We start from the raw sequence: 57671 nt of genomic DNA on the forward strand, positions 1-57671 counted from the left end.
TTCGCGCAGATAAAACATTTGTTGCTGACGCTTCGCTTTCGCACAGATAAAACATTTGTTGCTGACGCTTCGCTTTCGCGCAGATAAAACATTTGCCGCTGCCGCTTCGCTTTCGCGCAGATAAAACATTGTTGCTGACGCTTCGCTTTCGCACAGATAAAACATTTGTTGTTGACGCTTCGCTTTCGCGCAGAGCAAAGCTTCTTGGGGGCGTCCAATGAGCCGCTTCGGCCGACACGATGTAGGTCACGAAGGCGTTATCACAGGACGTGATGCTCTTAGCCTTCGTTCTTCTGACTGCTCGCTCCAGGGTCTCATTTGTGACGCAGTGGCGATGAACCTTTATGTAAGACTGGCAAAAATTAAAACTTCTATCTGCAGGAATATTTTTCATACCAACAGATAGAAGTTTTTTGTCACACATTCCGTTTATAATTTTTTGTACCATCATATGAATACAGTATTGGCTTTCCATCCACATATGTTTCTAAATGAACAGGACGACCCCATAGCTGATAAATATATGGCAAAACGTTTTCTAAATAGCGTGGGTCTAGCTCCATTCCCTCATACCCATGCAATAAATAGAGCTCTCCGTTACGGAGGTAATCCCCATTTTTAACAACGATATATGGGAACCCCCCGTTTACGCGCATCGATATGAGCTGATCTCGTACCATTTCATGATCCTTTTCTGTAATACGATACTCATTGCCCTTCTTCTGGAACAAATAAAGATCCTCTTGCTTTGTTAAATCCTTCGTTAAATAGTTGCGAATAAAGGAGATATCCGACTCTATCTCTCTTACCTCAAACATCTTCTCTCGACCTGAGTTCGGTTGAACCCCTAACTTTATCATCTCTTCCGTTGGATGATTATAGCGATGTTCAATATCCTCAAAAATTTTCACGCCAAGGTAATAAGGATTAATGGATGTTTTTGAAGGCTGCACAACACCTGCATTTAATTTTGCATATTCAATCGTCTCCGCTGTTGTTAGCTTAAGCTCACGCATTATACGTTGGTGCCAAAAGGAAGCCCAGCCCTCATTCATAATTTTCGTCTCTAATTGTGGCCAAAAATAAAGCATTTCCTCACGCATCATCGTTAATATATCTCGCTGCCAGTCCTCCAGTTCTCGACTATGCTCCTCTAAAAATAACAACAAATCTTTTTCGGGCCTTGGCGGGAAGTTCTTTATTTTTCGCCTTATCAATTTATACTCTTTTTCCTTATCATCTAAACGCCATAGATCATCATACGGTGATCTTGCTGGAAGAATTTCTTCATCAAATTCTACCTCCGTATTCCAGGACAATTTTGGTCGTAAAAGGGATGGATCAATATGCTCCTGAATCGCTAAAACTGCGTCTAAAAACTGTTCGACCTCATCCTTTCCATATTCCCTCTCGTACCCAGCTATCCGTTCAGCTGTTGCAGTCATGCTCTCCACCATATCTCTTCTAGTATTGGAGAAGCGTACATTATTTTTAAAGAAATCACAGTGCGCCAATACATGTGCAATAATTAACTTATTTTGTGTTAACGTATTTGTATCAAGTAAAAATGCATAGCATGGATTTGAGTTAATGACTAGCTCATAGATTTGGCTTAGCCCTAAATCATATTGAAGCTTCATTTTATGAAATTGTTTGCCAAAGCTCCAATGCGAAAATCGAGTAGGCATACCATATGCGCCAAATGTATAAATAATATCTGCTGGACAAATTTCATAGCGCATTGGAAAGAAATCTAAGCCAAAGCTTGAGGCAATTTCTGTAATTTCATCAATCGCTCGTTGAAGCTCTTTCATTTCCATTTTTCCGCCCCCTCCCTTGAACATGATTACTTACCATAATTCAACTTCGGTCACCATTTAAGATTCACTTTTTTTGAAAAAGCTCTTTAAGGCATCGTAAACATCGCCTTTTTTCCTCAAAATATGATACCTAAATTTAGGGTCATCTATTTTTTTGTATGTGTACATAAGTGTAGAAAAGCGGTTATGCTGATTGACTTCACCATACCCGAACATGCTCGATACGTCCATTAACTCTCCGACTAGCTTCAAGCACTTTTCATTGTCCATTGAAATATTTTCACCATCAGAAAAATGTACTGGATAAATATTGTAGCGAGAAGGATTATACTTTTCCCGAATTAGGTCTAATGCTTTTATATAAGCAGATGAGCAAATGGTTCCTCCGCTTTCTCCCTTCGTGAAAAATTCATCTTCTGTCACTACTTTCGCCTCTGTATGATGGGCAATAAACTCAATTTCTACAGTTCCATACTTTGAGCGTAAAAATTTCGTCATCCAGAAGAAGAAGCTCCTAGCACAATATTTTTCGAAGGAGCCCATCGAGCCACTTGTATCCATCATCGCAAGAACCACTGCCTTCGATTCAGGTTTCTCCACTTCATCCCAAGTTTTAAAACGTAGATCCTCATTATGAATCGGCGTAATTTCTGGTTTACCCTGCATCGCATTACGCTTTATCGCATTAAGGATTGTGCTCTTTTTATCAACATTCCCCATCAGACCTTTTTTCCGGATATCGTTAAACTCAATTTTTTCCGTTTTAATATCTGCTTTTTCTTTCTGTTGTAAGTTTGGTAGTTCAAGCTCATTAAATAGCACATTCTGAATTTCTTCCATGCTTACTTCAGCTTCATAATAGTCATGACCTGGCTTGTCACCAGCTTCTTTTCCTTGACCATTAGCCTGATTGCCTCTGCTAGCATCACGTGCAACCACATCACCTACATTACTATCTCCTTGTCCTTGCCCAACATGCTTGGAATTATCATAGTTATATCGAATTTTATATTCATCAAGTGAACGTATAGGAATTTTAATAACCTCTCGACCATTGGACATCACAATACTTTCCTCGCTAACTAAATCAGGTAAATTATTCTTGATAGCATCTTTCACTTTTTCCATATGACGTTGCTGGTCCTGGTGCCCTTTACGATGGAGGGACCAATTTTCCTGAGAGATGACAAAGCGTTTATTTTCGTGTTCAGTCATTTTTATCCTCACCCATCTATCAAATTTGCTTTTTCTATACTATGCTAGTAATTCGCTTTCTTGAACTTCTTTAGTAAAATCAATTACACTTCGTTTTTTAAATGAAGATAAAAGGAGTGCCCTAAAATGGGACACTCCTAATCACTCCTATCAATAGTCTTCATTTTTCCATTGAATAGGTCGAAACCATTAACGGTTTAACAGACTACCTACATATTGCAATAATTCATTAGCAGACGTTGTATTATAGCCATGTTCATCAACAAGTCTTGCTACAACCTCATTAATTTTCTTCAGTTGTGATTCATCCGGCATTTTCGAGGATGTTGTAATTTTTACGACATCCTTGAGATCCGCAAATAGTTTCTTCTGGATTGCTTCTCGTAATCTTTCATGAGAATTATAGTCAAAACGTTTTCCCTTTCGAGCATAAGCAGAAATACGAATTAATATCTCCTCACGAAATGCTTTTTTTGCATTTTCCGAGATGCCAATTTGTTCCTCAATAGAGCGCATTAATTTTTCATCAGGATTCATTTCTTCACCAGTCAAAGGATCTAAAATTTTATTTTTATTACAAAACGCTTCTACATTATCGAGGTAATTATTCATCAATGTTTTTGCAGACTCTTCATACGAGTAAACAAAAGCTTTTTGTACTTCGTTTTTGGCAATATCATCATACTCTCTTCGAGCAACTGCAATATAGTTCATATATTTTTCTCGATCTTCCTGAGAGATCGAAGCATGCTGGTCAAGCCCATCCTTTAGTGCGCGCAGAACATCTAACGCATTAATAGATGGTACCTCTTTTCGGATAATAGCAGAAGAAATACGATTAATAATATACCGTGGATCAATACCGTTCATGCCTTCGTTTGGAAACTCTTTTTTAAGCTCCTCTAAGTCAACGGAATTAAATCCCTCCACATTTTCTCCGTCGTACAGTCGCATTTTTTTAATAAGATCCACACCTTGCTTTTTCGGTACTTCAAGTCTTGTTAGAACCGAAAAGATTGCTGCGGCCTTCAATGCATGTGGCGCAATATGAACATGTGCCATATCGCTTTCTTTAATCATTTTTTCGTAAATCAGTTCTTCCTGACTCACTTTTAAGTTATACGGAATTGGCATGACAATAATACGTGAATGTAACGCCTCATTCTTTTTATTTGAAATAAATGAACGATACTCTGTTTCGTTTGTATGCGCAACAATTAACTCATCTGCACTAATTAATGCAAATCGACCTGCTTTAAAATTACCTTCCTGTGTTAAAGACAGTAAATTCCACAAGAATTTTTCATCAAGCTTTAACATTTCTTGGAACTCCATCATACCTCTGTTTGCCTTATTTAGCTCACCATCAAAACGATAAGCCCGAGGGTCAGACTCTGAACCAAATTCTCCGATTGTTGAGAAATCAATACTACCTGTTAAATCAGCAATATCCTGTGATTTTGGATCTGATGGCGTAAATGTTCCTATGCCCACACGTTTGTCTTCAGAAAAAGTAATACGTTCAACCATCACATTTTCAATACGTCCATCGTACTCTTTTTCAAGACGCATCGTATTTAAAGGCGATAAGCTTCCTTCAATTCGTATACCATACTCCTCATAAAAATCATTACGCAAATGATGTGGAATTAAATGAAGAGGATCCTCATGCATTGGACATCCCTTAATGGCGAAAACTGCACCTTCATCTGTTCTCGAAAATTGTTCGAGTCCGCGTTTCAACAAGGTCACTATTGTTGATTTACCACCACTAACTGGTCCCATTAATAACAAAATACGTTTTCTAACATCCAATCTTCGTGCTGCCGGATGGAAATATTCCTCCACCAGTCTTTCAATTGCTGTTTCAAGCCCAAAAATTTCTTGCCCAAAAAACTCATACATTTTTTGCCCATCGCGTTCCTCTACACCAGCACTTTTTACCATATTGTAGACGCGTGAATGGGCTGTTTGAGCAACTTCAGGTCTTTCCTTGATAATATTTAAGTAATCTGCAAATGTTCCTTCCCACTTCAGCCGATTTTCTTCTTCGCGATAGCTTTTCACTTTATCTAAAATGTTGATAGCCTTCCCTCCATTCAGGGCTTGATTTATAACATAGTATGAAGTAAATGACATTATGATGCCGAATACTTTTTTGCATTCTTTAAAGATTTCTATGCAAAGTGCCTAACTACACCATTTACTAAAGGTTTTTACGTAAAAAAATCATCCTATTCCCCTGAATGAAGCTAAAAAATCCATCTACATTTTGTCCAGTAGATGGATTAAAATTATTTAACGTCGTCTCCTAATACGTTCTAACAATAATCCATCCGACTGATTATTTTCACCTATGACAAAATCCTTCATATAGTAAGTTAGGTAGTCTCCAAACTGATTAGTTGTATTTTTCAATAGTTCATCAACATAATAAGCACCTTTCTCAATATTATCTTTTAGTAAGACAGCTAAAGATGCATAAACGCCACATGCAACTTGAAAATACGTAGCATTCGTTTGAAACTGAGAAAAAATCTCTTCGTTTTTCATAACATTATACATATATTTCTCCCGTCCTTTATAGACAAGCAAAATACCGCATAAATCCTCTCCATCCAATGGAGCATTCAGTGGGTCAAGCACTTCCATTTCAAAATCCCATAATACATCTAAATCATCAATATTAGATGTTATTAACTCAGTAGTATGCTCATTGACTTTATAAAGAAACCCACTTTCCACATTCAACATTTTTCCTAAGCTATACACTTCTTCATGAGGCATTAAACAACCAAAAAATTGTTTATCCCCTAGCGTCACTTTAAATTCTACGTCATACACTTTTTCGTATAAAAATAGCGGAGTTCTTTGACTCATGAACATGGGATAGCTCAATATAGCTTCATCTAAAAAACATTCCGGTGACCAAGTTGTATAAATAACATTTTTCTTGGCTTTGCTTTTATCCTTAAAGAAAGAACTATCATGCTCAACAATATAGCAAGCTACTAATGAATCGTCGTCCACTTCCTTTTGCAATTCAAATGCCATCCATTGTACAACACCAGGATTCATGCCAGAACACACTATTGCAACTGCATTTGAAATTTCCTCTTTGTGTTTTTCTAAATGCCTAATCCTTTCAATCAATCCAAAACCCTCATACAATTCCTCATTTTCATCTATAAATGGATTTTCTAATGCTGTATTTACATAATTAATGCCCAGATTATTACAACATTTCATCACTTCCACTGTATCCGCCCAGGAAACATCAATGACAACAGTAGTATTTGTTTTTTTCAGATGTTCCATTAATGCTACTTGATTAATTAAATCAAATTGATGAATGACAAGCTGGTTTTTTAAATTTGGATATAAATGCGCAAGAGACTTCTGATCAATTTCTCTTTTGTCTACTAAATGAATTAAGCTTTTTTCGATAATAGGATTAATAGGATCAGACTTGTCTTGAACTGTTTTATTTAATATCGCAAGTACCGCTTTCGCAACACCTCCGCAGCTACCTAGTATCGTAATAGAATTGTTATATACTACCATTCTATCACCTCACTTTCCTATAAATAGCATATGTATTAGAATGCATTTGACTTAGGTAGTAACCTTTCAAATAAGCGTTATAGATTGGCAATTTATGATGTGTAAAAGGACTTATGAAAAAATCTTTTTCGGTTATTCTAACTGTAGAAAGGAGGTCCATTATTGAATCGGCATTTTATTTTCCTGTTATCATGGATGTTATTATGGAGCTTTACTCTCCCCACTGTTGCTTTAGCAAAAGAAGAACCAACCCAAGAAGAAATTGTGCAGGAACGTATGGCCTATTACGTACAATTTGACGAGTTACTTATCCCATGGCATTTCTTAGCAGCCATTGACCAATATGAACGAAATTTGCAATCTGTTCGTAAAGATATTCCGAAACGAGATGGTATCGTTGCCATTCAATTTTCTGATGAATATTGGTCAGGTGCTTTAAATCCTGTACGAGATGATACTCGCCCAGAAACAATTAGTTACTTTGGCGGGATGGGATTAGATGGCAATGGTGACGGAGTTGCCAGCCCAAAAGATGATGTCGATATAATTTTCTCCATGGCTACATTTTTAAGTAAATTTGGAACAAGTGATGAGGATTTTAAATTAGCTTTATGGGAGTATTACGGAAGTGAACAGGCTGTAAATCAAATCTTCACCATTTCCAAAATGTATAGTCATTTCAAAACAACTGAGCTCGATGCCCACACATTCCCCGTTTCTACTAATTACGATTACAGTTATCGGAGTACATGGGGTGCCAATAGGGGCTGGGGTGGACGCCGTATTCATGAAGGCACAGATATTTTCGCTAGCTATGGTACTCCAGTACTTTCTACCTCCTATGGAGTAGTGGAAATAAAAGGCTGGAACCAATTTGGTGGTTGGCGTATAGGAATTCGAGATAATCATAACTCATACCATTATTATGCCCATCTTGGTAGTTATAATAAGAAAATTAAAGTTGGAGACCTTGTCGAACCTGGTACTGTTCTCGGTACGGTTGGTAGCTCTGGCTATGGTAAAGAAGGGACATCCGGAAAATTCCCGCCTCATCTTCACTATGGCATATATAAGTTCAATGGACGTACAGAATGGGCATTTGATCCGTATCCATCATTACTACAATGGGAACGACTAGCAAAAAAAGCAAAACAATAATTACAAAAACATTTTAGAGTACTTGCTGCATTTTTACAGTAAGTGCTCTTTTCATTAGGTAGGTAAAAATTCATAAAGGCATTAAGTAGTTTTCAGAATTTTACTAAATATATATATATTTAACTACTCGCATCATTAACACCAAAGTGTTATTGTACTAAAAAACTATTTTTATTTTTTCCACCAAAAGTACTTATTTATAAATAGATTTAGTTATAAAATAATATTTGTAATATAACAATTGAAAAAGGAAAGGATGGGAAAGATGAAAGAGAATTTTCAGTTTAAAACACTTAAAGCCCGAATATTAAGTGCATTTCTTCTTTTAATCGTATTAGTTGTTTGTTTTAATACCTATACTTACATTTCCAATTCTAAGATGGAAAAACAAGCAGAAGATTTAGTGAAGGAAGATTTAATTGTCTTAATGGCAAGTAAAAATTTAGCACTGTCTGTGAACGTTCGTCTCTCTGCAGCTTTAAGCTATGTTGTATCAGGTAATGAAAAATACATAGAAACTTTTAATGAACATCGTAAAATTGCTGAGGAAAGCAATAGCATCATGGAAAAATACGATAAAAATCCTGAGCGTGAGGAGCTGGTAGAAATGGCACGCGAGTGGAGCAACCGTGTCAATACCGAGGTATTCGATGTCTATAAAAAAGGCGATAAAGAATTAGCAATAAAAAATTTAACGGCTACTAATGATCTTGTAACAGAAGTTCGTGATGGTTATGAAAAATTAGCCAATACTCGCTCAGCTGAAATTACGAAAGTAGGAGAAAACGTAGTATCTACAAGCTTAAACAATAAAACAATTGGGCTGATTGTTAGTATAGTATTGACAATTGTAGGTATTCTAATTGCCATAATCACTGCTAGCAAAATTTCTAAGCCAATTACGATTGTCTCAAAGCGTATGAGCGAATTAGCCAATGGTAATTTACAACATGAACTACTTCCAATAACTAACCAAGATGAGATTGGTCAATTAATGCTTTCAGCGAATGAAATGAATGAAAAATTAAAGCAAACGATCAGCTCTATTCATACTGTTTCCGAAACAGTAGCAGCTAGTAGCGAAGAGCTTGCTCAATCTTCTAATGAAGTACAAACAGGTACAGAACAAATTACCGTGACTATGCAGGAACTAGCCTCTGGTACAGAAACACAAGCATCCACAGCAGGTGATTTAGCCGAAACAATGGCTTCTTTCCAACATAGTATTCATGAAACAACACAAGAAGGTATTGAATTAAAAGAGCACTCCGATCATGTGCAAAATCTAACAACTACAGGTAAAGAGTTAATGGTACAATCCACACAACAAATGGCTGCCATTAATGAAATTGTTTTAGATTCAGTGAAAAAAGTTGAGGGTTTAAATGTACAGTCCGCTGAAATTTCCAAACTTGTTTCAGTCATTGACGACATTTCAAATCAAACAAATTTACTTGCCTTAAATGCTGCCATCGAAGCTGCACGTGCTGGAGAGCATGGAAAAGGCTTTGCTGTAGTAGCCGATGAAGTTCGTAAGCTTGCAGAACAAGTCCAATTCTCTGTCACTGATATTTCAACAATCGTCAACCGTATTCAAGGTGAAACGGGCAATGTAACAACTGCTTTACAATCAGGCTATGAGGAAGTAAAAAGAGGAACAGCACAACTAGATCAAACAAATGAAACATTTGAACAAATTTCGGTAGCTGTTGAAGATATGATTCTTAATATAAATACCATTTCAGGCAATCTAAATAAAGTTGCTCACAGTTCCAAATCCATCAATGCAGCCATTGATGAAATGGCTTCTATTTCTCAAGAGTCTGCAGCTGGCGTTGAACAAACAACAGCAACTGTTGAGGAAACAGCCGCTACTATGGAAGAAATTTCAAAGAGCGCAAATCAGCTCGCTGGAATGGCTGAAGAGTTAAACTCACAACTACAGCAATTTAAAATTTAAAATATAAGTAGCTCATCACCTAACATGTGGTTGATCTCCGTTCCGACCGGGTGCTTTCCTGGAGGCGCCTCAAACTGCTGGGCTTACCCGAGCAGTTTGAGTTGATACCTGATCACTTCGTGGCGACACCTGATCATTTCTCTGGCACACCCGAGCACTTCAAGTAGCTACCAGAGCATTTGTAATCTCTACCGAAAAAAGCTATCTCGACATTACGTTCGAGATAGCTTTCTACTTTAAGATAATCTTATTGCCAATGTCTAATTGGTACCCTTTCAAGCTCATAGCGTTTAATAATAACACTAATTTTCTGAAACCATTCCTCACATAACTCTAGCGCTTCTTGATAGTCATCCTCTTCCCGTGATATCGGCTCACTGTTATCCATAAAAACATATTCTAAAATAGGGTCAGATAAGTTATCAGCTACAATTTTCAACGTCAATTGAGATACTTCGTTATCCTCAGCGTCCTCTTCATCTAATTCCTCTTCTATATCGTGATCTTCCCCTAGTAATGAGCTACTTATTAAGTTATTACTAGTTCTTGCAATATACATTTCGTCCTCTACTATAGCAACTTCATAAATTTTATTAAAGGGGATTTCTTGTTTAATCAATTCCTCTTCTAAATGTTCTCTACTTGCGAGGAAAAGTGTATTTGTAGGCTCATTTAATAATAAAGCACTTAAACAATCATTTGATATGATGCAATGTGTATGAGGAATAGCCATTAGCTCCTCCTCACTTGCCTCTTTCATTTCATTCAACCAGCTAATATAAATATAACGTTCTTTCACATACCGAATAACACCTGCTATTACTAGCCCTAAACCAATTAAGAAATAAACCTTACTAAATATGGCTGTTTCGACTGCATTTGCTAGTAATAAATAGATAAACCCTAGAAAAAAGAGAAAAAAGGTTTTCATCCGTATCCCACCTTCAAAAGATAATCAATAGAAAAATTGCATCCATATTAGTAGAAATTTTATTCTAACGATTATCTTTTCATTCTTAATTTCTGTGGGAATTATCTACATTGCTAACACTAACATCAAACTTTGAAACGGATTGTAAATCTTTGAGATATCCTCCTCGATTTTATTCAGGGCATAAAGAAAAAACAGCTACAACGCAATTATAAAACGTTGTAGCTGCTACTATGATTTTTTAATAATCATTCACCCCTAAATGATTATTCGTATAAAAGTTACTTATCCATTTATTGTCATAACTAGGACTGCCGGTACAAATGATACAGTAAACATACTCACATACCACAAAGATGTACGGCGTAATGAAAAACGAACTTGTTTCTTTTCTGCATAAAAGATATCTAACATAACTGAAGCAACAACAAGTGGGATCGTAACACATGCGATAGCAACTAATAAAATATCTAAACCAAACATAAAAACACCCCTCTGTTCGTGAACATTTATTTTCCCTTTGTGACAACTTTGTGTCAATTACATTGTACACAATTTCGCCACATTTTGTCAACTAGATTTAATTAAGAAAATTTCGTTTTTAACAGTATTTTTTAACCTAATCGAGAAATTCACGTAAAACCGCTTGCAAAAAAGCAGCTACAAAATTGCAGCTGCTTTGTTATTCATTATTTTAATCTCTATATTTATATGTCAAACCTCTTAAAAAATTCCTCACGAATCGATCGCCACATTCCTTATAGTTGCGATGACCTGGATTTCTTAAAATGGCACCTAACTCGCCTTTCGAAACGCTAACGCCCCCATCATATAAAAGATCTAACATGTCTTCGCTCGTTAAGGCTAATGCAATTTTAACTTTCTTTAACAGCATATTATTAGGGCTTTCTTTCCCTGAAACAGGTAGTGGTCCTTCAGGCTCACCAGGCTTAGGCTTTTGTGGTCCTCGTTTAAATGTAATAAATCCATTTAAGAAAGCCTCTACCATTTTATTATTACATTTGATGTATTCTTCAGGTGCTTCTTCCTCATCATTAATTTTAATAAGCATGTTCAATACTTCTTCCTTTGTAAAATCCATGCCACCTAGCTTAAAAATTTCAACCATGTCCTTATTTTTAATATCTAGCGCATATCGCAAACGAATTAATATATCATTATTCGTCATTTAAAAACCTCCTTTATGTATTAATAAAGCCTAAATTATAAAATGCCAGGCTTAATTATAACAGAGAGCATCACTTTTTCAGCTAGCTTTCTGAAATTCCTATTATATTTAGACTGCGCATTTCCTTCTTTTTAAATGTATGAAAAGTAAACTCTCGACCATTCTAATCACAAGGAGGTGAGAAAAATGGCTAACAATAATCGCAGTTCAAATAAACTTCTTGTACCTGGTGTACAACAGGCAGTAGATCAAATGAAATATGAAATTGCTCAAGAATTTAACGTACAGTTAGGGCCAGAAGCTTCTTCTCGCGCAAACGGTTCTGTTGGAGGAGAAATTACAAAACGCCTCGTAGAAATGGCTGAAAAACGTTCAAGAGGTTTATGATAAGAACAAATGCGTTAAAGCGCTAAAGAGCCCGAAGCAAAAATAAACGCTCTACCCTTTTACCCGAGGGATCGAAGTGACCTTGGGGATGTAGCGCTTTAGCCTAGACGACAACGTCTATTAAAGCTTCCTAAAAAGAACGAATCCCTTTTGATTGGAATTCGTTCTTTCGTGTTTTCATTATTTTATTTCAACCGGTTGTAAATCCTCATTTGAACCCTTTTTTAAAGTCAGCATCACGATAAAGGAAATGCAATATAAAGCAGCTAAGTAGATCATAACGACCGTCATATCATAGCTTTGAAGAATATGACCTACAAAGATCGGTGAAAACCCTCCAATTGCTCTACCAAAGTTAAAAATCGTGTTTGTAGCTGTACTTCGAATTTGCACCGGATAGAAGCTACTAATTAAAGCTCCATACCCTGCGAACATACCATTTGAGAAGAAGCCGACAATCGCGCCACCGATTAAAATAGCGACACTTCCCGTTGCATAAGAGTATAAAAACACAGCACATGCAGAAGCAAGTAAAAAGATACCGAAAGCTCGCTTTGCACCAAATCGGTCCATAAATCGTCCAAATGTTAACATCCCGATAATCATGCCAACTGCTGTACTAATTGTCCAAAGTGCCGAGCTTGAAACCGATAATCCTTGAGATTGCTGCAACATAGATGGCAACCAAATCATTAAGCCATTGTAACCAGCAATTTGAACAGTTGCCATAACAATTAATGAAATTGTCGTTATCGACGTTCGAGGCGTTTCAAATAGTTGTGCCAGCTTACCTTTTTCATGTTGCTTATCGATTTTTTTATTTTTCTGAGCAGCCAGCCACTCTGGTGATTCCTCAAGATTTTTTCGCACAAGAAATGCGAAAATAACAGGTACCACACCAACAAAGAATAAAGCTCTCCACCCTAAAGTCGGAAGAATAACGGCACTTAGTAACGCTGCTAAAATAACTCCGTATTGAGCACCTACACTAACATATGAAGAGGCTCTTCCTTGCTTATTCTTCGGCCAAGCCTCGGCAACAAGAGCCATACCAATGCCGTATTCGCCACCTGCACCAAGACCCGCGATAAATCTATAAATATAAACTTGTTCAATATTCGTTGCTAATCCAGTTAAAGCTGTACCAATAGCAAACAATAAGATGGTATAAGTAAATATTTTCACACGCCCATACTTATCTGCTAAAACCCCGAAAATGATGCCTCCTAACAGCATACCAATATTCGTTACAGAAGAAATGAGCCCACCCGTTGCGAAATCAATGTTAAATTCCGAAATAATCATTGTCATCGCAAAGGAGATAAACATAATGTCCATTCCTTCCAACGTTAAGCCAGCTACTGAAGCTACCACTGTTTTCTTACGATAATCCATTCTTACAATCCTCCAGTTTTCATTGTTAAAATCTCTTTTACCTATTTGAGGGAATGGATTACACAAGTCTTGTCCATTCTCTTTTGAAGCCTCACGGGACTCCCTTTAAAAGAGGTACTATAAATCAATTTCGCCTTGGCGTAATTGCGTCCGGAATCGGCTTTGTGCTTGCACAAAGAACTCCTTTCCGATTTCCGTGACATCCGCCGGAGGCTTTATCTTCATTCAGTGGGTGTTTGGACAACCTTTGAAAGGGAACCATAAAAGCATTCATCTCACTACCTTTAGAGGTGTGGGAGTCTTCTACTGAATGAAGATAAAAAAAGCCCTTCTGTCGTAGAGGACAAAAAGGGCATACCAAAGCAAAGATATTATTAGCTTAAAAATATCACGTAGCCCTTTTCAGCCTCTCGGACCGTATTAAAGGAAATTTATTTCGTGATACATACTAGCAGAATAGAACATGTGATGTCAATAGCCGTTTCATGCTATAAAAGTAGATTAATATACTTCATTAACCCTCATAAATAAAGAACTTCTTATATAAATCCATATAGCGAATGGGCGAATGGGCGAATACTCGTTAACAACTAGCAAGACATAGTTCGTATTTGTGGTACTACATGACCCAATGATATTCATTGATTACATTCTAGATTTTCACGTAGCTGTTCCTACCTCCTTGAACTTCAATCCATTAATTCTGTTTTTTTCAATAAAATCTTTAAAGTTTTTTGTACAAAAATAAAAACAATTAATTTTAATGTCTCTAAATAAAGTTTCATTTTCTATTTTTTCTAAATTAAATCTGATGTTTTCACCTCGTAACATTGCAAGAGATTCTTGCATATCTAAACCATCAAAATTAATTGCTGTCACCACATTCGTTAAATTTATATATATATATTCCTCTGAAATGCCTTTGATTTTTATTGGGAAGGTTTCTATAATGTCAGAAAACTCCTCAATAAAAAGCTTTTCAAATTTCTTTTTTACTATAAATGTAGCTCCATAACAACGAGAATCAAAATCTAACAATTTTCCTCTATTAAGTTTACCTTCTGAGATACCAAAAACCTCTTCGTTCCAATCCAGAGTAATCTTCTGTCCAGTAAAAGATGCAAAAAGATTAACAGCTTCTTTCTCATTCAAAAAAGTTAACTCTTTAAAATCATAGTCATTTCCAAATCTATATACTTTCATTAACAACACCTATTTTTACTAAATTTTAACATTAAATAATAGATCATTCCTTATATTCTCTAGTTCTGTTAGCACCGCTTCTCTCGCTTTTGCTCCACCAAGACGTTCAGCAGCCCACATTTTAGACATAAAAAGATAATGATGTGACACAATTACAAATGGCTGAAATGCTAAATGTTTCGCAAAATACCTATAGTCAATATGAGACTGGTAAATTTGAATGGACTGCTAGCACTTTAATCAAAATTGCTGGTTATTTCAATCTCAGTATTGATTTCTTACTTGATCGAACAAACAGAAAAAATAGTAATGTTGAAAATAGTAAAATACAAAAATAAGTTAGATTTGTAACGAAAATGCAGAGAATTGCGATTAAGTAAAGTTGCAATTCTCTGCATTTTTAGTATCCATTTTCATAATCACTATCAATACCAGAAAAGATTAAACAGTCTTAGCCATTTAGAGTTCAAAGCTCAAGCCGCTTAACGTTATTTTATTTCCAATATCCACCTGACAGGATGCAGTTCATTTTAAAAAAGTGAAATACTTAGATGGTCATGAATCATTCTATTTCTTTTTCACTTGTTGCTTTCCCTTTATTTATCCCCTCTTGCTTCTTTTAATAATTCTTCTGCATGATCTAATTCATAGTTTAAAAGATCATCGACATCGTCATCTTTTCCTTTTAGCGATAAAGCTTTTTCTAAATACATTACTCCATCCTCTAATTTATTATCAGATAAAAAATATTCTCCTAAAATGCAAGAGCTTTTAATAGAATAAATAGTATCATTTTCTTCGACTGCACAATTATAGATTTTTTTCAAAATTTCAATAGCATCATCAAAATTCCCAACATCTAGTAATCTCAATGCCTTATTTAACTGTTTTTTATTATCCAATAAAATTCTCCTTTTATTTAATTGATATTGTAGTAACTCCCCAATTTGATATCAACTTAATTAATTTCAACATCATTTAAATAAGTATCCGAAACTATCAAGAGCATTTGCGATAATGTTTCGCAAAATTCCTATATGATATTGGTATATTATGATCTTTCATCATTTTTTAGTTGTTTCTGTAAATCTTTCTTTGTAAAGTTTAAGTTGCCGTTTGCATCCCGACAACTATTAACCCAATCTTTAAATTGTTTATTCCATCCATCTGCATGAATTGTGCGCATTTTACACTATAATAGCTAGGTTGTTCAAGAGCATTGCCAGAAACCAGCAATGACCTCTCCTGTTTCATTATGCCTATATAGATATAATGCACCGTACATAAACACATAATCCATATTATCACTATAGCCTTCCTCCTCTATTTGCAGAAAAAAGGAATAATTATTATTTTCTAACTCTTTATAATAATAACTTTTAGATTGAATAAGACGTGGTTCTCCCAAAACTTTAATAAACAAAAAATTATTCTCTTGGTTTTCCGAATAATCGCTTATTGAATTCATACCTAAATCTAAAATACTTTTATCAGTATTGCTTCCAATTTCGGAGTATTTATGTTCTATAACCCTTACTTCAATTGAAGGATAAATATTATTTTCCAATAAAGTATCAAAATTCTTATGAATAATAATAGAAAGCATAACATCCTCTTTTTCTGGATGAACTAGAGTTGCATAAAACCTGTAATCATCAGGTATTTGTTCTTCAATCAATTTTGGAGGATTACCACCTATTCTACCTCTCACATGATCATCAAAAGGAATACATTGAGCAAACAATTAAAATCCACCCTTCCATTTTATTAGTTTTTAAGGACATTTTATAACACCTTGTTCCTTAGCAACAAAATTAATTGCATCCGAAAGTCTTATCAAAAAGGCAAAGGCAAATATTCATAAAAAATAGTAGCAATAATTCGAAAAGAATTTATGCTACTCTTTTGATGTAAATATATAATAACCACCGAGTTTCAAGTGCTTAATGCCCCCATAATGTATATCAGATTATTATGGTGTCAGTGTTAATTATATTTTAGGGAAAATAAATGAGAGACAGACCTCACCCAAAAGGGGAATAATAAAAAAGAGTAGCAATAATCCCCAAAGAATTTTTGCTACTCTTTTGATGTAAATATAAATATTTTCACAAGTAAATCCACTGAATTTTTAATCTGTACGAATCATATTGTTCTGTGAAAAGTTGCAACATTTTTTCTCTTTTATTTCATAGAGATTGCTGATTTCACTACAGTGTAAGATCTTTAATTACGCTCCGGTATAAGATGCTTTAGCGTATTAGCATCTGCTGAAAATCACACCACTGTACTTTTGCCATATACATTTTCAATTATATATATTCGATAACCTTTAAAAATACAGGATCTGTATCAACCTCTATTAAACCTTTAATTACTGGAAACAAATCTTTAATAAGTGGATGTTCAATATTTTCCACATCTAAACCCATTCTTTTTCTTAGTAAAAGGGGGGCTAATATTTCTGACGGTAAAAGCATTTTGTCTTCTCTATCAAATTCTTGGTACATTTTTGTTCTACTTAAATGAAATTCACAGGCTTGATTTACAGAAGCATTTATATCTTTCTTTGTTTCATCCGTCAAATCGTTTAACAAATTAGAATATATGTCATTAAGCGGTTTTGGGAATTCATGAGGAATTTCTTTATCCTTATAAAATATTGAAAACATTTTGTTAACAAACTGGCAAACTGATTCAGGTGGCTCTACAGTAAAATCTATTTTCTCAGGAGAGGTATACTGCAACAATTTATGTGCTTTATCTACTTCTTGTAAAATTAATAGATTACAAGCAGACAAACATACATCAACAAACCATATTGGTTTAATATCTCCCATTTTTTCTGATGCATATAATAGATGATCTATTGTTCCCCATAACATACTTTGTTTAAGTGAATATGAATACTCCCCCTTATTATTAAAATAGCGTTCTAAAAAGTCAGCACAATACCATGTGGAAAGTGTATTACATGCAATGCCTAAGGAAATAAAATCATTTTTTTCTTTAGGGCTTTTCAAAAATTTTTCTATAATCGTATAGCTTTCTTCATACATAAAAGACCGTTCTTTTTCTACAAATCCTTTGCTCCATCTCTTAACTTTACTCTGTATTTTTTTATAAAGATTGTTTTCCAAACCTAATTCCCTCCTTAAGTACACCATTTTTTACCTCTTACCTTTCGCATTACCTGTCTCTGATTTCACTGTTTATTTTTTTTTGCCTTTCTAGAGGTATACAATAGATCTTCAACAACTTTTAGATTTTTTTTCAATTGTTTCGAGTAAATACGTACACCTCCATTTACATACTCAAATCTAAATGTCCTTGTGTGTAAAACATTTATTTTTTCTTCAAAGAAACCGTCTCTAATAATAGTTTGAATAGTGTTGTTATCATTATATAAATATCTGTCAGTCCTAAACGTTTCTTCGCCTATATCATCGTCCCTTGTATAATATATTACTTTTTCTATCACAGATCCTTTATATATTACACAATATACTTGACTTAAAACCATTTCGTCATCATCGTTATTTAGAAATCTAAGACAAATTTTCTTTTCGACTTCATTTATAATGAATGAACTTCCCCAGCCCTTATTTTCAGCATGATAAGAAAAATACAGTTCATTTTTTTTTAGCCTATTCACAATAATTCCTTCCTTACATTTCGGCTCATTTTTATATATTTTCGGCTTTGGTAATTGATTTAATTCATATTGATATGGATATAATTCGAGATATGAATCGCTCCAAAGAACTGTTTCATTTCCTATATCTTCAACTTGATTAAGTAACACTTTATATAAGGATTCGTATTCTTCGAAAATTCTTACAATCATCTCGTAATCTTTTTCTATCATCTTGTACACTTCCCTAATTTTTTAGTTGTTATTGTTTCCCATGTCCTTCCTTTGTACAGTTCTTCATTAATTCATTTTTTTGCATCCTATATCAAAGTTAATTACATATATGTTAATCATATAATTACTTAGGTATTATTTGGTTATTTTTATCCGTAAATATGCTAATAAACCATAGTTAAAAAGTCAACATCCATACGAACTATTATTCTGAATAAACAAAAAATAATACTGAAGGTCGGGAAAATTTGAATTTTAGTAGTTAGATATACTGTGTGAGCGAAGGATAAAGTGATACTTTAAGCAGTGGGGGGATCTTGCTTTACGGACAGTTAATGTGGGATCAATCAGAAGGGCTTAATTGCAAAAGAAAATGGCACGGAAAATATATCCGTACCATTAAAAAGACAGCTTCTTTAAATTAAAACTAATTATCGCTTAAGGCTTTAAACTTTCTTCCTTTTAAATATCGCATTCCACATGTACAGAGTGGATGTGGCAACATAAGGATGCTGGTGGGTTTATTACATTCTTAAGAGTTACATCATTTCACTGTCCCCGGCCCATCAACATTCTTTTTCAAAGTTATCAAGCAATGCACGCACTTCATCTGTTGATTTCGTGTTCATCAATTGATTTCTTAATTCACCAGCTCCACGGAATCCTTTGACATAAACTTTGAAAAAGCGATGCAGCCCTGTGATTGAACGCGGTAGTTCTTCCGCATATTGATCTTGAAGATCAAGCTGCAGTCTTAATAGATCAAGGTACTCTTTACTGCTATGCTCTTTTGGCTCTTTTTCAAAAGCAAAAGGATTTTTAAAAATACCTCGCCCAATCATAACGCCATCAATTCCGTATTGTTCAGCAAGCTGAAGCCCAATTTGACGGTCAGGAATGTCTCCATTGATTGTTAGTAGTGTATTTGGTGCGATACGGTCACGTAATTTTTTGATTTCCGGAATTAGCTCCCAATGCGCATCTACTTGGCTCATTTCCTTTCTTGTACGTAAATGAATAGAAAGGTTCGCAATATCCTGTTTTAAAATATGCGTTAGCCACTCTTCCCACTCATTGACATCGTTATAGCCAAGTCGTGTTTTCACGCTGACAGGCAGTCCGCCCGCTTTTGCTGCTTGAATAAGTTCTGCCGCAACGTCAGGACGCAGAATAAGGCCACTACCTTTCCCTCTCGATGCCACATTCGGTACAGGGCAACCCATATTAATATCGATGCCTTTAAATCCTAGCTCTGCCATGCCAATACTCATTTGACGGAAATACTCGGGATTATCCCCCCAAATATGTGCCACCATTGGCTGTTCATCTTCTGTAAAAATCAAACGACCACGCACACTTTTCATGCCCTCTGGATGACAATAGCTATCCGAGTTTGTAAACTCTGTGAAAAATACATCCGGTCGACCGGCTTCACTTACTACGTGACGAAAAACAACATCTGTCACATCTTCCATTGGTGCAAGTACAAAAAATGGTCGTGGTAAATCACGCCAAAAATTATCTATCATGTCAAACTCAAATCCTCTCACTATGGATACACCTTCAACTCTCAATCAAAAAGATAACGCCAAATGTTCCACTTCTTTTACACTTATATCATGCTTAATAACTTATTATCAAATACAAGTACATTTGGACATTTATAATTTGTGAAAATCGGCAATGTTTATTTTAACGAAAGTCGGTGCTGAATGGTAATTTTTCTATATAAACTGCTTTTTTCTATTATACCAACTCCAACCAAGCTATCACTTCACATTGTGGTGAGACTAGCCAGTTGCGGAACTATAAAATAACAGTAAAAGCAGACGGCCAATTAGAGGTGCAATATCGCATTTCTAAACCGTCTGCTTTTTAATTTCAACGAATATTAAGTTAGCTAGCTCAAGTTACGCACAGCATTCACTATGTGCTGAGTGTTTGAAGCAACATAGGATTGCAGGTAGCTTTATGTAACCGGTTGATCGCTACTTCCATGATTTAATGAAGAAAGTAATTTTTCTGCATCATTTTTTAAATCTACAAGATACTCTGCTTCTTGAACTAGTTTTTGCATTGTATTTAATTCATCATCGCTAATTCCAACTAACTCTTCAAACATTTCTACTGATTCTCGCGAAATGAAAGAAATATCCTTCATTGCTTCCATAATTTGCAGAGAGCTCGAAGATAGTTCTTCTGTGCTTGCAGATGATTCCACATTATTTTCAGCAATAATTTTTGTAGTATCTACAATTTTTTCGAACATATTCCCTATTTCTAGTATTTTAGTATTTGTTTGTTCAAACTCTTCTGTTCCTTGCTTCATTGATATGACAACTTTGTTCGTCTCTTCTTGAATATTTTTTACAATATTCGAAACTTCATCAGCTGACTGTCGTGATTGTTCAGCCAATTTACGAACCTCATCAGCAACTACAGCAAACCCTTTACCGTGTTCTCCTGCACGAGCTGCTTCGATAGCTGCGTTCAATGCTAATAAATTTATTTGCTCTGAAATCCCTGTAATTACTTTAACAATATTACCAATTTCGTACGATTTTTCTCCAAGTATATTGATTGCATCAAATGTCGTATTAATCGTTTGATTAAAATGCTCCATTTTCACCAACGAATCTTTTAACTTTTCATTACCTTCTTGCGTTAATTCTAACGTTGTATTCGATTGTTCTGAAATTTGGTTAGATCTTATAGATAGCTCTTCAATAGCCACTGTGATGTCTTCGATAGAAGTAGCACTCTCTTCAGTTGCGACTAGTTGCTTTTTTAATCCTTTACCGACTTCATCGATTGCGGCCCTTACAGTATCAGCCTTCTCAGTTGCGTAATCTCCATGTTCTAAAAGATTTTTACTTTTTTCATTCACATTATTTGCGAATTTATTAAATTGTTCACTTACTTGACCTGCTGATATTTCATGCATTCCATTTAGTGCCTCTTTATTAATATGGGAATGACCTTTAAGTGAAAAATATCGGTAAGCAAAATACAAAGATGTACATAATAAAACGACAATAATCCCTAGCATAATAGCTTCCATGAAAAAAATTCTCCTATTCTACTAACGTATTAGTGATGAAATTTTATAGTTCTTTTACAATGATGTAAATTCCATCTGCTACAGTCGATGGAATACTGCTTAGATGTTCATTGCTTTCATATTTATGAACAATAAAATCCCCTTCTACGTTTACATATTTTGTTAGTCCGTGATACTTCTCCAGCACACGCATTGACTTTGGATTTGTCGCTTCAGCTAATACTAATCTTAAGCCTTCTTCTGTTGCTTTCTTTATTAATATATCGCCTAAATTTTGTACAATATCATGACGATTATGCTCACCAATTACACCTAATAAAAATAAATGTAATACTTCTCCGTCTTCCATATCTTTTCCATAACGATTTTTATAATCTTCTAGGAAACGTTCATCAATATCCTCTAATACACGCATAACAATATTCATATCAGCAAACGTGCCTTCAAAAATGTCCTCTTCGATAATTTCAAAGACATTCGTATCCCCAACTAATGCGCCTACAACGTTTTGCTCTTGATCTAGTGCAACAGCACAGTATCCTTGATGAACATTTGCTTCAATATATTCCTTCGTAAATTGATAGAAATCTTCGTAAGGTAGTTTTAAGGCGTGCCCGATAATCGGTTCTTGCACCCATTTGCCAGCAACCTCTACCCCAATAAATGTTTTTGCTAAACATTCTGCTGTCTTTTCAATTAAATCTGGTTGGTCCTTTGTAAGGATTTCATAAGTATATAATTCTTGAATTGTTTGCATCCTAAATTCCTCTTTTTCAACATGTGATTATAGTTAATTAAAGACTAACGCATTGGTAATTGCGAAACATTGTCGACTACGGTTCCTGGGAAATTAACTCCCTCTAAAGCATTTCGCACTTGCACATAGGCAATTTTAGAGGCTGGATTAACAATAAATATATCTTTAAAGCCTAGTGATGCATAAAACATTAATGTTTGTCCTAGCTCTGCCGAAATCTTTGAAGGAAGGGGTGATTGATGTGTTGCATCAACAACAAATGTATAGGTATTTTTCTGTACTTTTGCCCCTGTCTCTGTCAAATCTTTTAAATAATCCTCTACAAGCGCTGGTTTAATAAACCCTATTATTTGGACGTGTACTTCTTTTTTTGCTTCATAAATCGCCATTTTATATTTCTCTTTATCAACGACTATCATCTCAAATCTCCTTTTTATAATTTTCTTAAAGCTGTTAGCATTTTTGTAATAAATATTAATAAATACATATTCAGTCTTTTGATTTTTCCCACAAAAAAACTATCCCTGAACATAATTAGGATAGCCAAAAAATCGCTTATCATCTTGGCAACCCGACTATCATTTTCCAAGAGGATTTTAGACTCGTAGCTTTGCGTCCTTACCTTTCGATAAGTTTGCCGTTTTCAATTTATTAAAATTACGCTGACATATTACTATTAGATTATAAATGTTTTGTAAAATTTTGTCGACTGTAGGTATTTTTCTCTAAAGAATATCGGAAGATTTAGAGAATTTTTCCGTATATTTAAAGGAATGGACAAGAAAATACTGTTTGGTGGTTTTTTCAAAGAGGGAATTTCTAATCATGCCCAGATTGTAGGAAAAGCAAATGGCTGCCTATTCTTTCACATTTATCTAAGAAGAAGAATCATCTTCATTTTTCATAAATGCGTTATTTCACTTTATTCATTCCTTATTTGGAAACGTAACGATAGAAAAGAGTGGAATTTTAGGCTACATCCTAAAATTCCACTCTTTTTTATAATGCTACTCTTTTCAAAACTTCATTACTTGTACTCACAACGGTAATATTCATTACGCCTTTGTGAGTACAAGTAATATATAAAGCGTATCGAAAGGCAACTGCAAATGTTAGATACCTTCTTTTAAAATGAGTTGCGAGACACACTCCACATGCGTTGAATGTGGGAACATATCCACTGGCTGAATCTCCTGTGTTTGATAGCCCCCATCCTCCAAAATACGGAGATCACGCGCTAGTGTACCTGGGTTACAGGACACATAAACAACACGTTTAGGACGTTGCTCTAAAATCGTCTGAAGAAGAGCCTCATCGCAGCCTTTGCGTGGTGGGTCCACTACTAGGACATCCGCTTCCTTGCCTTCCTTATACCAGCGTGGGATAACTTCCTCTGCTGGGCCGGCCTCGAAATACGTATTCGTAAAGCCATTTAATGCTGCGTTGCGTTTTGCATCTTCAATAGCTTGTGGGACAATTTCAACACCCATAACAGCCTTTGCTTTTTCTGCAAGGAATAATGAAATGGTGCCGATCCCACAGTAAGCATCAATTACTCGCTCATCACCCTGTAAGTCAGCATAATCTAATGCTTGTTTGTAAAGTACTTCCGTTTGCTCAGGGTTTACTTGATAAAATGAACGGGCTGAAATTTCAAAGCGAACATCACCAATTGTATCGATAATAACGTCCTTGCCCCACAGGTTCACGGTTTCATCACCGAAAATAACGTTCGTTTTGTCGCTGTTAACGTTTTGCATAATGGATGTGACTTTCGGGACAAGCTTCTGGATTATCGCAACAGCTGCTTCTTTTTGCTGGAATTTTTTCTTTTTCGTTACGAGAACAACCATGACTTCACCAGTTGCTCGTGCTTTACGAATAACTACGTGGCGTAGCATTCCCTCATGTGTTAGCTCATTGTATGGTCGAATACCGATTGCCGCTAATTCCTTTTTCAAGCCTGTAAGAATAGCATCCGCTTCACCTGTCTGAATTAAGCAACGCTCCATATCGACAATGCTGTGAGACTTCGTTTTATAGAAGCCAGCAATTGCTTGTCCTGCTTCATTCGAGGAGAAAGGAATTTGGGCTTTATTACGATATTGCCAAGGCTCTTCCATGCCTTTCACAGGTAGAACAGGCGCATCAATTTTACCAATACGCTGCATGACATTACGCACCATATTCTCTTTCCATTTTAACTGCCCTTCATAAGACAGGTGCTGTAATTGACAACCGCCACACTGCTTGAAATATTCACAAGGTGCTTCTACTCGATCTGGCGATGGCTTAAGAATATCTACAACTTTCGCAAAGCCATAATTTTTTAACGTTTTTAAAACATGAACTTCCACCGTCTCATTAGGAAGTGCCCCTTGGATAAATAATGGATAGCCATCGACCTTTGCGACGCCATTGCCATCATGTGTTAAATCTTCTATATAAACTGTTAATTGGTCATTCTTTTTCACGGGTGCTGACATTCGTACATCCTCCATTTCAATCTCTTTATTGTAGCATGTGTTGGCGGATGAAAAAAGAACAAGACTTGATCTTGTAAGCTATTTGCTCAACATCCATGACCTGAGCAGTACGACACTCCACCCGAGCAGATTCGTCTTCCACTTGATCACTTCCGCACACGACCCGAGCAGTAATGTCATATGCTCGAACCTTCCAAAGCTTAAAGTAGAAAAAAGAGCCGCTATTCGCGACTCTCTCCTTCCTCTTTTGTTACATGGTGATCTTTTGGTGCCCACCAGAAAGCAAACACAATTCCGAGGATGACTACTATAAATGGCGCATAAAACATGAGAAATTTCTCCATCACTCTAACCTCCTATGCGTGATTGTCTTCTTTTCCTGTCACGTAATTTTTGTTGAACAGGAATAATTTCAACAATAAAAATAGTGATGGAATAAGCAGACATAGACCTAAGATAAATGCGATGACGAGTGCAATCGCCATTTGTGTACTTGTAAAGCTATCGTAAATTGTTAAATATGGATACAGTAAATACGGATATTGTGCGATACCATAAGCGAAGAATGCCAAAGCAAATTGGGCAATCAATAGTCCTACTGCAAGGCCGTAATTTTTTCGCATCCAAATTAACACCACAGTAATGATAAATAGTACGGCTGAAATGGCGAACACCCACCATAAATTAACCATATTATTGTAAGTTTCAGGATTGATCGATTTCATTTCATACATAATACCAAGCGCGCTCACCATTAAAGGTATCGCCCAAACAAGTGCGTATTTTCGCATTAGTTTTGTTGCTTCTACATCCTTTGCTTTATGAGCATACCATGTTAAAAACACAGCTGAAATATAGAGTACCGCTGCAATGCTCAAGACGACAATACTCCAAGCAAATGGGCTCGTATACAATGTCCAATAGTTTAAAACCGGTTGCCCATCAACCATATCAACATAGCCACCTGCAGCAATCGCAAAGACAACAGAAAGTGAGGCCGGAATGAGTAATCCTGCTATACCATACGTTAGCGTGTATCCGATATGTCCACGTGAGCCATATGATTCAAACGCATAGTAGGAGCCTCGTATGGCAAGTAGCACTAGCGAAATACTAACTGGCACAAGTAAAATCGTTCCATAATAAAAGGCTGTTTGCGGGAAAAACCCAACAATCCCAACAAAGAAGAATACTAAAAAGACATTCGTTACTTCCCAAACCGGTGATAAATAACGTTTAATAATATTTGTTAAAATATGATTTTTGCCAACGAGTAGACTGTAGGCATTGAAAAAACCTGCCCCAAAATCAATTGAAGCTACAATGACATAGCCAAATAGGAAAATCCACAAAACTGAAATACCTAAAATCTCTAATGTCATAAGATGTCACCGCCTTTTTCAGAATGGCGATCTGCTAATTCACGCTCAATTGGATTCTTTTTGAACATACGAACTAAAACTACAATACTTCCTATGCCCAATACAGCATACACGCCTGCAAACAACAGCAGCATTAAATCCACATGGTCACTCGTTGTGGCCCCTTCTGGTGTTCGCATTAAACCATATAAGACCCAAGGCTGTCTTCCAACCTCAGCAAGCCACCAGCCCGCTTCAATTGCAATAATTGAAAGTGGTCCACCTGCAACGACAATCCATCTAAACCAACGTGTATGAATAAACAGCCAACCACGCGCTTTCCCGACTACATAAAGCAATGAAACTAATACCATAAACATGCCAATAAACACCATGAGATCAAAGAGATAATGAATATACAGTGGTGGTCGATCTTCTTCAGCAAATTGATCTAAGCCAATTACCTCTGCATTTGGATTATTATGCGCTAAAATACTTAGAGCATAAGGAATTTCAATTGCATATTTTACTTCGTCACCATCTAATACACCCAATAGAATAAGTGAGGCTTTATCGTCTGTTTCAAAATGCCACTCAGCTGCAGCTAATTTTTCTGGCTGATATTCTGCTAAGTATTTTCCTGAAAAATCTCCAATAATCGCTGATGCAATGGAGAAAATCAGGCCAATCTTCATAAGTAAAAATAATGATTTTTTATGGTACACATGCTTAGAACCTCTAAGCATACGGTATCCTGCAATTGCCGCTAACACAAATGCGGCTGTCATATAAGCGGTAACGAGAACATGCGCTACCTTTGTCGGCATTGCTGGATTAAACATTGCTAAAAAAGGTTGAATATTTACAAGTTCTCCGTCCACAATGTCAAATCCTTGAGGTGCATTCATAAACGCATTCACAATTGTTATAAACACAGCTGACATCGAAGCACCAACCGCTACAGGAATTAATAGCAGCATATGCTTTTTCTGACTTTCAAAGCGATCCCAAGTATATAAGTAGATGCCCAGGAAGATGGCTTCAAAGAAAAATGCAAACGTTTCCATAAAGAGCGGTAATGCAATTGTTTGGCCGGCGAGCTGCATAAAATTCGGCCATAGTAAAGACAACTGTAAGCCAATTGCTGTCCCTGTAACAACTCCGACTGCAACTGTAATAACAAAACCTCGTGCCCAACGTCTTGCCATTAAAATATAGTGCTCATCATTCTTTTTATATCCAGTCCATTGAGCAATCATAATCATTAACGGGACACCCACACCAATCGTTGCATAAATAATATGGAACGATAACGTCAGCTCTGTTAATGCTCTACTCCAAAAGACTGCTGATTCATTCACCATTTCATTGCCTCCTAACTACCGAATATTCTTCCAAGCATGGAAAGTAGCATAATAATTGCAACGCCAAAGCTTAGCCATATGAGCTTTCTTTCCTGCGACTTATACAAAGCCAACACTTCCTTTCTTCCCCATACACTTATTTTCCACTATTGCCATGAAAAAAACCTTTATAATGGACCGATATTTCGGCCTATTATAAAGGTTTCAAATTTTGTTCAAGTAATATACGCAGATTTGCCAAACATTTTTCTTAATTCGTTCACAATCCTCATTATAGACAATTCTTATGGTAAAAAGAGTCAATATTTAGGCACTTAGATACGGTCTTCCTCACGAATATCTTCAATAGGAACAAAAATTTCAATATGGCGCTTTAAGTTTTCAAATGTTGCAGGCGCATCCCCACCATACTCACCGTCTAAGTTTAAATGTATTTCGTCTTCAGTAGATACTTTTACAACACTTGCCTTTTTATAAATTACACGATCATCATTCAAATGCTCGCCTCTTAAAGCCATTGCGGCAAGCTGAATAAATTCAGGTAGGCTTACTTTTTTCAATACTAATAAAGTAAAGTAGCCATCATTAATACTTGCGTCGGGTGCAAGCTTTTCAAAGCCACCTACTGAATTGGTTAAGCCACATAAAAACATCATAGCATCCCCATCAAACACTTCACCATCATATTCGATACGCATATGAGAAGCTTTGATTGATGGAATCATTTCTACTGCTTTTACGTAATAAGCTAACTGTCCTAGCATTGTTTTCATTTTACTTGGTACTTCATATGTTAACTCAGTAATACGTCCACCAGCGGCAATATTGATGAAATAGCGTTCTCCATTTAATAAACCAACATCAACTGGTAACGTTTCACCTTTAATAATAATCTCAACAGCATCTGCAATATTACGAGGGATATGCACTGCACGGGCAAAATCATTCGTTGTGCCCATTGGAATTAGACCAACTTTCGGACGGTTTTCAAATGGACTTACACCTGAAATAACTTCATTTAATGTGCCATCTCCACCAACTGCAATGATTATATCAAAGCCACGTTCTACTGCATTTTTTGCTGCAACGGTTGCATCGCCTTCGCAAGTTGTTGCGTGACATGATGCCTCATAGCCTGCTACCTCTAGTTTTTCCAATACTTCTGGTAGATGCTTTTTAAATGCTTCACGTCCAGATGTAGGATTATAAATGATTCTTGCTCGTTTCATAACATACCTTCCTGCTTCATAAGATTCTATTTCTTCAACGAATTTTACGTTTAAATGTTGCATATCCTAATTCTTTGACATGCAGCCTTGTGATCTACAATTACTGCAATGCAGCTGTCACTTGCTTTTTGAAATCCTCATAAACAAATGTCCAGTATGATTTATTCGTCATATTCTCTTCACGAATTTCTGCATACAATGCCTTTTGTGCATCTTCAAATGTAGGATCTTCTTTATCAGGTAAACTAGCTCGTTTGCTCACTACTAGTTCCTGTAATTCTGGTGCACGTGGTCCCCATTTTCCAATCACTTGACCAACATCATCTAATAAAATATAAATTGGAATTGCACGGCCACCGTTTGTTAAATAGCGATCAATTAAATCTGTATCAGCGTCGCGAAGTACTGTGCGTATTTCTAAACCTGCAGCCTCTGCTACACGACGAATAATCGGGTTATTTAACATTGCGTCTCCGCACCAATCTTCAGTAATTGTTAAAATTTGTGGTTGCTTGTCCTTTAGTAGCTCGATAAAGCCATCATAAATACGGAAGCTCTCCTCTTTCAACGTCGTCATATTATCCATATATTGCTGAATCGAAATCGCATCTTTGAAATATTGTTGTTCAGTTTTCATTGATTAACCCCCTAATGTTATCTCATGTTCTATTCTATATTTTGCTATGAAAACTTTTTTTAGACAACCATAAAGTGTTAAGTTGGTATTTTTTAGCTCATCACCATAACGTGTGGTTGATTTCCGTTCCGACTGGGCGCTTTGCCGCTGACGCTTCGCTTTCGCGCAGATAAAACATTTGCCGCTGACGCTTCGCTTTCGCGCAGATAAAACATTTGCCGCTGACGCTTCGCTTTCGCGTAGAGCAAAGCTTCCTGGGGGCATCCGATGAGCCGCTGATCCCCAAGAAGTCACCCAGTCTCCACTCCAATCAACCCATATACAAGGCATAAATCTAAATAAATCTAAACAAATATCATCCACAACTTTTGGTGATGAGCCATTTTTTAGTATAACCCCACATCAAATGCTGAGAAAACACTTATCTAATCGTCCAAGCGACTGACTGACAAACCTCTTCAATTTATTGACACAAGCACTGTGCAGGACCTTAGCTAGCCTGTTTTTCGGCTGAACTGTCAGGGCATTCACTTCATCTTAATTGTAAATTGTATGGATACCTCAAACAAAAAGAATAGTACCTTTAGTATGTATTACTTTTTAAAAATAAAAAGCCAAGAAAGCGAATTTGCTCTCTTGGCTTTCTGTTGCAATGGCAATTAACGTTTTGCAATTTCTTGTTGTAATAATTTATTAACCATTGGCGGATTTGCTTGACCTTTAGTTGCTTTCATAATTTGACCAACTAAGAAGCCGATAGCACGATCCTTACCGTTTTTGAAGTCTTCGATTGATTGTGCATTGTTATCTAGAATTTCTGTAACGATAGCAAGTAGTGCACCTTCATCAGAAATTTGAACTAAACCTTTTGCTTTAACGATATCTGCTGCAGAACCGCCTTTTTCTACTAGTTCAGCAAATACTTTTTTACCGATTTTAGAAGAAATTGTACCGTCAGTGATTAATTTCACCATTTCAGCAAGGTTTTCTGGTGTTAATGCAGTATCTTTAAGATCTTTTTGTTCTGCATTTAAGTATGCAGAAACATCACCCATAAGCCAGTTTGCAGAAAGCTTTGCATCCGCATCATTAGCTACCATAGCCTCGAAGAAGTCTGAGATTTCTTTTGAAATTACAAGAACTCCTGCATCATACGGAGTTAAGCCTAATTCTTCAACATAGCGTTTTTTACGAGCGTCTGGAAGCTCTGGAATTTCTGATTTTACACGCTCTAACCATTCGTCATCAATTGATAGACGTACTAAGTCTGGCTCTGGGAAGTAACGGTAATCATCTGTTCCTTCTTTAACACGCATAAGAATTGTTTTACCTGTTTTTTCATCAAAACGACGAGTTTCTTGCTCAATTACTCCACCTGACAGAAGTACGTCTGCTTGGCGTAATTCCTCGTGCTCTAAACCACGACGAACATAGTTGAATGAGTTCAGGTTTTTAAGCTCTGTTTTCGTACCAAATTCTTCTTGACCGTATGGGCGGATTGAGATGTTGGCATCACAACGTAAAGATCCCTCTTCCATTTTACAGTCTGAAACATCTGCATATTGGATGATTGATTTTACTTTTTCAAGATACGCGTACGCTTCGTTTGGTGTGCGAATATCTGGCTCAGAAACGATTTCTACAAGTGGTGTACCTTGACGGTTAAAGTCAACTAAAGAGTGGTCGCCACTGTGAGACAGTTTACCAGCATCTTCTTCCATATGAAGACGAGTAATACCAATACGTTTTGTGTAACCATCTACTTCGATATCAACCCAGCCGTTTTTACCGATTGGCTTGTCGAATTGAGAAATTTGATAAGCTTTCGGATTATCTGGATAGAAGTAGTTTTTACGGTCAAATTTTGTTTCTTGTTCGATTTCCATGTTAAGTGCAAGTGCTGCACGCATTGCGAAATCTACAACATTTTTATTAAGTACAGGAAGGACACCAGGATAGCCTAGATCGATCACTGTAGTGTTTGTATTTGGTTCAGCACCGAAGTGAGCTGGTGCTGGTGAGAAGATTTTTGAGTTTGTTTTTAACTCAACGTGTACTTCTAAACCAATGACTGTTTCAAAGTTCATGTTATTTTCCCTCCCAAATTTGAGGAACTTGTTTATGGAACTCCGTTGCTTGTTCAAAAGCATGAGCTACACGGTAAATTGTTGCTTCATCGAAATATTTACCGATAATTTGTAAGCCTAGTGGTAGTCCATTTTCAAAGCCACATGGAATTGAGATGGCTGGTACACCAGCTAAGTTCATAGGAATCGTTAAAATATCGTTCGCATACATCGTCATTGGATCATCAACGTTTTCACCAATTTTGAATGCTGGTGTTGGAGCAGTTGGTCCAATGATTACATCAAAGTCTTCAAATACTTTGTCATAGTCCGCTTTGATCAGTGTACGTGCTTGTTGTGCTTTTTTGTAGTAAGCATCGTAAGTACCTGCACTTAGTGAGTAAGTACCAAGCATGATACGACGTTTAACTTCATCACCAAAGCCTTGTGCACGTGTTTCTTTATAAAGGTCCATTAAGTTATTAACGTTTTCTGCGCGGAAACCATAGCGGATACCGTCAAAACGAGAAAGGTTAGAAGACGCTTCAGATGAAGAAAGGATATAGTAAGCTGCAAGTGCGTATTTCGAATGAGGTAGTGATACTTCTTCTACTGTAGCACCTAAGCCTTTTAATACTTCTAATGCGGCAAGCACTGATTGACGTGCTGCTTCGCCAACACCTTCACCAAGGAATTCTTTTGGCACAGCGACACGTAAACCTTTTACGTCACCTGTAAGGGCTGAAGCGTAGTTTGGTACTTCTACGTTCGCAGAAGTTGAATCGTTTGGATCTAATCCTGCAATTGCTTCAAGTAAAAGAGCGTTGTCTTCAACATTACGTGTAATTGGGCCGATTTGATCTAAAGAAGATGCAAATGCCACAAGACCAAAGCGAGATACACGACCATATGTAGGCTTCATCCCTACAACACCGCAATAAGCTGCTGGTTGACGGATTGAACCACCTGTATCAGAACCAAGTGAGAATGGTACTTCACCTGCTGCTACTGCTGCTGCAGACGCACCTGAAGATCCACCTGGTACGTGGTTTAAGTTCCATGGATTTTTTGTTGTTTTATAGTATGAGTTTTCATTTGAAGAACCCATTGCAAACTCGTCCATGTTTAATTTACCGATAGTAACCATACCGGCTTCACGTAGCTTGTTAACTACTGTTGCATCATAAATTGGCATAAAGCCTTCTAGAATTTTAGAAGCACAAGTTGTTTCTAAGCCTTCTGTAACGATGTTATCTTTCACACCGATAGGAAGACCAAAAAGTGGTCCACGCTCTTCAAATGGCACTTTGTCCATTTCAGCTGCTTGTGCAGTTGCTTTTTCTTCGTTTGAAGCAAGGAAAGCTTGTACATCGCCGTCAAGCTTCGCCATACGTTCGTATGCTTCTTTTGTTAAGTCAGCGATTGTTAAGTTACCCGCTTTAATGTCAGCTTGTAGCTCCTTAGCTGAACGTTCAAATAACGTCATGAGGAATCCTCCTATGTTTTAGTCTTACATGATAGCTGGTACTTTTACTTGACCATCTTCTTGTTCTTTTACGTTTAACATCATTATTTCACGGTCTAATCCTTTTATTGCCACGTCTTCACGCATTACGTTTACTAGTGGTAAAACATGAGTTGTTGGTTCAACATTCGTTGTATCTAACTCGTTTAATTGCTCTGCGAAGTCTGTAATTTTACCAAGTTGCTCAGCAAATTTCTCTGCTTCTTCTTCCGTAATTGCAAGACGTGCTAAATTAGCAACGTGCTTAACTTCTTCTTTTGTTAGTTTTGCCATTTTTTACACCTCCAAATACTCATTCAATTTATTGCTTTTGTTGATAACAATAGGGTTGAATAAACTTAACCATGCAAATAATCATAACATTTTTCAAATTAAAAATCACAACTTTCACCAAAAATATAGAAACTTTCACTACTATGACGAAGTGTTGTCTCTAGTGACTGTTTTCAGCTTTATAAGACTTGTTTCCCACGGGCAAGTTGGATGAGCTCGGAATGACGTTCTATCCGTCATTTCGATAGTTTTATCCATCGCTTCAGCTCTTCTATCCGTCATTTCGATAGTTCTATCCGTCACTTCTGCTCTTCTATCCATCATTTCGATGGTTCTATCCTTCACTTCTGCTCTTCTATCCATCATTTCGATGGTGCTATCCGTCACTTCTGCTCTTCTATCCATCATTTCGATGGTGCTATCCATCGCTTCAGCTCTTCTATCCGTCATTTCGATAGTTCTATCCATCATTTCGATGGTGCTATCCTTCACTTCTGCTCTTCTATCCGTCACTTCGATGGTTCTATCCGTCACTTCTGCTCTTCTATCCGTCATTTCGATAGTTCTATCCGTCACTTTAGCTCTTCTATCCGTCATTTCGATTTTTTCATTTCTTCTCCAAAAAAATATAGTCAGCACGAGGCTGACTATATTTTAATAGATATGGACGAATGGTTCCTTTTCGTTGGCTTTCTTAATGATTAAAGCCTCTGGACCGTTCATTGAGGTAATACTTACTTCAACGTTAATGTTATCAAATTGATTGATAAGAACACCTGTTAAATATTGAGTAAAACCAGTAATTTCAGCCTTGCCGAAGAATTGGATTGGGATTTCAATCGTTAGCTTTTGAATTTTTTTATTTTGATAGAAACCTGTCCCTATCACACTAGTATAGTTAGAAAAATATTTATCTACATCTTGTTTGAAATTCTTAAAGTTATTGCTAACATCTCGATATACATCCTCTGATTCATCCGTTGGGAACAGTACATACTCTTCATCAATAGCTGTCCAATCAGCAATGTCGTTTTCTCCAGCTTTTGCTACGCCATAACTAAAATACGTTCCTGGAATAATGTCATTGCGAGCTTTCTGCTTAAACAAACCTACTACAATCGGTACATCTTTCAATTCATCTTGAGTTCTTAGGCGGGATACAATTTCCGCAGCCATCTTCTTCCCTTGTTCAACAAGCTTCGCCTCTGGAATTGGTTCCTCATAGTACTCCCCATATTTTTCTTTTTGATAATAGTAAATAGAGTTTAAGGAAAGTCCTATCGAAATACCACCTAATTTCACTTTATTATCATCTGTTTTTGTTAAATAATTTTGCTCAACAATATGTGATAAATAGATTGGGGCTTTCTTTGCACGTTCCTCTGCCGGCATTGAATCCGTCGTTGGAGGGTTTAATCCATTCTTCTTTTGCGAACTACGCGCCAGCCATTCAGTCACTGTGCTTTCGGCTAAATATTGCCCTTCTTGGAAGTAGAAGTCTTCTGTATCAAACTCATTTTGAGAAAGACGCATTAAACCGGTTTCAACTTCCTTCATATCATATTTAGTATAAATATTTGAAACTACTAATCCCCTGCTAGCACTTTCTTTATAAGGAATTAGCGTTCTATAATGTGTATCATCAATGTTAAAGCTTGGAATAATCGTTGTTTCCGCTTTTTCCTGTTGCGTCTCCTGTGTAAGCTCTGTTTCCTTCTCTTCAGAAGGCACACAGCCGACTAGCATTGCAGCAGCGATAATTGCTGGAATGAGTCGAAATGACTTCATTATTTTAAGACTCCTTTACTGAAATTCATTTTCTGTTTGACGAATTGTTCATACCTACCTGTGGAAAGGACAATTCATCTTACTTTACTATAATATTGGATCATCACCATAACGTGTGGTTGATTTCCGTTCCGACTGGGCGCTTTGTTGTTGCTGTCGTTGCACTTTCGCACAGATAAAACATTGCTGACGCTTCGCTTTCGCACAGAGCAGAGCTTCCTGGGGGCGTCCGATGAGCCGCTTCACTCGCGTTGCTCGCTCCAGGGTCTCGGGCCTACACGATGTAGGTCACGAAGGCGTTATCACAGGACGTGATGCTCTTAGCCTTCGTTCCTCTATCGCTGATCCCCAAGGAGTCGCCCAGTCTCCACTCCAATCAACTTATATAAGGTATACATTTTAACAAATGTCATCCACAACTTTTGGTGATGACCCTGATATTTTCTATTATTGAACGAGGTTAAGTTGTTCAATCAGGCTGTCTTCATTCCAAACTTCAATACCTAACTGCTCGGCTTTTGTTAGTTTAGAACCTGCTTCTGCTCCTGCAATGACAAGGTCAGTTTTTTTGCTGACACTACCTGTAACAATACCACCTAACTCTTCTATTTTCGCCTTTGCTTCGTTACGTGTCAATTGCTCAAGTTTACCAGTTAATACGATTGTTTTACCTGCAAAAGGATTATCCCCTACAACTACCTCTATCTTTTTACCTTTATACGTCATATTGACGCCTACTTCAGCAAGGCGACCAATGACTGCACGTGCATCCTCATTTGAAAAATACTCGACAAGCGATGAAGCCATCTTATCACCAATCTCATGGATTGCTACTAGTTGCTCCTCTGTTGCTGTCATAACCGCTTCCATCGTTCCAAATTCCTCGGAAACAATTTTCGCTGCCTTTTCCCCAACATGTCGAATACCTAGCCCAATTAGTAAACGCTCCATCGAATTTTCCTTGGAAGCCTGAATCGCATTGACTAAATTCGTTGCAGATTTTTCACCCATACGCTCAAGCTCAACAAGCTGCTCTACAGTTAAGTGATACAAATCAGAGACATCATGAATTAAATCTGCACGCAATAATTGCTCAACGACCTTATCCCCTAGACCGTCAATATTCATAGCATTACGTGAAACAAAGTATTTAATGCTCTCCGCAATTTGTGCAAAACATGCAGGATTTACACAACGTAATGCCACTTCACCTTCAATACGAATAAGCTCACTATCACAGACAGGACAGTTTTTAGGCATGACGAATGGAACTGAATCCTCAGGACGTTGCTCTACTAACACACCTACAACTTGTGGAATAATGTCGCCAGCTTTTCGGATTATGACTGTATCGCCTAAGCGGATATCCTTATCTCGAATTAAATCCTCATTGTGTAACGATGCACGTTGAACCGTTGTACCTGCAACTTGAACAGGCGCTAAAATGGCAGTTGGTGTAACAACCCCTGTACGTCCAACTGTTAAATCAATATCAAGTAATGTTGTGACTACTTCCTCAGCAGGGAATTTATAGGCAATTGCCCATCGTGGACTCTTTGCCGTATAACCAAGTTCATCCTGCTGTGCGTAACGGTCTACCTTAATGACAATGCCGTCAATTTCATAGGCTAAATTCGGACGATTTTCAGTCCATTCTTCGATAAAGGCTAATACCTCCTCAATCGTTGAACAGCGTTGACGCTCTTTATTTGAAGGGCAGCCTAGACCCTCTAAATAATCGAGCATCTCTGCATGACCGTCAATACCATACGCCTCTCCATCTCCCCCAATCGCATAAATAAAGGTTGATAGCTGACGACTCGCTGCTATTTTAGGATCTAACTGACGTAAAGAGCCAGCAGCTGCATTACGCGGATTGGCAAATAACTCCTCACCATTTTCAGTACGCTGAGCATTTAATTTTTCAAATGATTTTTTAGGCATATACGCCTCACCACGAACTTCAATTGTGATGGGCTCCTTCAATCGAAGAGGTATTGCCCGAATCGTTTTTAAGTTTGTTGTAATCTCTTCCCCTACAACACCGTCTCCTCGCGTTGCCCCTTGTACAAAAACTCCATTTTCGTATTTCAGAGAAATGGCAAGACCATCAATTTTCAGCTCACAAACATAGGAAAAGTTATCGCCGATTGCTTGACGCACTTTACGGTCAAATTCACGTAAGTCTTCTTCATTAAAAGCATTTGATAGACTAAGCATAGGATAATCGTGTGTCACTTTTTTAAAGCCTTCTACCACCGCTCCTCCAACACGCTGTGTCGGTGAATCTGGATAAATTAGTGACGGATTTGCTTCCTCTAATACAAGAAGTTCATGTAATAATTGGTCATAAACACTATCGGCTACGACAGGTTTATCCAACACGTAATAGGCATGGCCATATTCATGTAACAATTTATTTAACTCCGCAATGCGTTGTTCTATTTCGTTCATTTAAGTTCCTCCGCTTACGCTTTTTCAATAGGTGCAAATTGTGCCAGTAATCGCTTAATACCGATAGGCTGTGGAAAGGCGATATCTAGCTCTGTACTATCACCCTCACCTTTTACACTGACAACCATACCTGTCCCCCATTTTTTATGGATTGCCTTATCTCCGGCCTTCCAGCCATGTTGATCTCCACCAGTTGTTTGTAAACGAGATGTCGCAGGTTGTGTTTTCTGAACCGCTCCAAGTGTACGTTTTTGATAGCCTCCTGCCGAACGGTTACTAGAGGCAAACGGTACTTCAGGCTTCGCGCCACCTTTAGAGATTGATTCCGTAATATCCTCCGAAATTTCACGTAAAAAACGTGAAGCATTGTTATAACTTGAACGACCAAAAATCGTCCGACTTTGTGCACTAGTTAAATACAAACGTTCCTCTGCACGTGTTATGCCCACATAAGCGAGGCGACGTTCTTCTTCCATTTCATCCATATCGTCAAGTGAACGAGAATGCGGGAAGATATTTTCCTCCATTCCAATGATAAAGACAACTGGGAATTCTAAGCCCTTTGCGGCATGCATCGTCATTAAAATAATGTTGCCCTTCGATGTGTCCTCTTTATCAAGTGCATCAATATCTGCAATTAGAGCTAAATCTGTTAAAAAAGCAATTAAGCTCTTATCATCACTACGTTCTTCAAATGCCTTCGTCACTGATAAAAACTCTTCAATATTTTCTAAGCGACTTTCTGCCTCAATCGTCTTCTCATTTTGAAGCATTGCACGATAACCAGATTTTTCAATGACCTGCTCTACAATTTCAGTAACAGATAAATACTCCTGCATTTCTGTAAAACCTTTAATCATCGCATAAAATTGCTCAGCTGAAGTAGCAGCCTTTCCTGATAGTCCCATAAACAAAAGATCATTCATTGCATCAAAAATAGAGCGATCCTGTTCAATCGCATAACGCGCCATTTTTTCAAAGGAAGTGGCACCAATACTACGCTTTGGTTCATTAATAATACGTGCAAGTGATAAATCATCATCATTATTGGCAATAAGACGTAAATAGGCAAGCAAATCCTTAATCTCTTTACGATCATAGAACTTTGTACCGCCAACAATTTGATAAGCCATATTGGACTTAACAAGCACTTCCTCCATCACACGCGACTGAGCATTGGTACGATACAATATCGCAAAGTCATCAAATGAACGATTTTCTTTTTGAATAAGCTGTTGGATTGTTTGTACAACGAATTGTGCTTCCTCTTGCTCGTTATACGCTTTGTACAATACGATTTTTTCACCGTCTGCATTTTCTGTACGCAGTTCTTTTGGATAACGTGTTGTATTATTTTGAATGACGTCATTTGCCGCTTGTAGGATGCGTTTTGTCGAACGATAATTTTGCTCAAGCATAATGGCCTTAGCATTTGGATAATCCTTTTCGAATGAAAGAATATTGCCAATATCTGCACCACGCCAACGATAAATCGATTGATCTGAATCCCCAACAACACAAATATTTTTAAATTTTTTAGCAAGCAACTGCACTAGTAAATATTGGGATTTATTCGTATCTTGATATTCATCCACATGAATATATTGAAATTTATTTTGATAGTATTCAAGCACTTCTGGTACACGCTTGAATAATGTAATAGTTGTCATTATTAAGTCATCAAAATCGAGGGATTGATTGCGGCGTAGTCTTTTTTCATAACCTTTATAAACACGAGCAATCGTTTTTTCGTAAGGATTATTTTCATTGATTTGACCTGCATAATCGTCTGCAGTTATACATTCGTTTTTTGCTGAACTAATCGCATTTAAAACCGCACGTGGTTCAAAACGCTTCGTGTCAATATTTTCATCCTTCATAACATTTTTGACAACTGATAGCTGATCGGTAGAATCTAAAATTGAAAAGTTACGTGATATCCCAAGCTGATCAATATTACGTCGTAAAATACGCACACACATCGAGTGGAATGTTGACACCCACATACTATCGCCAGTTCCGTTACCGAGAATGCCATCAATACGCTCTCGCATTTCACGTGCCGCTTTATTTGTAAATGTGATTGCTAAAATCTTTGATGGATATACTTCTTTTTCGATTACTAAATATGCAATACGATGTGTTAATACACGCGTTTTCCCTGATCCTGCACCTGCCATAATCAACAACGGTCCTTCAGTTGTTTTTACCGCATTTTCCTGTTCAGGGTTCATACCTGCTAATAAGTTTTTCGTTAACTGCTCCATTTCGCACCGCCTTACAAACATTTGTTCTTAAATTATATATTATTTTTTACAGCCTTAACAGTCGCAAGTGCAGCTTTTAAATCTTCATAAATAATATTACCCACTACTACAGTATCAGCATATTTTGCCATTTCAGATGCTTGCTTAGCAGATGTAATACCGCCACCGTAAAACAGTCTCGTATTTTTCAGTTCGTTTTTCACAGCACTTACAACCTCAATATCGCCATAAGTACCGCTATACTCTACATAAAACACAGGCAATCTGAAGAAATTTTCAGCCATCCGTGCATAGGCGACAACATCATCAATTGATAAATCCGTTTTCGCATTCGTTACTTCTGCTACTTTACAGGCCGGATTTAAAATACAATACCCTTCAGCTACTAATTCATCCCACACCATAATATCTCCATATTCCTTAATGGCTTCATGGTGTAAATTTTTTATCCACTTTGGATCATCACTATTTAACACTGTCGGAATGAAATAATAATCATAACCCGGTGTTACCGAATCAATTGTAGAAATTTCAAGTGCAATTGGTACTTCAAAGCGTCGTACACGGACAAGCAAATCTAATACGCCGTCTAATGTTACACCGTCTGTTCCACCAACTAAAATGACATCTGTACCTGATTCACAAATTCTTTCTAGTGCCTCATCTGAAATATCTTTCGCTGGGTCTAGCTTGAACACATGTCTCCATTCTAAATAATCCATCTATTTTACCACCTATCATTTTCTATCTATTCGTTTACAAGTATAGCTTATGACTGTCGACAAAAAAATGAAAAAGACTGAGCAGAACCTCTACCCAGCCTCTTTACCTACTATTCTTTTGGTGCTTGAAACGGCTTCTCATCTGGATACAAACGACCTAGCATTTCATCGTATGTATCATTCCCATAATCAAAGCAACGACGTACACGTGAAATAGTTGCTGTACTTGCGCCTGTTTCCTTTTTAATGGATTCGTAGGTTTTCTTTAAACGTAGTAAATGCGCAACCTCAAAGCGTTGTGCCAGCGATTGAATTTCACTAATCGTACATAAATCATCAAAAAATTTATAGCATTCTTCGATGTCTTTCAGCTCTAACACTGCTTTAAATAATTGATCTGTTTGATGCCCTCGAATTTTTTCGATTTGCATGCAATTTTCCTCCCTTTAAGGCTGCGTTTTCACCATTGCTTGTAACCCTGGTGAAGATGGTACGAAATGCACCCAAGACTTCCCTGGTACTAGCTTTACAAGCTCCCCAGACTCTTCTACAGCCATCGGTATTCCATCAATATTAGACCATTTGACTTCTCTCATATAGCCATTTTGAAATACATACGCATTTCCACCAGAAGTTAAATCAATTTCTTGGCGTCCCTCATTATCAATCGTTTGATGTTGCATTTCAAAAAATAGGACATTTGCCAATGATAATGTTTCGCCTGATAACATATCCTTTGTGTCAACGCCAGCCGATTGTCGTCCATAACGATTACTTTCATGATCATATACATATGAATTATGGAAATACTCACTATTTCCGTAGTAAATGTCAATTTGACTTTTTTCATTGCCTATTTTACCACGTTCATCGGGTTCATAAAAAGCCTGACTTACTTTTTCACGGTAAATCATTGAAGCGTCCACTTTTTCAGCTCCATTTAATATATTTTCAGACGTAATATACGAGTTGTGTGGAGCAACACGATCTTTTGAACGTTTAAAAAGTGTACCATCATAATCCATACCATTTATATTGTCGACTACATTATTACTAAGTAAAGATTTTGCCTCTGGGCTATAGCCATGAGCTACATAAAATGCATCGTAGCCTTTTGCAAGATCAACAAAATAAGAGCGAGCACTGCGAACAGGCCCTATATTTTCTGGCAGTTCACTTTGATAGACTGCTAAAAGACGAGTGACATTGCCTTCTGCTAACATTTCATAAATAATATCTGCTGCACCTATACCGGATTGCGGACGTGCTGCTGGATGATTATTAATAGTAACAATAATTGGGCGTTGTGTGATTTCTTCCTTAACAGCCTCACCTGTCAATGGAGCAAAATTCGTCTCTTCATTTATAGTTTCTTCAACAGCTGGTTCTTCATCAGCCTTTTTTGTATCGTCTTCTTTCACTTCCGACGAATCCTTTGAACATCCCCCTATCAACAAGGTACTAAAGGCCACGGCTATAAATAGTTTTTTTGATTTGAACACAAGTATTACTCTCCTTTTATCCATTGAAACGCTATAGTGAAACTTTAACTAGCGCATAACTGCTGGTAATAATAACTTATTCTTCATAACATCAAAAATCCCTTTTGGTGTTATACGGATATATGGTAAATGAGTAGATTGTAAAAATAATAAAGAATAAATGGCGTCTCCTAAGTGGTAACCGCGTTCTGCCAATGCTTGTTTTAAGTTCTTCTCTTTTTCTGTTAACTCCTCAACATCGCCATCAAATAAAAAACCGCCAATAGTCAATGGTATAGCAGAAACTACTTCTCCTTTTTCAACAAGTACGATACCACCACGCATTGCCTTCATCTCTTCAAAGGCTTTGATCATATCGTCTTTATTTTTTCCGATAAGTAAAATGTCGCCTGTATTCGAATAAGATGAGGCAAATCCTTGAACACTAGTAGCAAAGCCTTTAATCATCGTGTTAACATGCCAATTACCTTCTCTATTGATGAGCATTAAATAGCATTCATCATGATTTGCTAGCTGCCCTTCTCTAGTAATTAACGAGTTATATGGCTTCGTAATAACATCATTGACTAGCTCAATTCCAAACGGCATCGAGAATTGAAAATCATGTGACGTTAATGAAAAATCTAAATTAAATTCAGGTAACGCTGAATAATCAATTGCCGCAAGCCTTTGCACTTGCTCTCCATCGCGTTTTAACCAAACTCCTTTTGATAGTACGCTTTCAGGAACTGGATGCCATTCATCTTGTAAAATGTTTAGTGAAGCAAATCGACCAGTTGCGATAAAGCCATGTAGGTTGGATATATTATAATAGCAAGCCACATTATAGGATGCCATTTGATAGGCATCTATTGGTGCTACACCTGCATCTAAGGCTACCTGAATACATTTATCCATCACACCATCCTCATGGAATGAAGGTGGTGAGCCATCTGTTGTCATCATTAAATGGTCAAAAATAGGTAGCTCTTTTTCAACGATTCCCTTCAATAAATTTGGTAAATCTGGACGAATGGAAGAATGACGCAACGTCACAGCATATCCTTGCATAATACGTCGTTCCACTTCTTCCACTGTCATAGCTTCATGATCACCATCTGCACCAAGTAGCTTCATACGTGCTAAAGTTCGTTCTGATGCTCCTGGGAAGTGCCCTTCTATTTTTTTCCCATAGCCCTTAGCCATTTGCATACGATATAGCATTTGGTCATCGCCATGTAACAACCTTGGCCAGCCTGTTAATTCGCCACCAAGTAAAACATCATCTCGCTCTAACCATTCTAAAATGGATGTATTAGAGAAAATTTCTTCTTCCTGTTCCATTTCAGTTTGTGAATCAAAACGTGTCCACCAATAAAATGAAAATGGTAGCTTTTTCAAATCATTCAGTATTGAAAACGCTTTCTTATTTTCTAAAGATAAAACGAAGCTTAAATTATCAGAAATAAAAGTTGTAGTTCCTAGCTGTCCACAAAAATCAGCAAAAGATTGTGGATGATATAATTGGAACGGATGAACATGTGGTTCAATATATCCTGGTACGATTATTTTATTCGTACAATCGACCACTTCTGTCCCTTCTAATAACGGAGGCATTCTATCACCCGCATAGACAATACGGTCTCCTAAAATCCAAATGTTCCCTACTATCCATTGTTTGAGCATGCTATGTAAATAACGTGCATTTTTTAAAACAATATCCGGTGCTTTTTTGCCATCAATAACAGCTAATTGTTGGCGTAATTCCGTTATTTTCCATACTGGATCCATTCTATTCGCTCCTTCCTAAATTACGTAAAATTTCATTGTGTAAATTCAACTTGAAATCACATACTACTACTGCATAAACGCTTTATTCCCTAAAAATAGTCCTTTATGCAATCATCTTGTTTCAATCGTAACACAGCACTTTCATAAAGCAAAGTGCCCCCGCTTTATTTTTTCCACAATGACTAAAGGAGGAAATATGATAATGCAACAAGCTAACTTAAGTGAAAAAAATGCCTTCTGTCGCTTTGCCATGGGTACAAGTATGACGGCATATGGAATCGCTAAGGTCTCAAGAAATCCTGATTGTACGAAAGGTCGATTAATGATTGCATTAGGTGCCATGAAAATGGCTGAGGGTATCTTCAAATATTGCCCAACCAAAGCTTTAATGAGCTCTTGTATGGAGAATTCTATGGGCAACAGCAATAACAATAGCACCGGCAACTCTTCTATGCAAAGTATGTTCAGCGGCCAAAATCCTATGTCATCTGAACAAATCGATAAACTCATGAAGGATTTCTCCTCTGCTATATCTGGAAATACGTCAGCATCAACTGCTACTACTGCAAAGCAACCTGACGCCAGCACTTCAACTCAAAATTCCTCAGTCAATAAAAATTCTACAAATAAAGCACAAAATCCTTCTTAGTCAAAGGAGCCGTCTCAAAAGTACAGTTGAGACGGCTCTTCCCTTATCCATCATACGTTTGAAAACAATAAGAAGTTTCAAAATATGATTAAAAATATTTAATTCAAGTGCGTTATCATTTTCATTAATTAGAAGGCTCTGATTTCCGCTACGGGCTACTCGCTTTGTTGCTGCCGCTTCGCTTTCGCACAGATAAAACATTTGTTGCTGACGCTTCGCTTTCGCGCAGAGCAAGGCTTCCTGCGGGCGAGCGTCGAGCCGCTTCCTCCGCAAAAGGAACGAAGGCTAAGTGCGTCACGTCCTGTGACAATGCCTTCGTGACCAACATCGTGTTGGCCTCAGGGTCTCGTCTGTCTCGCTTTCCCGCGGGAGTCGAGTAGCCCTACGCTACAATCAGTTAAAATGGGAATGTATTAGCAAAATAGCAACAAAAAAATCCTTTTATCACTCAATAATAAACCTATTTTTCCCCAATCAATACGCCTGAAGAAGTTTCACAACACTATAAAATATTTGTTATTTACCATTTAGTAGCCTGCAACGCAAACGAGCTTCTTCTAATTAAATTTATACTAAAACTTTGGGCGACATTTATTAAAACATATGCTATGTATCTAAGTTGATTGTAGTGGAGACTGGGCGACTCCTTGGGGATCAGCGTCACAGATGAGACCCTGCAGCGAAGCGAAGCGGCTCATCGGACGCCCCCAGGAAAGCGCCCAGTCGGAACGAAAATCAACCACACGCTATGATGATAAATTTAAGCAAAATGTAAATAAAATATCCTTTTATCGAGTAATTATAAATCTATATCTCCCTAATCATTCCGCCTGATATTTAGTTACTCAACGACTACTTAAACGTACGCCAACCGATATCTTTGCGGAAGAAGAAATTGTCCCATTTTTCTGTTGCAATGCCTGCGTAAACTTTTTCTTGTGCTTCTTTTAAAGTAGATGCTTTTGCTCCAACTAATAAAACGCGGCCACCATTACCGACAAACTTCCCATCGACATGCTTTGTACCTGCATGGAATACTGCATGTGAAGCTGAAAGAGCCTCTAAGTTAGGTAATGCATTTCCTTTTGCAACGTCCCCAGGATAACCTTCTGCAGCTATAACCACACCAAGCATTACTTCTTCAGACCATTGTAGATCGAATGGCTTTTCATCCATTAATGCCATCATAAATTCACCAAAGTCAGATGCCATACGTGGTAAAACTACTTGTGTTTCTGGATCTCCAAAGCGGGCATTAAACTCAATCACCTTCGGACCGTTTTTCGTTAAAATCAATCCTGCATATAGGATCCCTGTAAACGATACATCATCTGCCTCCATACCCTTTACAGTTGGCTCAACAATTGTTTGATAAGCAACGTCCACTACTTCTTGTGAAATTTGAGGTACTGGTGAATAGGCTCCCATACCACCAGTGTTAGGTCCTTTATCGCCATCATAAGCACGTTTGTGGTCCTGAGCAATGACCATTGGATAAATCTGTCCTTTATGGACAAATGACATAAAGGAGAATTCTTCCCCGTCTAGGAATTCTTCAATAACAACACGAGAAGATGATTCTCCAAAGCGTTGGTTACCTATCATATCTTGTACAGCTTCAATTGCTTCATCTTCAGTCATTGCTACAACTACACCTTTACCAGCAGCCAAACCGTCTGCCTTGATCACAATTGGTGCACCTTGTTCTTTAATATATGCTATAGCCTTATCTGCTTCAGTGAACGTTTCATGGGCTGCTGTTGGAATCTGATATTTATTCATAATATCCTTAGCGTATGATTTACTGCTTTCGATTTGTGCCGCTGCCTTTGTTGGACCAAATACTCGTAAGCCACGAGTAGTAAAGAAATCCACGATTCCTTCAGCAAGTGGTTGCTCAGGACCAACAAAAGTTAAATCTACTGCATTTTCTTTCGCAAATTGTGCTAGTCCTGCAAAATCCATTGTATCAATAGCAACGATTTCTGCATCGCCTCTCATACCGTCATTACCAGGTGCTACAAATACTTTATTGACAGATGGTGAAATATTAAATTGTTTAGCGATAGCATGCTCACGACCGCCACTTCCAATTACTAATACGTTCATTTTAGGGAATCCTCCTATTTGTAAGTAAGACCGAGATGAGCCAACATCTCGGTCTAGTTTTTAACATATTCTAATTAGTGTTTGAAATGACGTACGCCAGTGAATACCATTGTAATACCGTACTCATTTGCTTTATCGATGGAATCCTGGTCTTTAATAGATCCACCTGGTTGAATAATGGCTGTAATGCCCGCCGCTGCAGCCGCTTCTACTGTATCGTTCATTGGGAAGAATGCGTCTGATGCTAATGCTGCACCTTTTGCCTTTTCTCCAGCTTGCTCAAAAGCGATTTTAGCCGCTCCAACACGGTTCATTTGACCAGCACCAACACCAAGAGTCATTTGAGAATCCGTCACAACGATTGCGTTTGATTTCACATGTTTCACAACTGCCCAGCCAAGTTGTAATGCTTCCCATTCTTGTGCTGTCGGTTCACGGTCTGTCACTACTTTAATATCTGCATTTGCAAATCCGTAGCGATCTGGTTCTTGTACAAGAAGACCACCTTCAACCGATACTACATTGAATTGATCTTGTTTTGCTTGCTCGAAAGGAATTGTTAATAAGCGAATATTCTTCTTCTTCATTAAAATATCAAGTGCTTCTTGAGAGAATGATGGTGCAATAATAATTTCTAAAAAGATATGGCTTAATTTTTCAGCAGTTGCTGCATCTACTTCCATGTTTAATGCAATAATGCCACCAAAAATTGAAGTTGAGTCTGCTTCGTATGCTTTATCAAATGCCTCTTCTAAAGTTTCACCTGTACCAACACCACAAGGGTTCATATGCTTTACAGCTACTGCTGCAGGCATTTCAAACTCTTTTACAATTTGTAATGCGGCATTCCCATCTTGAATATTGTTGTATGATAATTCTTTACCATGTAGTTGCGTTGCATAAGCTAATGAGAATTCAGAGCCCAGACGTTTTTGATAGAAAGCGGCTTTTTGATGAGGATTTTCTCCATAGCGTAAGTTCTGTTTTAATTCATATGTCATTGTTAAGCTCTCAGGGAACTCTTCTTCTGTTAAGTGGTTTGATATATATGAATCATAAGCGGCTGTGTGACGGAAAACTTTCGCAGCTAACTTACGACGTGTTTCAATTGTCGTTGCACCCTGTGCCTTTAGTTCCTCTAATACGTTCGCATAGTCATTGCTATCTACAATAACTGTAACATATTGATGGTTTTTTGCTGCAGAACGTAACATTGTTGGACCACCGATATCAATATTTTCGATCGCATCGTCCCATGTTACATTAGGCTTTGAAATTGTTTCAACGAACGGGTAAAGATTAACACAAACAATCTCAATTGGCTCAATCCCATGCTCATTCATTTGTGCTTGATGAGACGCGTCATCAAACTTTCCTAATAATCCACCATGAATCATTGGATTTAACGTTTTTACACGACCATCTAGAATTTCAGGGAATTTAGTTACTTCATCTACTGCTGTTACGGCAACATTATTGTCTTGTAACATTTTTTTTGTACCACCAGTTGATAAAATTTCATAACCTAATGCTACTAATTCTTTTGCAAATTCTAAAATACCATCTTTATTGGAAACACTGATTAATGCACGTTTTGTCACAACGATATCCTCCTAATTTTTATCGTGTTTGCCACGAATATGTCTTGCTATTATTGATGAAACAGAGTTAGGGTCGATTGAACAATCTATTTTGGAAGACCTAACTCCCTCATCAATCGGTTACTTTAATAACTGCTGTAAAGCTTTTGTATATAGTACATGCTCTTCCTTATGAACTGCCGTTTCTGTTGCCTCACGATTACCATCAACAACTGACACTGCCGCTTGTGCAATAATAGGGCCTGTGTCCATACCTTCATCTACAAAATGCACAGTTACGCCTGTTATCTTGACGCCATGTTCCATCGCTTGACCGATGGCATCCTTTCCAGGGAAAGCTGGTAATAGTGAAGGATGAATATTCACAATGCGCTGTGGATATGCCGTTAGTAATACTTCACTAATTAAGCGCATATAACCTGCAAGCACGATCCATTCCACATGACATTCATGAAGAGCCTCGATTATAGCAGTCTCATAATCTGCTTTTGAAGCAAACTCTTTTGGACTTAAAGCTAGCACTGGTATATTAAAGTTTTCAGCACGTGTAACTACATACGCACCAGGCTTATCTGTAACAACAAGTTCGACCTTTGCATTAAGTTCGCCACGTTCAATGGCCTCTTGAATGGCCTGAAAGTTACTACCGCTGCCTGAAGCAAAAACGGCAATTTTAGTTGGTGCAGTCATTACACTAAACTCCCATCATGTGAGCCATTGAATACAACACCATCGCCTTTCACAACGCGACCGATTTTATATGCTTTTTCTCCATTTGCTTCTACTGTTGCAAGCACTTTATCTACTTCATCTGCTGGTACAGCTAAAACGAAGCCAATACCCATGTTAAAGACATTATATAAATCTTTGTCTTCTAGCTGTCCTTTTTCTTTTAAAAACTCAAATATACGTAAGACAGGCCAAGCACCTAAGTCAATTTCAGTTGCTAAACCTTCAGGCATCATACGAGGTAGATTTTCATAAAAGCCACCGCCAGTTACATGTGCACAGCCATGAACGTCTGCTGCTTTTAAAGCTGCAAGCACAGGTTTTGCATATAGTTTTGTTGGCACCAACAAAGCTTCCCCGATAGGACCAAGATCCTCAAAGCCTTCCACAATGGAATCAACAGCGTAATTATGATCAGCAAAGACAATTTTTCGTACTAATGAGTAACCATTTGAATGCACACCACTTGAAGCAATACCAACAAGCACGTCACCTTCTACGATTTTCTCACCTGTTACGATTGCAGATTTTTCACAAGCTCCTACTGCAAAACCAGCTAAATCATACTCATCTTCTTCGTAAAGACCAGGCATCTCTGCAGTTTCACCACCGATTAATGCCGCACCAGATTGCACACAGCCATCCGCAACGCCTTTTACAATTTGTTCAATTTTCGCTGGCTCAGCCTTTCCAAGAGCTACATAGTCTAAAAAGTAAAGTGGTTCAGCACCTTGCGCTACAATATCATTGACACACATCGCTACACAGTCCACACCAATCGTGTCATGCTTGTCCACCATAAATGCTAGCTTTAGCTTTGTCCCAACACCATCTGTACCTGAAATAAGAACAGGTTCCTTAAGATTTAGTTCTGACAAGTCAAACATACCACCAAAGCCACCAAACGTTCCCATCACACCTAGACGGTTTGTACGTTCAACGTGAGACTTCATTCGTTTTACGGCTTCATAGCCCGCTTCAATATTTACACCTGCTTGTTCATATGCTTTTGACACGCAGAGTTCCTCCTTATCATCCAAATCGCCTTAGCACATCTGAATCTAAAACTGCTAGGCATAGTTAGATGTTTTTCTTAACGTAATAGTTCTTTTTCATGTGGTAAGATTGTATCTGGAAAAATTTCCGTTGGATATTTGCTTGTAAAACAAGCTAAGCATAGTCCACGGTTTTCATCTTCATATGGTCTTGCAATCGTCTCTACCATGCCTTCAACAGAAAGGAATGTTAATGAATCGGCTCCTATAGCGTCACGGATTTCCTCTACATTGTGGCTTGATGCAATCAGTTCCTCATGCGTTGAAGTATCGATGCCATAATAGCAAGGATCCGTCATTGGTGGTGAGGAAATCACAACATGTACTTCTGCCGCACCAGCATCTTTTAACATTTTGACAATACGTCGTGAAGTTGTACCGCGTACGATTGAATCGTCCACCATCACTACTCGTTTACCTTTTACGACTTGAACAACTGGAGAAAGCTTCATTTTCACACCGCGTTCACGTAATTCCTGTGTTGGTTGGATAAACGTACGACCTACATAACGATTTTTAATAAGACCAAGCTCATATGGAATACCGCTTTCCTCTGCAAAGCCGATTGCTGCAGAAATACTTGAATCAGGTACACCTGTTACAACATCAGCTTCAATGTGTGCACATTCACGAGCAAGCTGTTTACCCATACGTTTACGTGCCATATGAACGTTAATACCATCAATATCAGAATCAGGACGCGCTAAGTAAACATACTCCATCGCGCACATTGCACGTTTATTCATATCTGCAAAACGATCAGATTTGACACCCTCATCGTTAATAATTAATAACTCACCTGGTTCAACAGATCGAACAAATTCTGCACCTATTAAATCGAATGCACAAGTTTCAGAGGCTACAACCCAGCCATCTCCTAGCTTTCCAAGAGATAAAGGACGTAAACCATGTGGATCACGTGCCACAAGCATTTCATCTTTAGTCATAATTAAGACCGAATACGCACCCTTTAATAATGAAAGAGCATTTTTCACCTTTGCACGGAATGGTGAATGCGAGCTTTTCTTAATAAGATGCGCCAGCACTTCTGTATCGGAGCTAGAATGAAAAATACTTCCTTGACGCTCTAAATACTGTTTTAAGTGCGTTGCATTGACTAAGTTACCGTTATGAGCAATTGAAAGGCTACCAGTTGAGGAGTGGAATAATAACGGCTGTACATTTTCAATACCGCCTCCACCGGCAGTCGTATAACGAACATGAGCAATGGCTGCTTTTCCGTTAACTGCCTTTAATTTCTCTTCGTTGAAAACATCGTTAACTAGTCCTTCGCCTTTCACCGCGCGTAGATGCTGACCGTCAGAAACGACGATCCCTGCGCCTTCTTGGCCACGGTGTTGAAGAGCATGAAGCCCGTAATAACTAAGGTGTGCTGGATTTGAGTTGCCCCAAATACCAAACACCCCACATTCTTCATTTAAGCCTCTGAGTTCAGCAAGCATGGGATTGCTCCTTTCCAATTAGAACGGAATTCCTCCACTGTACCTTCTACAAGCACACCGTTATCACCGTTGATTTTAACAAGCGCATCGTTTGTTACGACACCGATTTTCTGTGCATCTTTTACAATTTCTACAAACGCAGCAGCATTTTCTTCTTTCACTGATACAACGAAACGAGATTGTGTTTCACTAAATAATGCAGTAGTTGCAGAGCCAGTTAATGTAACCTCAACACCTAAGCCATTTGCGCCAAATGTTGTTTCAGCAAGCGCTACTGCAAGACCACCTTCTGCTACATCATGTGCAGATTGTACGATTCCTGCTTTAATTGCTTTTAGCAATGCTTGTTGACGTGCAGCTTCAATATCCAAGTCAATAGCTGGTGCTTTTCCTGAAATAACCCCATTATTTAATAATTTTTGAAGCTCAGCCCCACCAAATTCAGTTTTTGTATTGCCGATCACAAATACTACATCGCCAGTAGCCTTCACTTCTTGTGTTGTTACATGTGCTAAATCTTCAATTAGACCAACCATACCGATTGTTGGTGTTGGGTAAACCGCTTCTCCAGAACGTTCGTTATAAAGAGATACGTTACCACCGATTACAGGTGCGTTCAGTGCCGTACAAGCAGCTGAAATACCATCAGCTGATTTTTCAATTTGCCAGAAGATTTCTGGTTTCTCAGGATTACCGAAGTTTAAGCAGTCAGTAATCGCTAATGGTGTACCACCAGTTGCTACAATATTACGAGCTGCCTCTGCTACAGCAATAGCACCGCCCACCTCTGGATCTAGGTAAATATAACGAGAGTTACAGTCTGTCGTCATCGCTAAGCCTTTGTTTGTACCGCGAACACGGATAACTGCTGCATCAGAACCTGGTGCAACGACTGTTGATGTACGTACTTGATAATCATATTGATCGTAAACCCACTCTTTTGAAGCGATTGTTGGCGCTTTTAAAAGTGCATTTAATGTTTCTTTGTAATCTGTTACAACTGGTTCAATGTTTTCCATCGCTTGGAACTCACCATAGTAAGCAGGCTCTGCAGATGGCTTATGATAAACTGGTGCATCTTCTGCAAGTGCATCAGCAGGTACTTCAGCTACAACTTCACCATTGTGTAATAAGCGAAGCATTTTATCATCTGTCACTCGACCAATTGCCACAGCATCTAAATCATATTTATCAAAGATCGCTTTAATTTCATCTTCGCGACCTTTTTTCACAACAAGTAGCATACGCTCCTGAGATTCAGATAGCATCATTTCATATGCTGTCATGCCTGTCTCACGTTGTGGAACTAAGTCTAAGTTCATTTCTACGCCAGAACCAGCCTTAGAAGCCATTTCTGCTGATGAAGAAGTTAGACCAGCAGCCCCCATATCTTGAATACCTACTAGAGCGTCAGATTTTACTACTTCTAAACACGCTTCAAGTAAAAGTTTCTCCATGAATGGATCCCCAACTTGGACTGCAGGACGTTGGTTCTCTGATTCTTCTGTTAACTCTTCAGATGCGAATGTTGCACCATGGATACCATCACGACCTGTTTTTGCGCCAACATACATTACTGTATTTCCTACGCCAGCTGCGATTCCACGTTGAATATCTTTATGGTCAATTAAACCTACGCACATTGCATTAACAAGTGGATTGCCTTCATAACAAGGATCAAATTGAATCTCGCCACCTACAGTAGGAATCCCGATACAGTTACCGTAACCTGCGATACCAGCAACTACCTCTTCGAATAAATATTTACCACGCGCTGATTTTAATTCGCCAAAACGTAGTGAGTTCAGCATCGCTATTGGACGTGCCCCCATCGAGAAAACGTCACGGATAATACCACCAACACCTGTTGCAGCACCTTGATAAGGCTCGATTGCCGATGGATGGTTATGTGATTCCATTTTAAATACAACTGCTTGTTCATCACCAATGTCTACGATCCCCGCACCTTCACCTGGACCTTGTAAAACTTGAGGACCCTTTGTAGGGAATTTACGTAACACTGGTTTTGAATTTTTGTATGAGCAGTGCTCAGACCACATTACTGAGAAAAGACCTGTCTCTGTCCAGTTTGGTAGACGTCCTAAAATACCTTCTACCATTGCAAATTCTTCGTCTGACATCCCCATACCAGCGTATAGCTTTTCATCTTTAATTTGCTGTGCTGTTGGCTCAAACTTAGTTGTTGACATGATTTTCCCTCCACTGCTTCACAATTGATTTAAATACTGCTAGACCGTCTGCTCCGCCCACTAGTGCATCAACAGCTCGCTCTGGGTGAGGCATCATACCTAATACATTGCCGCGCTCGTTTACAATCCCCGCAATATCTTCTAAAGAACCGTTTGGATTTTCACCTGAGTACGTGAATACGATTTGATTGTTGTCTTTTAATTTTTGTAGCGTTTCCTCATCACAGTAGTAGTTGCCTTCACCATGTGCGATTGGAATATTGATTATTTGACCTTGTTCATATTGGTTTGTAAATAATGTTTTGTTGTTCTCAACCTTAAGCTGGATTGTACGGCACATGAATTTTAAATTTTTGTTGCGAAGTAATGCACCTGGTAATAAACCTGCTTCAGTTAAGATTTGGAATCCATTACATACTCCTAATACTGGCTTTCCAGCATCCGCTGCTTTCTTGACCTCTGCCATAATATTAGATTGGTTTGCCATCGCACCACAGCGAAGATAATCCCCGTATGAGAAGCCTCCTGGAACTAAAATACCATCAAAGCTACTTAAATCTGTTTCTGTATGCCATACATATTCTACTTCTTCACCTAGCTCGTCTTTAATCGCATGATACATATCGATATCACAGTTTGACCCAGGGAATACGAGTACTGCGAATTTCATGATTAGTTAGCCTCCTCGACTTCGTAACGGTAGTCTTCGATTACAACGTTAGTTAAAACCTTTTCACACATTTCTTTTACTAGAGTATCAATGTCACGTTCTGTATCTTTAATTGTTAGTTCAAGATATTTACCGATACGTAAATCTTCTACTTCAGCGTAACCCATTTTTACTAAAGAACCTTGTACGGCTGAACCTTGTGGATCAAGAATGCTCTCGCGTAATGTTACGTAAATTTTAACTTTTTTCATTGTTATTTGCCTCCGAGTCTAGAAAGTATAATAGTATAAACTTCAGTTAAATTACCAAGGTCTCTACGAAAGACATCTTTGTCTAACTTTTGCTTTGTAGTAGCATCCCAAAGTCTGCAAGTATCTGGTGATATTTCATCTGCCAGTAGTACATTTCCGTCATGGTCACGTCCGAACTCTAATTTAAAGTCAATTAGCGTAACATTGACATCTGCAAATATTGGCTGTAGCACTTTGTTAACAGCTAGTGCACCGTCATAAATGGCTGTCACTTCTTCAGGAGTTGCAAGATCAAGTACATCAATATGTTCCGTTGAAATGAGCGGATCACCAAGCTCGTCGTCTTTATAATAAAACTCAACGATTGGGCGTTTTAATGGTGTACCTTCCTCAAAGCCAAGGCGTTTCGCTAAGCTACCAGCCGCTATATTACGAACAACGACCTCAATCGGAATAATATCTACCTGTTTTACAAGCTGTTGCGTATCAGACAATTGTTTTACGAAATGTGACGCAATTCCGTAAGCTTGTAATTTTTCGAAAATTAACGAAGTAATGCGATTGTTTAATATGCCTTTTCCTTCAATCTCTTCTTTTTTCTCACCATTAAATGCTGTTGCACTATCCTTGTACTCAACGAGTAGAACATTTGGCTCCTCTGTTGTATACAATTTTTTTGCTTTACCTTCATACAAAAGTTGACCTTTAGTCATTTCGTTATTCCCCCTGGATATTATGAAATACATGCGGGTTCAGAATTGAATCGATCGTACAACGATTCAATTCTGTAACATCCGCTAGTGGCTCTACTTAGTTAAGTCCAAGACGTTCAAAAATCATGTCTACATGCTGTAAATGGTAGTTGTAGTCGAAGCACTCATCTAGCTCTTCCTTCGTTAAATGCGATGTAATTTTTTCACTTGCATCGACTAACGTACGGAACTGCACTTGCTCGTCCCACGCCTGCATCGCTAAAGGTTGTACTGTATCATACGCCTCCTCACGCACTAATCCTTTATCGATAAGTGCTAATAGAATACGTTGAGAGTAAATTAAACCGAAAGTGCGACCCATATTACGTTTCATGTTTTCAGGGAATACTGTTAAGTTTTTCACAAGGTTACCGAAGCGATTTAACATATAGTTCAGTGTAATCGTTGCATCCGGTAAAATGACGCGCTCTGCAGATGAATGTGAAATATCACGTTCATGCCATAAAGCTACGTTTTCATAAGCCGTCACCATATAACCACGCATTAAACGTGACAACCCAACCATATTTTCAGACCCGATTGGATTACGTTTATGCGGCATCGCTGACGAACCTTTTTGTCCTTTTGCAAAGGCTTCTTCAACTTCTCGCGTTTCAGATTTCTGCAAGCCGCGAATTTCTGTTGCAAATTTTTCTATTGATGTTGCGATTAATGCCAAAGCACCTAAATACTGCGCATGGCGATCACGTTGCAATGTTTGTGTTGAAATAGGTGATGCTGTAAGTCCTAATTTATCGCATACATATTGCTCAACTCGAGGATCGATATTGGCATATGTTCCAACTGCTCCAGACATTTTCCCTGTTTCAATTACTTTTGCTGCCGCTTCAAAGCGCTCAAGGTTACGCTTCATTTCTTCATACCATAAACCTAGTTTTAAACCAAAAGTCGTTGGCTCAGCATGAACACCATGTGTACGTCCCATCATGACCGTATGCTTATGCTCTTTTGCTTTCGCTGCTATAATATCAATGAAATTCACGATGTCTTTACGTAAAATATCATTCGCTTGTTTAATTAAATAAGAAAGGGCCGTGTCAACTACGTCCGTTGAAGTTAAACCATAGTGCACCCATTTTCGCTCTTCACCAAGTGTTTCAGATACGGCACGAGTGAATGCTACAACATCATGACGAGTTTCTTGCTCAATCTCTAAAATACGATTTACATCAAATGAAGCATTTTCACGTATTTTAGCTACATCTTCTTTTGGAATGTCGCCTAATTCTGCCCAAGCCTCACATGCTAAAATTTCAACTTCTAGCCAAGCTTGATATTTATTTTGTTCTGTCCAAATTGCGCCCATTTCGGGTCTTGTGTAACGTTCGATCATTGCGTTTCTCCTTCTATTCTGACCAAATGCCAGAACTTTCGATTTGTTGTAGTGTTTCTTCTAAGTTTTTTGTCATAATCGTTACGTGGCCCATCTTACGGTTCACCTTAGCTTCAGCTTTCCCATAAAGATGTATAGACCATTCAGGATATTTAGCAATTGAGTTACTCAGTGGCATTACATGCTGCCCTAAAACATTTACCATAATAGATGGTGCCCAAAGTTGTGGTTTACGTAGTGGCCAACCACAAATAGCGCGAATATGCTGATGGAACTGTGAAACATTACATGCTTCGATTGAATAGTGACCTGAATTATGAGGTCTTGGTGCTAATTCATTAATTACGATTCCACCATCTTCTAATACAAACATTTCTACAGCTAGTGTCCCTACTAAATGTAAGTAATCAGCAATCTTCAAGGCTTCTCTTTCTGCAGCCAGTGCTGTTTCTTCTTTTATACGGGCCGGCACGATCGTTTCGTGTAAAATATGATGAACATGAATATTTTCTCCAACTGGCTGACAATATGATTCACCATTACCGTTTCTTTGGACAATGACCGATATCTCTTTCGCGAAAGGTACAAATCCCTCAGCAATACATTGTGAATGAGAGAAAAGGTCTTTTGCGAATGGTAGGTCTTCTACAGATTTTAAAAGCTGCTGCCCTTTGCCATCGTAACCGCCTCTTGCTGTTTTGACTATACAAGGATAACCAATCTTATCGATATTGGCTACTAATTCCTCATATGTATTCGCAACAATATAAGGTGCTACTGGACAACCTGCGTTCACAATCGCTTCCTTCTCAGTCACACGATCTTGAGTAATGCGCACTAGCTCTGGACCCTGCGGAACATAAGCAATCTGAGTTA

General features: G+C 37.8%; 56 protein-coding genes and 1 riboswitch (1 of these 57 running past the window's edge). Of the genes, 5 read left to right on the forward strand and 51 right to left on the reverse strand.

Annotation, left to right across the window (positions count from 1 at the left end; translation table 11 throughout):
• The 5 genes from ACVWXS_RS17515 to ACVWXS_RS17535 form a co-directional block, all read right to left on the reverse strand.
• The coding region (locus ACVWXS_RS17515) for a hypothetical protein (RefSeq protein ID WP_456959395.1) at positions 1–451 on the reverse strand (451 nt) is incomplete at its 3' end.
• Positions 417–1820, reverse strand: coding sequence for a SpoVR family protein (locus ACVWXS_RS17520; protein ID WP_368638289.1), 1404 nt, complete (start codon positions 1818–1820; stop codon positions 417–419). The genes ACVWXS_RS17515 and ACVWXS_RS17520, both read right to left, overlap by 35 nt.
• Positions 1821–1877: 57 nt before the next feature.
• The gene (gene yhbH, locus ACVWXS_RS17525) at positions 1878–3035 is read right to left on the reverse strand and encodes a sporulation protein YhbH (RefSeq protein ID WP_368638290.1); all 1158 of its coding nucleotides are present in this window, start codon (positions 3033–3035) and stop codon (positions 1878–1880) included.
• A gap of 189 nt (positions 3036–3224) precedes the next feature.
• Entirely contained in the window at positions 3225–5120 is a 1896-nt protein-coding gene (locus ACVWXS_RS17530; RefSeq protein ID WP_374967651.1) for a PrkA family serine protein kinase, read from the reverse strand.
• Between the two features lie 213 nt (positions 5121–5333).
• Positions 5334–6599 (reverse strand): saccharopine dehydrogenase NADP-binding domain-containing protein, encoded by a 1266-nt coding sequence (locus tag ACVWXS_RS17535; protein ID WP_456959397.1) that lies wholly within the window; start codon positions 6597–6599, stop codon positions 5334–5336.
• A 162-nt stretch (positions 6600–6761) separates the two neighbouring features.
• Here ACVWXS_RS17535 and ACVWXS_RS17540 point away from each other — a divergent pair, with 162 nt between their 5' ends.
• Positions 6762–7757, forward strand: a complete 996-nt coding sequence (locus ACVWXS_RS17540; protein WP_456959398.1) for a M23 family metallopeptidase — start codon at positions 6762–6764, stop codon at positions 7755–7757.
• Between the two features lie 265 nt (positions 7758–8022).
• Positions 8023–9717, forward strand: a complete 1695-nt coding sequence (locus tag ACVWXS_RS17545; RefSeq protein ID WP_456959400.1) for a methyl-accepting chemotaxis protein — start codon at positions 8023–8025, stop codon at positions 9715–9717.
• Positions 9718–9964: 247 nt separating this feature from the next.
• Here the strand turns inward: ACVWXS_RS17545 and ACVWXS_RS17550 are convergent, their stop codons facing one another.
• The 3 genes from ACVWXS_RS17550 to ACVWXS_RS17560 form a co-directional block, all read right to left on the reverse strand.
• Positions 9965–10648 (reverse strand): hypothetical protein, encoded by a 684-nt coding sequence (locus ACVWXS_RS17550; RefSeq protein WP_456959402.1) that lies wholly within the window; start codon positions 10646–10648, stop codon positions 9965–9967.
• 285 nt (positions 10649–10933) lie between these two features.
• The gene (locus tag ACVWXS_RS17555) at positions 10934–11131 is read right to left on the reverse strand and encodes a hypothetical protein (RefSeq protein WP_068986356.1); all 198 of its coding nucleotides are present in this window, start codon (positions 11129–11131) and stop codon (positions 10934–10936) included.
• 211 nt (positions 11132–11342) lie between these two features.
• Complete coding sequence (locus ACVWXS_RS17560) at positions 11343–11837, reverse strand: YehS family protein (RefSeq protein WP_068986357.1); 495 nt, start codon at positions 11835–11837, stop codon at positions 11343–11345.
• 186 nt (positions 11838–12023) lie between these two features.
• Here ACVWXS_RS17560 and ACVWXS_RS17565 point away from each other — a divergent pair, with 186 nt between their 5' ends.
• The gene (locus tag ACVWXS_RS17565) at positions 12024–12224 is read left to right on the forward strand and encodes an alpha/beta-type small acid-soluble spore protein (RefSeq protein WP_068986358.1); all 201 of its coding nucleotides are present in this window, start codon (positions 12024–12026) and stop codon (positions 12222–12224) included.
• 180 nt (positions 12225–12404) lie between these two features.
• Here the strand turns inward: ACVWXS_RS17565 and ACVWXS_RS17570 are convergent, their stop codons facing one another.
• Entirely contained in the window at positions 12405–13619 is a 1215-nt protein-coding gene (locus ACVWXS_RS17570; RefSeq protein ID WP_456959403.1) for an MFS transporter, read from the reverse strand.
• A gap of 660 nt (positions 13620–14279) precedes the next feature.
• Positions 14280–14822, reverse strand: a complete 543-nt coding sequence (locus ACVWXS_RS17575; RefSeq protein ID WP_456959404.1) for an imm11 family protein — start codon at positions 14820–14822, stop codon at positions 14280–14282.
• Positions 14823–14965: 143 nt separating this feature from the next.
• On the opposite strand from ACVWXS_RS17575, the gene ACVWXS_RS17580 reads away from it, so the two are divergent.
• Positions 14966–15160, forward strand: a complete 195-nt coding sequence (locus tag ACVWXS_RS17580; RefSeq protein WP_223554806.1) for a helix-turn-helix domain-containing protein — start codon at positions 14966–14968, stop codon at positions 15158–15160.
• A 258-nt stretch (positions 15161–15418) separates the two neighbouring features.
• On the opposite strand, the gene ACVWXS_RS17585 is transcribed toward ACVWXS_RS17580, so the two are convergent.
• The 28 genes from ACVWXS_RS17585 to ACVWXS_RS17720 form a co-directional block, all read right to left on the reverse strand.
• The gene (locus ACVWXS_RS17585) at positions 15419–15724 is read right to left on the reverse strand and encodes a hypothetical protein (RefSeq protein WP_456959406.1); all 306 of its coding nucleotides are present in this window, start codon (positions 15722–15724) and stop codon (positions 15419–15421) included.
• A gap of 149 nt (positions 15725–15873) precedes the next feature.
• Positions 15874–16008 carry a hypothetical protein gene (locus ACVWXS_RS17590; RefSeq protein ID WP_456959407.1) on the reverse strand — a complete coding sequence of 45 codons (135 nt, stop codon included), beginning with the start codon at positions 16006–16008 and terminating at the stop codon, positions 15874–15876.
• A gap of 24 nt (positions 16009–16032) precedes the next feature.
• Positions 16033–16566, reverse strand: coding sequence for a hypothetical protein (locus tag ACVWXS_RS17595; protein WP_456959408.1), 534 nt, complete (start codon positions 16564–16566; stop codon positions 16033–16035).
• 568 nt (positions 16567–17134) lie between these two features.
• On the reverse strand, positions 17135–17962 hold the full coding sequence (locus ACVWXS_RS17600; RefSeq protein ID WP_456959409.1) for a hypothetical protein: 828 nt from the start codon (positions 17960–17962) through the stop codon (positions 17135–17137).
• 65 nt (positions 17963–18027) lie between these two features.
• On the reverse strand, positions 18028–18690 hold the full coding sequence (locus ACVWXS_RS17605; RefSeq protein ID WP_456959411.1) for a hypothetical protein: 663 nt from the start codon (positions 18688–18690) through the stop codon (positions 18028–18030).
• Between the two features lie 566 nt (positions 18691–19256).
• The gene (locus tag ACVWXS_RS17610) at positions 19257–20219 is read right to left on the reverse strand and encodes a tRNA dihydrouridine synthase (protein WP_456959412.1); all 963 of its coding nucleotides are present in this window, start codon (positions 20217–20219) and stop codon (positions 19257–19259) included.
• Between the two features lie 440 nt (positions 20220–20659).
• Positions 20660–21751, reverse strand: coding sequence for a methyl-accepting chemotaxis protein (locus tag ACVWXS_RS17615; protein WP_456959414.1), 1092 nt, complete (start codon positions 21749–21751; stop codon positions 20660–20662).
• A 43-nt stretch (positions 21752–21794) separates the two neighbouring features.
• A complete protein-coding gene (locus ACVWXS_RS17620; protein ID WP_456959415.1) occupies positions 21795–22508 on the reverse strand; it encodes a hypothetical protein in 714 nt (237 codons plus the stop codon).
• A 44-nt stretch (positions 22509–22552) separates the two neighbouring features.
• Complete coding sequence (locus ACVWXS_RS17625) at positions 22553–22927, reverse strand: hypothetical protein (protein ID WP_456959416.1); 375 nt, start codon at positions 22925–22927, stop codon at positions 22553–22555.
• Positions 22928–23070: 143 nt separating this feature from the next.
• Positions 23071–23157, reverse strand: a riboswitch (cyclic di-GMP riboswitch).
• 463 nt (positions 23158–23620) lie between these two features.
• Positions 23621–24994, reverse strand: a complete 1374-nt coding sequence (rlmD, locus tag ACVWXS_RS17630) for a 23S rRNA (uracil(1939)-C(5))-methyltransferase RlmD (protein ID WP_456959417.1) — start codon at positions 24992–24994, stop codon at positions 23621–23623.
• Between the two features lie 221 nt (positions 24995–25215).
• The gene (gene cydS / locus ACVWXS_RS17635) at positions 25216–25338 is read right to left on the reverse strand and encodes a cytochrome bd oxidase small subunit CydS (RefSeq protein WP_263297518.1); all 123 of its coding nucleotides are present in this window, start codon (positions 25336–25338) and stop codon (positions 25216–25218) included.
• A gap of 12 nt (positions 25339–25350) precedes the next feature.
• Positions 25351–26376 carry a cytochrome d ubiquinol oxidase subunit II gene (locus tag ACVWXS_RS17640; protein WP_374965182.1) on the reverse strand — a complete coding sequence of 342 codons (1026 nt, stop codon included), beginning with the start codon at positions 26374–26376 and terminating at the stop codon, positions 25351–25353.
• Positions 26373–27719, reverse strand: coding sequence for a cytochrome ubiquinol oxidase subunit I (locus tag ACVWXS_RS17645; protein ID WP_456959419.1), 1347 nt, complete (start codon positions 27717–27719; stop codon positions 26373–26375). Before ACVWXS_RS17645 ends, ACVWXS_RS17640 begins: the two co-directional genes overlap by 4 nt.
• A gap of 314 nt (positions 27720–28033) precedes the next feature.
• Positions 28034–28948, reverse strand: a complete 915-nt coding sequence (locus ACVWXS_RS17650; protein WP_374965180.1) for a diacylglycerol kinase — start codon at positions 28946–28948, stop codon at positions 28034–28036.
• Between the two features lie 100 nt (positions 28949–29048).
• Complete coding sequence (locus ACVWXS_RS17655; RefSeq protein WP_456959420.1) at positions 29049–29585, reverse strand: thioredoxin family protein; 537 nt, start codon at positions 29583–29585, stop codon at positions 29049–29051.
• A 100-nt stretch (positions 29586–29685) separates the two neighbouring features.
• The gene (locus ACVWXS_RS17660; protein WP_456959422.1) at positions 29686–29895 is read right to left on the reverse strand and encodes a hypothetical protein; all 210 of its coding nucleotides are present in this window, start codon (positions 29893–29895) and stop codon (positions 29686–29688) included.
• Between the two features lie 349 nt (positions 29896–30244).
• Positions 30245–31672: an Asp-tRNA(Asn)/Glu-tRNA(Gln) amidotransferase subunit GatB gene (gene gatB / locus ACVWXS_RS17665; protein ID WP_368638392.1), complete on the reverse strand. Its 1428-nt coding sequence runs from the start codon at positions 31670–31672 to the stop codon at positions 30245–30247.
• Position 31673: 1 nt separating this feature from the next.
• Positions 31674–33137, reverse strand: coding sequence for an Asp-tRNA(Asn)/Glu-tRNA(Gln) amidotransferase subunit GatA (gene gatA / locus ACVWXS_RS17670; protein ID WP_427420916.1), 1464 nt, complete (start codon positions 33135–33137; stop codon positions 31674–31676).
• A 24-nt stretch (positions 33138–33161) separates the two neighbouring features.
• On the reverse strand, positions 33162–33449 hold the full coding sequence (gatC, locus tag ACVWXS_RS17675) for an Asp-tRNA(Asn)/Glu-tRNA(Gln) amidotransferase subunit GatC (RefSeq protein WP_456959424.1): 288 nt from the start codon (positions 33447–33449) through the stop codon (positions 33162–33164).
• Between the two features lie 141 nt (positions 33450–33590).
• On the reverse strand, positions 33591–34046 hold the full coding sequence (locus ACVWXS_RS17680; RefSeq protein WP_456959426.1) for a hypothetical protein: 456 nt from the start codon (positions 34044–34046) through the stop codon (positions 33591–33593).
• A 57-nt stretch (positions 34047–34103) separates the two neighbouring features.
• The gene (locus tag ACVWXS_RS17685) at positions 34104–35237 is read right to left on the reverse strand and encodes a CamS family sex pheromone protein (RefSeq protein WP_427420914.1); all 1134 of its coding nucleotides are present in this window, start codon (positions 35235–35237) and stop codon (positions 34104–34106) included.
• An 87-nt stretch (positions 35238–35324) separates the two neighbouring features.
• Positions 35325–35483 (reverse strand): hypothetical protein, encoded by a 159-nt coding sequence (locus ACVWXS_RS17690; RefSeq protein ID WP_456959428.1) that lies wholly within the window; start codon positions 35481–35483, stop codon positions 35325–35327.
• Positions 35484–35684: 201 nt separating this feature from the next.
• Entirely contained in the window at positions 35685–37691 is a 2007-nt protein-coding gene (gene ligA / locus ACVWXS_RS17695) for an NAD-dependent DNA ligase LigA (protein ID WP_456959430.1), read from the reverse strand.
• A gap of 14 nt (positions 37692–37705) precedes the next feature.
• A complete protein-coding gene (gene pcrA, locus ACVWXS_RS17700) occupies positions 37706–39958 on the reverse strand; it encodes a DNA helicase PcrA (RefSeq protein ID WP_423474190.1) in 2253 nt (750 codons plus the stop codon).
• Between the two features lie 32 nt (positions 39959–39990).
• Positions 39991–40680 carry a heptaprenylglyceryl phosphate synthase gene (gene pcrB / locus ACVWXS_RS17705; RefSeq protein WP_368638623.1) on the reverse strand — a complete coding sequence of 230 codons (690 nt, stop codon included), beginning with the start codon at positions 40678–40680 and terminating at the stop codon, positions 39991–39993.
• A gap of 110 nt (positions 40681–40790) precedes the next feature.
• Positions 40791–41111: a YerC/YecD family TrpR-related protein gene (locus tag ACVWXS_RS17710; protein WP_004225717.1), complete on the reverse strand. Its 321-nt coding sequence runs from the start codon at positions 41109–41111 to the stop codon at positions 40791–40793.
• 15 nt (positions 41112–41126) lie between these two features.
• On the reverse strand, positions 41127–42182 hold the full coding sequence (locus tag ACVWXS_RS17715) for a DUF3048 domain-containing protein (RefSeq protein WP_402988509.1): 1056 nt from the start codon (positions 42180–42182) through the stop codon (positions 41127–41129).
• Positions 42183–42230: 48 nt separating this feature from the next.
• Positions 42231–43952 (reverse strand): adenine deaminase C-terminal domain-containing protein, encoded by a 1722-nt coding sequence (locus ACVWXS_RS17720; protein WP_456959431.1) that lies wholly within the window; start codon positions 43950–43952, stop codon positions 42231–42233.
• A 202-nt stretch (positions 43953–44154) separates the two neighbouring features.
• On the opposite strand from ACVWXS_RS17720, the gene ACVWXS_RS17725 reads away from it, so the two are divergent.
• Positions 44155–44601 (forward strand): hypothetical protein, encoded by a 447-nt coding sequence (locus ACVWXS_RS17725; RefSeq protein WP_423490431.1) that lies wholly within the window; start codon positions 44155–44157, stop codon positions 44599–44601.
• On the opposite strand, the gene ACVWXS_RS17730 is transcribed toward ACVWXS_RS17725, so the two are convergent.
• The 13 genes from ACVWXS_RS17730 to purK all read right to left on the reverse strand — a co-directional run.
• Positions 44602–44802 (reverse strand): hypothetical protein, encoded by a 201-nt coding sequence (locus ACVWXS_RS17730; protein ID WP_456959432.1) that lies wholly within the window; start codon positions 44800–44802, stop codon positions 44602–44604.
• On the reverse strand, positions 44750–44929 hold the full coding sequence (locus tag ACVWXS_RS17735; RefSeq protein WP_456959434.1) for a hypothetical protein: 180 nt from the start codon (positions 44927–44929) through the stop codon (positions 44750–44752). The genes ACVWXS_RS17730 and ACVWXS_RS17735 overlap by 53 nt, the downstream gene beginning before the upstream one ends.
• A gap of 524 nt (positions 44930–45453) precedes the next feature.
• The gene (purD, locus tag ACVWXS_RS17740) at positions 45454–46710 is read right to left on the reverse strand and encodes a phosphoribosylamine--glycine ligase (RefSeq protein ID WP_456959436.1); all 1257 of its coding nucleotides are present in this window, start codon (positions 46708–46710) and stop codon (positions 45454–45456) included.
• Positions 46711–46784: 74 nt separating this feature from the next.
• Positions 46785–48311, reverse strand: coding sequence for a bifunctional phosphoribosylaminoimidazolecarboxamide formyltransferase/IMP cyclohydrolase (gene purH / locus ACVWXS_RS17745; RefSeq protein WP_402988521.1), 1527 nt, complete (start codon positions 48309–48311; stop codon positions 46785–46787).
• Positions 48312–48431: 120 nt separating this feature from the next.
• Positions 48432–49001 carry a phosphoribosylglycinamide formyltransferase gene (purN, locus tag ACVWXS_RS17750; RefSeq protein WP_402988523.1) on the reverse strand — a complete coding sequence of 190 codons (570 nt, stop codon included), beginning with the start codon at positions 48999–49001 and terminating at the stop codon, positions 48432–48434.
• Positions 49001–50056 (reverse strand): phosphoribosylformylglycinamidine cyclo-ligase, encoded by a 1056-nt coding sequence (gene purM / locus ACVWXS_RS17755; RefSeq protein WP_402988526.1) that lies wholly within the window; start codon positions 50054–50056, stop codon positions 49001–49003. Before purM ends, purN begins: the two co-directional genes overlap by 1 nt.
• Before the next feature lie 77 nt (positions 50057–50133).
• Positions 50134–51558: an amidophosphoribosyltransferase gene (gene purF / locus ACVWXS_RS17760; RefSeq protein WP_456959439.1), complete on the reverse strand. Its 1425-nt coding sequence runs from the start codon at positions 51556–51558 to the stop codon at positions 50134–50136.
• Positions 51534–53768: a phosphoribosylformylglycinamidine synthase subunit PurL gene (gene purL / locus ACVWXS_RS17765; RefSeq protein ID WP_456959441.1), complete on the reverse strand. Its 2235-nt coding sequence runs from the start codon at positions 53766–53768 to the stop codon at positions 51534–51536. Before purL ends, purF begins: the two co-directional genes overlap by 25 nt.
• Entirely contained in the window at positions 53755–54438 is a 684-nt protein-coding gene (purQ, locus tag ACVWXS_RS17770; RefSeq protein ID WP_456959443.1) for a phosphoribosylformylglycinamidine synthase subunit PurQ, read from the reverse strand. Before purQ ends, purL begins: the two co-directional genes overlap by 14 nt.
• A 2-nt stretch (positions 54439–54440) precedes the next feature.
• Entirely contained in the window at positions 54441–54689 is a 249-nt protein-coding gene (gene purS, locus ACVWXS_RS17775) for a phosphoribosylformylglycinamidine synthase subunit PurS (RefSeq protein WP_053482994.1), read from the reverse strand.
• Positions 54690–54691: 2 nt separating this feature from the next.
• On the reverse strand, positions 54692–55402 hold the full coding sequence (purC, locus tag ACVWXS_RS17780; RefSeq protein WP_427523310.1) for a phosphoribosylaminoimidazolesuccinocarboxamide synthase: 711 nt from the start codon (positions 55400–55402) through the stop codon (positions 54692–54694).
• A 97-nt stretch (positions 55403–55499) separates the two neighbouring features.
• Positions 55500–56795 carry an adenylosuccinate lyase gene (gene purB, locus ACVWXS_RS17785; protein WP_374965148.1) on the reverse strand — a complete coding sequence of 432 codons (1296 nt, stop codon included), beginning with the start codon at positions 56793–56795 and terminating at the stop codon, positions 55500–55502.
• Between the two features lie 13 nt (positions 56796–56808).
• Positions 56809–57671: the 3' portion of a 5-(carboxyamino)imidazole ribonucleotide synthase gene (gene purK, locus ACVWXS_RS17790; RefSeq protein ID WP_374965146.1), read on the reverse strand. It continues 262 nt past the right edge of the window; the window shows 863 of its 1125 coding nt (coding positions 263–1125); its start codon lies beyond the right edge, outside the window; it ends in the stop codon at positions 56809–56811.

This window comes from Lysinibacillus sp. TE18511 (genome assembly GCF_054062295.1).

Bases quoted from the DNA above. Each gene is read 5' to 3' on its own strand.
- cydS (WP_263297518.1), bottom strand. From the start codon at position 25,338: ATGGAGAAATTTCTCATGTTTTATGCGCCATTTATAGTAGTCATCCTC.
- ACVWXS_RS17575 (WP_456959404.1), bottom strand. From the start codon at position 14,822: ATGAAAGTATATAGATTTGGAAATGACTATGATTTTAAAGAGTTAACT.
- ACVWXS_RS17735 (WP_456959434.1), bottom strand. From the start codon at position 44,929: ATGTTGGTCACGAAGGCATTGTCACAGGACGTGACGCACTTAGCCTTC.
- ACVWXS_RS17605 (WP_456959411.1), bottom strand. From the start codon at position 18,690: ATGATAGAAAAAGATTACGAGATGATTGTAAGAATTTTCGAAGAATAC.
- ACVWXS_RS17555 (WP_068986356.1), bottom strand. From the start codon at position 11,131: ATGTTTGGTTTAGATATTTTATTAGTTGCTATCGCATGTGTTACGATC.
- purD (WP_456959436.1), bottom strand. From the start codon at position 46,710: ATGAACGTATTAGTAATTGGAAGTGGCGGTCGTGAGCATGCTATCGCT.
- ACVWXS_RS17720 (WP_456959431.1), bottom strand. From the start codon at position 43,952: ATGGATCCAGTATGGAAAATAACGGAATTACGCCAACAATTAGCTGTT.
- purC (WP_427523310.1), bottom strand. From the start codon at position 55,402: ATGACTAAAGGTCAACTTTTGTATGAAGGTAAAGCAAAAAAATTGTAT.
- purQ (WP_456959443.1), bottom strand. From the start codon at position 54,438: ATGAAATTCGCAGTACTCGTATTCCCTGGGTCAAACTGTGATATCGAT.
- purN (WP_402988523.1), bottom strand. From the start codon at position 49,001: ATGACTGCACCAACTAAAATTGCCGTTTTTGCTTCAGGCAGCGGTAGT.
- ACVWXS_RS17655 (WP_456959420.1), bottom strand. From the start codon at position 29,585: ATGAAAACTGAACAACAATATTTCAAAGATGCGATTTCGATTCAGCAA.
- ACVWXS_RS17615 (WP_456959414.1), bottom strand. From the start codon at position 21,751: ATGGAAGCTATTATGCTAGGGATTATTGTCGTTTTATTATGTACATCT.
- pcrA (WP_423474190.1), bottom strand. From the start codon at position 39,958: ATGGAGCAGTTAACGAAAAACTTATTAGCAGGTATGAACCCTGAACAG.
- ACVWXS_RS17725 (WP_423490431.1), top strand. From the start codon at position 44,155: ATGCAACAAGCTAACTTAAGTGAAAAAAATGCCTTCTGTCGCTTTGCC.
- purL (WP_456959441.1), bottom strand. From the start codon at position 53,768: ATGTCAACAACTAAGTTTGAGCCAACAGCACAGCAAATTAAAGATGAA.
- pcrB (WP_368638623.1), bottom strand. From the start codon at position 40,680: ATGGATTATTTAGAATGGAGACATGTGTTCAAGCTAGACCCAGCGAAA.
- ACVWXS_RS17625 (WP_456959416.1), bottom strand. From the start codon at position 22,927: ATGATAGTCGTTGATAAAGAGAAATATAAAATGGCGATTTATGAAGCA.
- ACVWXS_RS17520 (WP_368638289.1), bottom strand. From the start codon at position 1,820: ATGGAAATGAAAGAGCTTCAACGAGCGATTGATGAAATTACAGAAATT.
- ACVWXS_RS17650 (WP_374965180.1), bottom strand. From the start codon at position 28,948: ATGAAACGAGCAAGAATCATTTATAATCCTACATCTGGACGTGAAGCA.
- ACVWXS_RS17560 (WP_068986357.1), bottom strand. From the start codon at position 11,837: ATGACGAATAATGATATATTAATTCGTTTGCGATATGCGCTAGATATT.
- gatC (WP_456959424.1), bottom strand. From the start codon at position 33,449: ATGGCAAAACTAACAAAAGAAGAAGTTAAGCACGTTGCTAATTTAGCA.
- ACVWXS_RS17685 (WP_427420914.1), bottom strand. From the start codon at position 35,237: ATGAAGTCATTTCGACTCATTCCAGCAATTATCGCTGCTGCAATGCTA.
- ACVWXS_RS17645 (WP_456959419.1), bottom strand. From the start codon at position 27,719: ATGGTGAATGAATCAGCAGTCTTTTGGAGTAGAGCATTAACAGAGCTG.
- ACVWXS_RS17550 (WP_456959402.1), bottom strand. From the start codon at position 10,648: ATGAAAACCTTTTTTCTCTTTTTTCTAGGGTTTATCTATTTATTACTA.
- ACVWXS_RS17710 (WP_004225717.1), bottom strand. From the start codon at position 41,111: ATGCAAATCGAAAAAATTCGAGGGCATCAAACAGATCAATTATTTAAA.
- rlmD (WP_456959417.1), bottom strand. From the start codon at position 24,994: ATGTCAGCACCCGTGAAAAAGAATGACCAATTAACAGTTTATATAGAA.
- ACVWXS_RS17680 (WP_456959426.1), bottom strand. From the start codon at position 34,046: ATGACGGATAGAAGAGCTAAAGTGACGGATAGAACTATCGAAATGACG.
- ACVWXS_RS17620 (WP_456959415.1), bottom strand. From the start codon at position 22,508: ATGCAAACAATTCAAGAATTATATACTTATGAAATCCTTACAAAGGAC.
- gatB (WP_368638392.1), bottom strand. From the start codon at position 31,672: ATGAACTTTGAAACAGTCATTGGTTTAGAAGTACACGTTGAGTTAAAA.
- purS (WP_053482994.1), bottom strand. From the start codon at position 54,689: ATGAAAAAAGTTAAAATTTACGTAACATTACGCGAGAGCATTCTTGAT.
- ACVWXS_RS17545 (WP_456959400.1), top strand. From the start codon at position 8,023: ATGAAAGAGAATTTTCAGTTTAAAACACTTAAAGCCCGAATATTAAGT.
- ACVWXS_RS17610 (WP_456959412.1), bottom strand. From the start codon at position 20,219: ATGATAGATAATTTTTGGCGTGATTTACCACGACCATTTTTTGTACTT.
- purB (WP_374965148.1), bottom strand. From the start codon at position 56,795: ATGATCGAACGTTACACAAGACCCGAAATGGGCGCAATTTGGACAGAA.
- ACVWXS_RS17570 (WP_456959403.1), bottom strand. From the start codon at position 13,619: ATGGATTATCGTAAGAAAACAGTGGTAGCTTCAGTAGCTGGCTTAACG.
- ACVWXS_RS17590 (WP_456959407.1), bottom strand. From the start codon at position 16,008: ATGCGCACAATTCATGCAGATGGATGGAATAAACAATTTAAAGATTGG.
- ACVWXS_RS17730 (WP_456959432.1), bottom strand. From the start codon at position 44,802: ATGTTTTATCTGTGCGAAAGCGAAGCGGCAGCAACAAAGCGAGTAGCC.
- ACVWXS_RS17535 (WP_456959397.1), bottom strand. From the start codon at position 6,599: ATGGTAGTATATAACAATTCTATTACGATACTAGGTAGCTGCGGAGGT.
- ligA (WP_456959430.1), bottom strand. From the start codon at position 37,691: ATGAACGAAATAGAACAACGCATTGCGGAGTTAAATAAATTGTTACAT.
- yhbH (WP_368638290.1), bottom strand. From the start codon at position 3,035: ATGACTGAACACGAAAATAAACGCTTTGTCATCTCTCAGGAAAATTGG.
- ACVWXS_RS17565 (WP_068986358.1), top strand. From the start codon at position 12,024: ATGGCTAACAATAATCGCAGTTCAAATAAACTTCTTGTACCTGGTGTA.
- gatA (WP_427420916.1), bottom strand. From the start codon at position 33,137: ATGACGTTATTTGAACGTTCAGCTAAGGAGCTACAAGCTGACATTAAA.
- ACVWXS_RS17640 (WP_374965182.1), bottom strand. From the start codon at position 26,376: ATGACATTAGAGATTTTAGGTATTTCAGTTTTGTGGATTTTCCTATTT.
- purF (WP_456959439.1), bottom strand. From the start codon at position 51,558: ATGCTTGCTGAACTCAGAGGCTTAAATGAAGAATGTGGGGTGTTTGGT.